This is a genomic window from Oryzibacter oryziterrae (assembly GCF_021864535.1).
In the GTDB taxonomy this organism is placed as follows: Bacteria; Pseudomonadota; Alphaproteobacteria; order Rhizobiales; family Pleomorphomonadaceae; genus Pleomorphomonas; species Pleomorphomonas oryziterrae.
On the sequence record NZ_JAKJIC010000022.1, the window covers coordinates 1 to 57,671 of the forward strand.

49 protein-coding genes (1 of these 49 running past the window's edge) are annotated in these 57,671 nt (G+C 63.2%); 20 read left to right on the forward strand and 29 right to left on the reverse strand.

Annotation, left to right across the window (positions count from 1 at the left end; translation table 11 throughout):
* Nucleotides 1-635 precede the first annotated feature (635 nt).
* Nucleotides 636-2,528: a sigma-54-dependent Fis family transcriptional regulator gene (locus L2I41_RS18355; protein ID WP_237155034.1), complete on the forward strand. Its 1,893-nt coding sequence runs from the start codon at nt 636-638 to the stop codon at nt 2,526-2,528.
* Between the two features lie 63 nt (nt 2,529-2,591).
* Here L2I41_RS18355 and L2I41_RS18360 read toward each other — a convergent pair whose 3' ends face one another.
* The 4 genes from L2I41_RS18360 to L2I41_RS18375 form a co-directional block, all read right to left on the reverse strand.
* On the reverse strand, nt 2,592-3,302 hold the full coding sequence (locus L2I41_RS18360) for a helix-turn-helix domain-containing protein (protein WP_237155035.1): 711 nt from the start codon (nt 3,300-3,302) through the stop codon (nt 2,592-2,594).
* A gap of 96 nt (nt 3,303-3,398) precedes the next feature.
* Nucleotides 3,399-3,842, reverse strand: coding sequence for a hypothetical protein (locus tag L2I41_RS18365; protein ID WP_237155036.1), 444 nt, complete (start codon nt 3,840-3,842; stop codon nt 3,399-3,401).
* Between the two features lie 255 nt (nt 3,843-4,097).
* A complete protein-coding gene (locus tag L2I41_RS18370; RefSeq protein ID WP_237155037.1) occupies nt 4,098-4,616 on the reverse strand; it encodes a copper chaperone PCu(A)C in 519 nt (172 codons plus the stop codon).
* A gap of 268 nt (nt 4,617-4,884) precedes the next feature.
* On the reverse strand, nt 4,885-5,223 hold the full coding sequence (locus tag L2I41_RS18375) for a DUF2946 family protein (protein ID WP_237155038.1): 339 nt from the start codon (nt 5,221-5,223) through the stop codon (nt 4,885-4,887).
* A gap of 272 nt (nt 5,224-5,495) precedes the next feature.
* Between L2I41_RS18375 and L2I41_RS18380 the strand changes: the two genes are divergently transcribed.
* On the forward strand, nt 5,496-6,476 hold the full coding sequence (locus L2I41_RS18380; RefSeq protein ID WP_237155039.1) for a magnesium transporter CorA family protein: 981 nt from the start codon (nt 5,496-5,498) through the stop codon (nt 6,474-6,476).
* Between the two features lie 6 nt (nt 6,477-6,482).
* On the opposite strand, the gene L2I41_RS18385 is transcribed toward L2I41_RS18380, so the two are convergent.
* The 6 genes from L2I41_RS18385 to L2I41_RS18410 all read right to left on the reverse strand — a co-directional run bounded on the left by L2I41_RS18385 (nt 6,483) and on the right by L2I41_RS18410 (nt 14,469).
* A complete protein-coding gene (locus tag L2I41_RS18385; RefSeq protein ID WP_237155040.1) occupies nt 6,483-8,009 on the reverse strand; it encodes an ABC-F family ATP-binding cassette domain-containing protein in 1,527 nt (508 codons plus the stop codon).
* A gap of 441 nt (nt 8,010-8,450) precedes the next feature.
* Complete coding sequence (locus L2I41_RS18390) at nt 8,451-9,596, reverse strand: Fic family protein (RefSeq protein ID WP_237155041.1); 1,146 nt, start codon at nt 9,594-9,596, stop codon at nt 8,451-8,453.
* 105 nt (nt 9,597-9,701) lie between these two features.
* Nucleotides 9,702-10,253, reverse strand: coding sequence for a DUF1993 family protein (locus tag L2I41_RS18395; RefSeq protein WP_237155042.1), 552 nt, complete (start codon nt 10,251-10,253; stop codon nt 9,702-9,704).
* A 510-nt stretch (nt 10,254-10,763) separates the two neighbouring features.
* The gene (locus tag L2I41_RS18400) at nt 10,764-11,468 is read right to left on the reverse strand and encodes a GNAT family N-acetyltransferase (protein WP_237155043.1); all 705 of its coding nucleotides are present in this window, start codon (nt 11,466-11,468) and stop codon (nt 10,764-10,766) included.
* A 12-nt stretch (nt 11,469-11,480) separates the two neighbouring features.
* Nucleotides 11,481-13,403 (reverse strand): 1-deoxy-D-xylulose-5-phosphate synthase, encoded by a 1,923-nt coding sequence (dxs, locus tag L2I41_RS18405; protein WP_237155044.1) that lies wholly within the window; start codon nt 13,401-13,403, stop codon nt 11,481-11,483.
* A 181-nt stretch (nt 13,404-13,584) separates the two neighbouring features.
* Entirely contained in the window at nt 13,585-14,469 is an 885-nt protein-coding gene (locus L2I41_RS18410; protein ID WP_237155045.1) for a LysR family transcriptional regulator, read from the reverse strand.
* A 136-nt stretch (nt 14,470-14,605) separates the two neighbouring features.
* Between L2I41_RS18410 and L2I41_RS18415 the strand changes: the two genes are divergently transcribed.
* The 5 genes from L2I41_RS18415 to L2I41_RS18435 all read left to right on the forward strand — a co-directional run bounded on the left by L2I41_RS18415 (nt 14,606) and on the right by L2I41_RS18435 (nt 18,477).
* Nucleotides 14,606-15,775, forward strand: coding sequence for an iron-containing alcohol dehydrogenase (locus L2I41_RS18415; protein ID WP_237155046.1), 1,170 nt, complete (start codon nt 14,606-14,608; stop codon nt 15,773-15,775).
* A gap of 132 nt (nt 15,776-15,907) precedes the next feature.
* A complete protein-coding gene (locus L2I41_RS18420; protein ID WP_237155047.1) occupies nt 15,908-16,147 on the forward strand; it encodes a FitA-like ribbon-helix-helix domain-containing protein in 240 nt (79 codons plus the stop codon).
* Nucleotides 16,144-16,587: a type II toxin-antitoxin system VapC family toxin gene (locus tag L2I41_RS18425; RefSeq protein ID WP_237155048.1), complete on the forward strand. Its 444-nt coding sequence runs from the start codon at nt 16,144-16,146 to the stop codon at nt 16,585-16,587. The genes L2I41_RS18420 and L2I41_RS18425 overlap by 4 nt, the downstream gene beginning before the upstream one ends.
* Nucleotides 16,588-16,708: 121 nt before the next feature.
* Nucleotides 16,709-17,131: a cupin domain-containing protein gene (locus tag L2I41_RS18430; RefSeq protein ID WP_237155049.1), complete on the forward strand. Its 423-nt coding sequence runs from the start codon at nt 16,709-16,711 to the stop codon at nt 17,129-17,131.
* 266 nt (nt 17,132-17,397) lie between these two features.
* Complete coding sequence (locus L2I41_RS18435; RefSeq protein WP_237155050.1) at nt 17,398-18,477, forward strand: calcium-binding protein; 1,080 nt, start codon at nt 17,398-17,400, stop codon at nt 18,475-18,477.
* 333 nt (nt 18,478-18,810) lie between these two features.
* Here the strand turns inward: L2I41_RS18435 and L2I41_RS18440 are convergent, their stop codons facing one another.
* Both L2I41_RS18440 and pdxH read right to left on the reverse strand, forming a co-directional pair.
* Nucleotides 18,811-19,053, reverse strand: a complete 243-nt coding sequence (locus L2I41_RS18440; protein ID WP_237155051.1) for an exodeoxyribonuclease VII small subunit — start codon at nt 19,051-19,053, stop codon at nt 18,811-18,813.
* Nucleotides 19,054-19,278: 225 nt separating this feature from the next.
* Nucleotides 19,279-19,887, reverse strand: coding sequence for a pyridoxamine 5'-phosphate oxidase (gene pdxH / locus L2I41_RS18445; RefSeq protein ID WP_237155052.1), 609 nt, complete (start codon nt 19,885-19,887; stop codon nt 19,279-19,281).
* A 288-nt stretch (nt 19,888-20,175) separates the two neighbouring features.
* On the opposite strand from pdxH, the gene L2I41_RS18450 reads away from it, so the two are divergent.
* Together L2I41_RS18450 and L2I41_RS18455 are read left to right on the forward strand one after the other, a co-directional pair.
* The gene (locus L2I41_RS18450) at nt 20,176-21,135 is read left to right on the forward strand and encodes a DnaJ C-terminal domain-containing protein (RefSeq protein WP_237155053.1); all 960 of its coding nucleotides are present in this window, start codon (nt 20,176-20,178) and stop codon (nt 21,133-21,135) included.
* Nucleotides 21,135-21,923 carry a DUF1499 domain-containing protein gene (locus L2I41_RS18455; protein WP_237155054.1) on the forward strand — a complete coding sequence of 263 codons (789 nt, stop codon included), beginning with the start codon at nt 21,135-21,137 and terminating at the stop codon, nt 21,921-21,923. The genes L2I41_RS18450 and L2I41_RS18455 overlap by 1 nt, the downstream gene beginning before the upstream one ends.
* Before the next feature lie 2 nt (nt 21,924-21,925).
* On the opposite strand, the gene L2I41_RS18460 is transcribed toward L2I41_RS18455, so the two are convergent.
* Both L2I41_RS18460 and L2I41_RS18465 read right to left on the reverse strand, forming a co-directional pair.
* Entirely contained in the window at nt 21,926-22,831 is a 906-nt protein-coding gene (locus L2I41_RS18460) for an MBL fold metallo-hydrolase (RefSeq protein WP_237155055.1), read from the reverse strand.
* 78 nt (nt 22,832-22,909) lie between these two features.
* Complete coding sequence (locus tag L2I41_RS18465; protein WP_237155056.1) at nt 22,910-25,963, reverse strand: InlB B-repeat-containing protein; 3,054 nt, start codon at nt 25,961-25,963, stop codon at nt 22,910-22,912.
* Between the two features lie 436 nt (nt 25,964-26,399).
* On the opposite strand from L2I41_RS18465, the gene L2I41_RS18470 reads away from it, so the two are divergent.
* The 5 genes from L2I41_RS18470 (at nt 26,400) to L2I41_RS18490 (ending at nt 33,526) form a co-directional block, all read left to right on the forward strand.
* Nucleotides 26,400-27,680 (forward strand): MFS transporter, encoded by a 1,281-nt coding sequence (locus tag L2I41_RS18470; RefSeq protein ID WP_237155057.1) that lies wholly within the window; start codon nt 26,400-26,402, stop codon nt 27,678-27,680.
* Between the two features lie 48 nt (nt 27,681-27,728).
* Nucleotides 27,729-28,463, forward strand: coding sequence for a TlyA family RNA methyltransferase (locus tag L2I41_RS18475; RefSeq protein ID WP_237155058.1), 735 nt, complete (start codon nt 27,729-27,731; stop codon nt 28,461-28,463).
* Nucleotides 28,432-29,682 carry a class I SAM-dependent RNA methyltransferase gene (locus tag L2I41_RS18480; RefSeq protein ID WP_390634462.1) on the forward strand — a complete coding sequence of 417 codons (1,251 nt, stop codon included), beginning with the start codon at nt 28,432-28,434 and terminating at the stop codon, nt 29,680-29,682. Before L2I41_RS18475 ends, L2I41_RS18480 begins: the two co-directional genes overlap by 32 nt.
* A 1,529-nt stretch (nt 29,683-31,211) precedes the next feature.
* A complete protein-coding gene (locus L2I41_RS18485; protein WP_237155059.1) occupies nt 31,212-32,732 on the forward strand; it encodes an AAA family ATPase in 1,521 nt (506 codons plus the stop codon).
* Entirely contained in the window at nt 32,732-33,526 is a 795-nt protein-coding gene (locus L2I41_RS18490; protein WP_237155060.1) for an HNH endonuclease family protein, read from the forward strand. Before L2I41_RS18485 ends, L2I41_RS18490 begins: the two co-directional genes overlap by 1 nt.
* A gap of 367 nt (nt 33,527-33,893) precedes the next feature.
* Here the strand turns inward: L2I41_RS18490 and ald are convergent, their stop codons facing one another.
* Nucleotides 33,894-35,009 carry an alanine dehydrogenase gene (ald, locus tag L2I41_RS18495; RefSeq protein WP_237155061.1) on the reverse strand — a complete coding sequence of 372 codons (1,116 nt, stop codon included), beginning with the start codon at nt 35,007-35,009 and terminating at the stop codon, nt 33,894-33,896.
* A gap of 170 nt (nt 35,010-35,179) precedes the next feature.
* Between ald and L2I41_RS18500 the strand changes: the two genes are divergently transcribed.
* Both L2I41_RS18500 and L2I41_RS18505 read left to right on the forward strand, forming a co-directional pair.
* Nucleotides 35,180-35,638 carry an Lrp/AsnC family transcriptional regulator gene (locus L2I41_RS18500; protein WP_237155062.1) on the forward strand — a complete coding sequence of 153 codons (459 nt, stop codon included), beginning with the start codon at nt 35,180-35,182 and terminating at the stop codon, nt 35,636-35,638.
* A gap of 171 nt (nt 35,639-35,809) precedes the next feature.
* Entirely contained in the window at nt 35,810-36,526 is a 717-nt protein-coding gene (locus L2I41_RS18505) for a carbonic anhydrase (protein WP_237155063.1), read from the forward strand.
* A 64-nt stretch (nt 36,527-36,590) separates the two neighbouring features.
* Here L2I41_RS18505 and L2I41_RS18510 read toward each other — a convergent pair whose 3' ends face one another.
* From L2I41_RS18510 to aroC, 3 genes are all read right to left on the reverse strand, one after another.
* On the reverse strand, nt 36,591-37,097 hold the full coding sequence (locus L2I41_RS18510) for a hypothetical protein (protein ID WP_237155064.1): 507 nt from the start codon (nt 37,095-37,097) through the stop codon (nt 36,591-36,593).
* Between the two features lie 407 nt (nt 37,098-37,504).
* On the reverse strand, nt 37,505-38,875 hold the full coding sequence (locus L2I41_RS18515) for a tail fiber domain-containing protein (RefSeq protein ID WP_237155065.1): 1,371 nt from the start codon (nt 38,873-38,875) through the stop codon (nt 37,505-37,507).
* A gap of 234 nt (nt 38,876-39,109) precedes the next feature.
* Nucleotides 39,110-40,252: a chorismate synthase gene (gene aroC, locus L2I41_RS18520; RefSeq protein WP_237155066.1), complete on the reverse strand. Its 1,143-nt coding sequence runs from the start codon at nt 40,250-40,252 to the stop codon at nt 39,110-39,112.
* Nucleotides 40,253-40,395: 143 nt separating this feature from the next.
* Between aroC and rnhB the strand changes: the two genes are divergently transcribed.
* The 3 genes from rnhB (at nt 40,396) to L2I41_RS18535 (ending at nt 42,458) form a co-directional block, all read left to right on the forward strand.
* Nucleotides 40,396-41,061, forward strand: coding sequence for a ribonuclease HII (rnhB, locus tag L2I41_RS18525; protein ID WP_237155067.1), 666 nt, complete (start codon nt 40,396-40,398; stop codon nt 41,059-41,061).
* A 90-nt stretch (nt 41,062-41,151) separates the two neighbouring features.
* Nucleotides 41,152-41,703, forward strand: a complete 552-nt coding sequence (locus L2I41_RS18530; RefSeq protein WP_237155068.1) for an RNA polymerase sigma factor — start codon at nt 41,152-41,154, stop codon at nt 41,701-41,703.
* Nucleotides 41,700-42,458, forward strand: a complete 759-nt coding sequence (locus L2I41_RS18535; RefSeq protein ID WP_237155069.1) for an anti-sigma factor — start codon at nt 41,700-41,702, stop codon at nt 42,456-42,458. Before L2I41_RS18530 ends, L2I41_RS18535 begins: the two co-directional genes overlap by 4 nt.
* Nucleotides 42,459-42,531: 73 nt before the next feature.
* On the opposite strand, the gene L2I41_RS18540 is transcribed toward L2I41_RS18535, so the two are convergent.
* The 8 genes from L2I41_RS18540 to L2I41_RS18575 all read right to left on the reverse strand — a co-directional run bounded on the left by L2I41_RS18540 (nt 42,532) and on the right by L2I41_RS18575 (nt 50,752).
* Nucleotides 42,532-43,101, reverse strand: coding sequence for a fasciclin domain-containing protein (locus tag L2I41_RS18540; RefSeq protein WP_237155070.1), 570 nt, complete (start codon nt 43,099-43,101; stop codon nt 42,532-42,534).
* Between the two features lie 217 nt (nt 43,102-43,318).
* Nucleotides 43,319-43,801, reverse strand: a complete 483-nt coding sequence (locus L2I41_RS18545; RefSeq protein ID WP_237155071.1) for a F0F1 ATP synthase subunit B family protein — start codon at nt 43,799-43,801, stop codon at nt 43,319-43,321.
* An 11-nt stretch (nt 43,802-43,812) separates the two neighbouring features.
* A complete protein-coding gene (locus L2I41_RS18550; RefSeq protein ID WP_237155072.1) occupies nt 43,813-44,475 on the reverse strand; it encodes a F0F1 ATP synthase subunit B family protein in 663 nt (220 codons plus the stop codon).
* Between the two features lie 208 nt (nt 44,476-44,683).
* Nucleotides 44,684-44,911, reverse strand: coding sequence for a F0F1 ATP synthase subunit C (locus L2I41_RS18555; protein ID WP_237155073.1), 228 nt, complete (start codon nt 44,909-44,911; stop codon nt 44,684-44,686).
* Nucleotides 44,912-44,978: 67 nt separating this feature from the next.
* Nucleotides 44,979-45,737: a F0F1 ATP synthase subunit A gene (locus tag L2I41_RS18560; protein ID WP_237155074.1), complete on the reverse strand. Its 759-nt coding sequence runs from the start codon at nt 45,735-45,737 to the stop codon at nt 44,979-44,981.
* Nucleotides 45,738-45,828: 91 nt separating this feature from the next.
* A complete protein-coding gene (locus tag L2I41_RS18565) occupies nt 45,829-46,215 on the reverse strand; it encodes an AtpZ/AtpI family protein (protein WP_237155075.1) in 387 nt (128 codons plus the stop codon).
* Between the two features lie 282 nt (nt 46,216-46,497).
* Nucleotides 46,498-49,956 (reverse strand): chromosome segregation SMC family protein, encoded by a 3,459-nt coding sequence (locus L2I41_RS18570; protein WP_237155076.1) that lies wholly within the window; start codon nt 49,954-49,956, stop codon nt 46,498-46,500.
* A 139-nt stretch (nt 49,957-50,095) separates the two neighbouring features.
* Nucleotides 50,096-50,752, reverse strand: a complete 657-nt coding sequence (locus tag L2I41_RS18575) for a bifunctional transcriptional activator/DNA repair enzyme AdaA (RefSeq protein ID WP_237155077.1) — start codon at nt 50,750-50,752, stop codon at nt 50,096-50,098.
* Between the two features lie 115 nt (nt 50,753-50,867).
* Here L2I41_RS18575 and L2I41_RS18580 point away from each other — a divergent pair, with 115 nt between their 5' ends.
* On the forward strand, nt 50,868-51,368 hold the full coding sequence (locus L2I41_RS18580; RefSeq protein ID WP_237155078.1) for a methylated-DNA--[protein]-cysteine S-methyltransferase: 501 nt from the start codon (nt 50,868-50,870) through the stop codon (nt 51,366-51,368).
* Nucleotides 51,369-51,518: 150 nt separating this feature from the next.
* Here the strand turns inward: L2I41_RS18580 and L2I41_RS18585 are convergent, their stop codons facing one another.
* The 3 genes from L2I41_RS18585 to L2I41_RS18595 form a co-directional block, all read right to left on the reverse strand.
* Nucleotides 51,519-54,830, reverse strand: coding sequence for a putative Ig domain-containing protein (locus tag L2I41_RS18585; protein WP_237155079.1), 3,312 nt, complete (start codon nt 54,828-54,830; stop codon nt 51,519-51,521).
* Between the two features lie 1,579 nt (nt 54,831-56,409).
* The gene (locus L2I41_RS18590; protein WP_237155080.1) at nt 56,410-57,045 is read right to left on the reverse strand and encodes a DsbA family protein; all 636 of its coding nucleotides are present in this window, start codon (nt 57,043-57,045) and stop codon (nt 56,410-56,412) included.
* Nucleotides 57,046-57,190: 145 nt separating this feature from the next.
* Nucleotides 57,191-57,671, reverse strand: the 3' portion of a protein-coding gene (locus tag L2I41_RS18595) for a DUF721 domain-containing protein (RefSeq protein ID WP_237155081.1). The gene runs 53 nt beyond the window's last position; only the last 481 of its 534 coding nucleotides appear in the window; its start codon lies beyond the right edge, outside the window; the stop codon is at nt 57,191-57,193.

Sequence of the window (57,671 nt, forward strand, 5' to 3'; positions counted from 1 at the left end):
GCCAGCCCGACGACAGGGACATCAACCTCGGCCTGGCGACGCCCACACGGCGTCAACCCGGGTCTCATACCAAGTGGCATTGAAAATGACCTTGGTATTCCGTATTCGAATTTCTCATGCCTTTGACGCAAATGAGAAATTCGACTTGTTCTCAATGAGCCAATGCGTCAGCATTCTGGCGAACTGGTCTCAGCTGGATCGGCTGCGATTTCAGAAGATGCCCCTCTGGCCGGATCGCCCCCGACATCTCCGCCCAAGGGGATCAACGGGCTGAAATACCGGAACTTTTTCCTGGCAGAACGGCTTGTCCTTGATCCTTCCACCCGATTTTGGAACTGCCCGATGTCTTTCCCTGTGTTGCAGGCGACCTGGCAGATCGTTGTTTGGGCAAGTCTTCGCAATTGGCGTGCCAGATCCGGCAAAATTCCGTGCATCCGTGGAAATACTCTATCTATTACATACACTTGCCTTGTATTTTGCCTTTACCGTCCTTTAGGGGACCTGGGCGGTTCCTTGAACTTTCGTCGACCACGATCATTTGTGTGGATTTGCGCAACAACGATCCGCTACATTGTCGCGATGTGCGACAACCCGAAACGAAGAGAATACTTCAGGGGAGCGGCCGGAGGACGGTTATGTCGGACGGATTTGAGCGTGGCTTCGTCGGGGCTCGCCGACGCGTTGTTTCCGGGCGGGATGTCCTGCCGGAAAATCTGCCAGGGCCGATCCTGCGTTCCTGGCAGCGCTGCATCAATCAGGGGCTCGATCTGATCGGTCGCCCCAAGTCGGAACCCTTGACGGCTCGCGAGCTGTCGCGTGTCATCGAACGCAATGAGAAGCTTCGCGCAGCCGCGCGCCCCGAGCTCGACGCCTTGCAGGGCGATGCCGATACCACCGGCTGCATTGCCATCCTGACCGACGCACACGGCGTCATCCTCGATGCCGTCGGAAATCCCGAGTTCGCCGATCGCGCCGCCCGCGTTGCGCTCATGCCCGGGGTCGACTGGGCCGAGGGCACCAGCGGCACCAATGCCATTGGCACCGCACTGGCGGAAGGCGCTGCCGTCGCCGTGCAGGGTGCCCAGCATTTCTTCGAACCGCACCGCATGCTCACCTGTTCGGCGGCCCCGATCCGCTCGCCCTATGGCGACCTGATGGGCGTCATCGACATTTCCGGCAATGCGGACGTGCAGCACCTGCACGCCCTTGGCCTCGTGCGCATGGCTGTCGACCAGATCGAGCGTCGCTTCTTCTTCGACGGGACCTTCGCGCCTTATGACGTGGTCCAGATCCACCGCGATCCCGCTCTGCTCGGCACCGCGCGCGAGGGCATCCTGGTGTTCGAGGGCGAGGATCTGATCGCCGCCAACCGGCATGGCCTCCAGCTTCTCGGGCTCGACTGGTCGGACCTGAAGCTCGCCGAACGTCAGTCTCTGTTCGCCGGCAGCCTGTCGCGCCTCGCCGATCGCGGCGAGATCCGCCGGCCCGATGGCACCGTACTGTTCGGGCAGTATAACGCCGCCAAGCGCACCTCCATCCACCTCACCGGCACCGCGCCTCAGCCGCTGCAGCCGGGCCGCGAAGAGCCGATCTTCGACGCCAACACCCAGGCCGCTCTCACCCGCGCCATTCGCCTGCTGTCGTCGGATATCCCCGTGCTGATCCAGGGCGAGACCGGCGCCGGCAAGGAAGTGTTCGCCCGCGCCGCCCATGACAACGGCAGCCGCAAGCGCGAGCCTTTCATCGCCGTCAACTGCGCCGCCCTGCCCGAGTCGCTCATCGAAAGCGAGCTGTTCGGTTACGAGGACGGCGCCTTCACCGGGGCGCGCAAGGGCGGCTACAAGGGACAACTGCGCGCGGCCCATGGCGGCACGCTGTTTCTCGACGAGATCGGCGACATGCCGCTCAGCATGCAGGCGCGCCTGTTGCGCGTGTTGCAGGAGCGCGAGGTCACTCCGCTCGGCGGCACCCGGCCCGTGGCGGTCGATTTCAACCTGATCTGTGCCACCCACCGCGACCTGTCGCAGGCGGTGGAGCGCGGCGAGTTCCGGGCCGACCTCTATTTCCGCATCGCGCAATATACGATCAACCTGCCGCCCCTGCGCAATCTCGCCGATCTGCCGGCGCTGATCGAGAAGCTCTTCCTGCGTCTCGGGGCTGATGCGCAGCGCGTCACGCTTACCCGTGAGACGCTCGGCACGCTGGTCGGCTACACCTGGCCCGGCAACTTCCGGCAGCTGGTCGGCACTTTGAAGGCGCTGATCGCCCTGGCCGATCCTGGCGAGAGCCTGAAGCCCAGCGCCTTGCCCGCCTATCTCGTCAATGCCAGCGAGGAAAGCCGCAAGGCCATGCCGCCGATCGCTATGGCGCTCGACGGCGAAACGCAGCTCAACGATCTGGAGCTCAAGGCCATGCAGTCGGCTGTGGAAGCGGCCAACGGCAACATCTCGCTCGCCGCCAAGCGGCTCGGCATCCATCGCTCGACGCTCTACCGGCGGCTGTTGTCGCGTCCCGAGGATGGGAAATAGGCCGCAGCGGTCGACGCCTCAATCCCGGCCAAGGCCGGGATTGATCAAGACGTCAAAGGCATTTCAGATCCACTTTGTCTCATAGGCTGCGACCTGCTTCAGGCCGGCCATGTCGAGGATCTGCACGCGGTCCTGCTTCTCGATGCTGATCAGCCCGGCCTTCTGCAACTGGCTCAGGTTGCGGCTGACCGTCTCCAGCACCAGCCCCAGCCAGTCGGCCAGATCCGAGCGGGTCAGCGGCAGGCGGAAGCTGATCGGACCATTGCCGTTCAGGGCGCGGGAGCCGGCCAGCAACACGGCAAGGCCAACCATGCCCGAAGCCACCCGCTCAAGCGCGGTCTTGCGACCGAGCAGAACTGCGTGGGTCTGCAGGCGGTCGATGGCCAGGCGCAGCTCGTTGTTGATCCGCGCCTCGGAAAACTCGGCGTCGGGGCCGTGGACGCGGATTTCGCTGGCGGTCAGCGTTTCGGCCGCCACCTCCTGCACCGGCGACATCACCGCACCGAACAGCCGGCCAGGGCCGAGGATATCGACGATCTGACGCCGACCGTCGCGCAGCAGGCGTGACAGCATCACGGCCCCCTGAACGATCTCGAAAGTCGAGCCCACTTCTTCGCTCTGATCGAACAGACGGCTGCGGCCCGGAAGCCTTATGGCAATGCCATCGCTGTGCGGGCTGGAACGGGGCGCTCGTACCGGCAGTGTCAGGACATGGCTATAGGCATGACCCGCTGCCGACCCGGCTGATGACGCCGGTGAAGAATTCTCAAGCATGGAAGTTTCCGTGGATGCTACCGGCATGGAGAACCGGTTCGGACTTCGGACAAGCGTCACGGGTTGACCGCGGCGCACGCTACAGATTGCCTTGCCTCAAGCAATCGGCGGGCCACGTGCGGACGTCCAAGTCCTGTCGAGTGCATCCGGCGCACGAACCTCAGGTGCGAGGGCTTGCGCCAGCTGGATATTGCCGGGAAGCGGCAGAACCGCGGGGCTGCCCACAAGTCCCGGCGCCGCGGTCACAAGGCAAGCGTCGCAGATCGATGATGCGACAGCCCGGCCGCCCGGCGTCCGTGCCGAACCATTGCAGATGACCAAGCCATTGGCATCAATGGTCGATGTCGTGGCAGAGCCGACCTGCTGCGCCGCTTCGCCCAGGACGATCGGCTTGTGCGCCGCGCCCATCATTGCGGACAGGCAGAACAGGACGATGGCAAAGCCGATGCGGATATCGACGGCCTGACGCAAGGACGCAAGCAAACCCGCCGGCTCGCGGCCAGCGCCTGCCCTGCGCAAAGGCGTCCTGCTTGTCGTCATCAGCCTTCCGTTCGTCCGTCAGATTCGTGTGCAGCGCACCATAGCATCTTCAGGCTCTATTGCATGACATCATGATGTCGCAAGTGGTCTTTCGCCGCCTCTTGGTGACATTACGGAGTGGCATCCCCTGTCAGAGGGCTCTTTTCCGCGCGATTTGCACCGAAATCGCCGCGTAGCCCTGCGCAGTTTCGACAGGGTAATCCACCACCTTTGCGTGGCGGCACCCGGATGGTGCCGCCACACTGTTTCAGGCCATCAGTTGGTATGCTCGCCGTGCGCCGGAGCCTTGGCGTCGATGGCTTCCACCGCCCATTCGACGGCCACCTCGCCGGCCTTCTCGAACTTCAGCGTGCCCTTGACCTCGTCGCCCTTCTTGAGCGGCGTCTTGAGCTGCATGAACATGATGTGGAAGGAGCCCGGCTTCAGCGCCACTTCGCCGCCGGCAGGGATCTCAAGGCCATCCTTGAGCTCCTGCATCTTCATCACGTCGCCTTCCATCTTCATCTCGTGCACCTGCACCACGCCGGCAAATTCGGCGGTGCCGCCGATCAGCTTGTCGGGCTCGCTGCCGGTGTTCTTGATCACCAGGAAGCCGCCGGCCGCCTTGGCACCGTCCGGCGTCGCGCGGGTCCAGGGGTGAACCAGCACGAGGGCCCCGGCCTTGACTTCATGGGCGGCAGCCGGCGTCGCGACAGGCGCGACGGCAGTGGCAGCCAGCACCAGCGCCGAGGCGACGACGGCGGAACGGAGAATGCGGGTCATGTTGGAAAGCATGCTGAACTCCTTGTTACAGCTTGAATACGGGCCGACTGTCGGCCCGGGAAATCGGTCAGTTACGTGGATGAGGTGAGGTCGCGGGGCGACCGACACGCGTCGCCGCCCGCGCTTTGGAGCACCCGCCGATCCTGTTGAATCAACATGATCGAAAAGCGGCTGCTCAAACTCTTGAATCTGGAGCGATTTCATGTCGGCCTGACGATTCCGTCAGGTCGGAAGGCGCTCCATGGCGCGTTGAGGGGCATTCAATGCCCTACGCTGGCGATCAGAGGCTTGGCGGTCCGCGCAACGACGGCGGTGCGCCGCGCGTCAACAGCGGCAAGTCGAGACGCGCCTGGCTGAAAGCGACCGCTTCGCCCCGAACAACGGGCGTTGCGGCAACGCTGGCCTTGGGGAGATCGGCGACTGCGCCGCTCTGCAGGCAGCAGATCTGGCAGTCGTGCGAGGCGTCCATGGGCAGTGTGGCGCCGGAAGATTGCGGCGCGTCCAGCATCAGCTTGCAATAGACCGGCACGCCGTTGCCGCTCTCGGCAGCCGAGGCGGTTGCGGCGGACAGTGGCAGCAGGATCTGCAGGACGAGCGCGTAGACAGTCAGAACGCTCATCACGTTCCGCAAGACTAGCCCCCAAAGGTGCCCGGGCCGCAGCCCCGAAGTCCGCATGACTCTCTCCACTCCGGCAAAATCCTTAGCATGGGTGGCAGGATTTGCAAACGCAGGCCGGCCTACCGGATATTACGGACACAGACCAGAAACCCGTTGGGCGGCGCCCGCATTTCCCGGTGCGTTGAGAGGATTGTTCGTATTGGACTTTAGGTGCGGCTCTGTCATATAGGGGCGCCCAATCGTCATTCGGTTTCCAGCGCCGGAGTCAGCTTATGCTCAATGTGTTTCACCCGGTCGGCGACAGGCTCGAATATGCCCCCGATTGCGGTGAAACGCTTCCGAGTTCGGCGGCGCTGTGGATCGACCTCATGACGCCGACCCGCGCCGAGGAGATCGCCATCGAGCGCTTCATCGGTGCCGAGCTGCCGACCCGGGCCGAGATGGAAGAGATCGAGCTGTCGAGCCGGCTCTCCGTCGTCAACGACGTGCTCTATCTCACCGCCGTGCTGCCCTGCCGCTCGGGCGGCAACGACCCGTCGACCACCGCCGTCACTTTCGTGCTGACCGACAAGCATCTGGTCACCGTGCGCTATGACGAGCCCGGCTCGATCCCCATGGCGATCAAGAATGTCACCGACCCCGGCGCCGGCATCACCACCTCGCATGGCGCGCTGCTCACCATTCTGGAAGCGGCCATCGACCGGCTGGCCGACGTGATCGAACAGTCGGGCGCGCGCATCGAGGCGATCGCCCGTCAGGTGTTCGAGGCCGATCCGCGCGGCAACCGCTCCAAGGGCGACCGCTATACCGTGTCGCTCAAGAACATCGGCCGCGAAGGCATGCGGCTCGGCCATTTCCAGGAAAGCCTGATCAGCCTGCAGCGCCTCATCTCCTTCCTCACCGTGAAGATGGACGGCCCGCGCTACGGCAAGGAAGACGTGGCGCGACTGAAGCCGATGACGCGCGACATCACCGCGCTGGCCGACCATTGCCGCGGCCAGGAGGAGCGCATCACCTTCCTGCTCGACGCCACGCTCGGCCTGATCTCGATCCAGCAGAACGACATCATCAAGATCTTCTCGGTGTTGGCCGTGATCTTCATGCCGCCGACGCTGGTGGCCAGCATCTACGGCATGAACTTCGACATCATGCCCGAACTGCACTGGAGCCACGGCTATATCTGGGCCATCGGCGTGATGGTCCTGTCCGCCGTCGGCACCTTCAGCCTGTTCCGCTGGAAGCGCTGGCTGTAGGCCGCCTCACCGGAGCTTCCCGCTTTCGGCGAAGAACTCCTCCGGCCCGTCCACTTCCACGATCCGCTTGCGCTCGATCTTCCAGAAGCGGTTGGCCACCGCCCGCACGAAGCTGCGGTCGTGCGAGACGAACAGGCAGCTGACCTGGTGGGCCAGGAGTTCGCCTTCCAGCGCTTCCTGTCCCTCGATGTCCAGATGGTTGGTGGGCTCGTCCAGCAGGTAGAAGTTGGGGTTGGCGAGCCGCAGGATCAGCATGCCGAGCCGCGCCTTCTGCCCGCCCGACAGGCGGCCTATCGGCTTGCCCTGCATGTCCACGGCGATACCGGCACCAGCCAGCAGCGCCCGCGCCCGCTGATCGCCGCCATCGAAACGGCGTGTCACCGCCTCCATGGGCGTATCGGCGTCGCGAAGGTTTGCCAGCGCCTGATCGGCATGGCCGAGCACCAGCGACGGCGTCGCCTTGATGCCCCCGACGAGCGCGTCCGGCCGGTCGATTGCCGCCTTGACCATGCCCATCAGCCGCGACTTGCCGACGCCGTTGGCCCCGAGCAGCACGATGCGGTCGTCCTGGGCGATGTAGAGCTTGCCGGTGCGCAGCAGCAGTTGCCCGTCGGGCGTCGTCACCTCGGTATTGTCGAGCGTCACCAGCACCTTGGCGTGGGTGCCGCGGTTGGCGAGGCGGATGGCGCCGGCCGAGCGTTCGAGATGCGCCGGCTTGGCCGCGCCTTCCAGACGTTCGGCCCGTTCCTTCAGCTGCTTGGTCTTGACCACCAGGAGATCGCTGCCGGAGTTGATGCCGATATTGTTGAGCTTGGCGGCCTGCCGGCGCAGCTGGTCTGCCGTCTTCATGTCGCGCTCGTAGCGGCGGGCGTCGGCCGCGTCCGTCTCGGCGAGCGCCGCACGCGCCGCCGAATAGCTCAGCGCAAAATCCTGCGACTGCTCGGGGCGCAGGAACAGCGTGCGATTGGTCACCGCATCGAGAAAGGCGCGGTCGTGGCTCGCCATGATCACCGGCACGTCGCGCGGCAGGCCGTTCAGCCAATCTTCCAGCAGCGCGATCTTGCCGAGGTCCAGGTGGTTGGTCGGTTCGTCGAGGATCAACAGGTCCGGGTCGCGCACCCAGACGCGGGCCAGCAGCGCGATGCGTTGCCAGCCGCCGCTCAGCGCCCGCATCGGCCGCTCGCGCATCTCCTCGGGCACCTCGAGCTGTTCCAGCACCACGTCGGCGCGCCAGGCGTCGGTCTCCGCCTCGTCCGCCGGCAGCGCGTCGAGCACGGCGTCGCGGAAGGAGAGGCCGAGCAACGGCTCCGGCACGTTCTGCTCCACATAGCCGACGGTCAGCCCGCGCGCCCGGGTGATCTCGCCGGCGGTCGGGTCGAAAGTTCCGGCGATGCAGCGGAACAGCGTCGATTTCCCCCGCCCGTTGGCAGCGACAACGCCGATGCGGTCGCCGGCGTTGACGGCAAGATTGAGCCCGGAAAACAGCGGCTGCGACAGGGTGACGCCGAGATTGCGGATATTGATGAAAGCCATTTGTCGTCTCTGGTCAGATCCGCAAGACGCAACATCGCGGGCGCTCGGCCTTCGTCGATGCGGGCGTCAGCTGCGGTGCATGGGAAATGGCGATACCGCAGACAGCCTGAAGGCTTGGGCACCGCGAGCCACAAAGGGCAGACCAGGAAGATCCAGCTTGAAGAATTCCGCTTCCGGTCAGCCCTGCAAACGCATCTGCAGGGCCTGGACGGGACCACGTTGCCGGTTGAACCGGAAGAAATTATTGCTCACGTGACCCTCCTTTCTTCTTCGAACAATGGATCGTTCATACAGGCAAAAGCAGGCTCTGGCAACTCGACAGGACCAGACGCCAAGAGCTATAGACTCTCAAAACAACACAAACGTGAGAGACAACGCCTGTTGTCTCTCACGCAATGAACTCAAATTGCCTTGTCCATCAAACCGGCAGCATAGTGAGAATCAAGATCCGGCTCGAACCAAGGACAGCAACGGTTCAAGCGCATATATTGCCGATCGGCGCCCAGCGGCCGGCTGAATGATCCTAAGAATCCCGGCATCTACCAGAAGGCGAACAAATCTGTGCGCCGTCGGCTGCGGAATGCCGGAGGTTGTCGTGAAGCGGCTGTTTAGAAAAACCGGGTGGGTGAACATGAAATCCAGTGCAGTTGTGCACCACTGAGAGGCAAGTATTGACCTGAACTTCTCCTTGAGTTCCTGGTACAAACTCCGAATTTCCTCCGCCTGCTTGAGGTTGGACTTTGCTTGCGCCTCAATCGCGCGCAGGAAGAAGACGATCCACTCCGTCCATTCGTCATGCGCTGATGCATTGCGCATTCGATCGATGTATTCATCCTTATGCTCTTCCAGATAGCCCGACATATAGAAATAAGGCTCGGAAATGGCCCCGCTCTGCCATAGCAACAATGGAATGAGCATCCGGCCAATGCGGCCGTTTCCGTCCTTGAAGGGATGCAAGGCCTCAAACTCGATGTGCGCAAGTGCCGTACGAATAAGTGTCTCGACGGTGTCATCGTTGATGTAGGCAATCCAGCTGTCCAAGCCGTCCTGCAGTTTCTCGGGCGAGATCGGAACGAAAAGCACCTTTCGCCGATTGCGATCGACAAGAAAGTTCTGTTCGGTCTTGAACTCTCCAGGCGCGAGACGGGCTCCACGACCGAAGCGGAGAAGCTCCTGATGCGCGGCCCGTACAAGCCAAAGCGAAACAGGTGCCCCTGCCCGAATACTACTTTGGGCGGCTCGTATTGCCCGCGAATACAGAAACACCTCAATTGTATCGAGACGATGTTCCGTTGCAGAAAACTCGTTGTCTTCTGTATGCTCGGCTTCCAGACGCAGCACCTCGTCAAGGGTACTTACGGTTCCTTCCATGCGAGACGAAATCACGGCTTCCTGATTTCTTACGGGAGCCAACAAAATCTCAGCATTGTGCATGCCCTTCAGCATCTGGTCATATCGAGCCAACGCTGACGCGGCTTGGGCCAGCGGCTTCATGAGCTGACCGAAGTTCAGATTGCTGGGTGGAAAGCGGTCATAGTGATAGTCGACCGCGTCGCTCAGGTCTGGCTCGACAACCGTTATGGACATCGCGCTTGTCTCTCAATGAGAACGCCCAATGAGAGTCAAAGGGCTTTACCTTCAATATGTGAGAGACAAAGGTGCTTGTCTATCAAAAAACAAAAAATATGAAACTCAAGCTCCGCCACGGTCCCCCTCTCCCACAAAGCTGAACCCCGGCGCATATGCGTGCCAGCCGTCAAAGTCGCCCTTGCCGAGCGGGACGCCGGCGGCGCGGGCGATGGCGTAGGTCATGGAGAGGTGGAAGAAGAAGTTCGGCAAGGCATAGCGGGCGATGAAGTCCGTGGCCGCCAGAACCACCTCCGCCTCGCCGGCCCGATCCCGGCAGACATGCGCTTCCTTGCCGGCCAACTCAGACGGTGCCACGCCTTCGAGCCTGTGACGGGCCTCACGCGCTGCCTGGATCAAACCAGACAGCCCCTCGCCCATCTCGATCGGTGCGCCGCAAGCCGGCACCAGCGGCGCGAAGGCACGTTGGGAAAAGCCAATGGCGCAGCGTGCCTGGGTCTCCAGATCGAACATGCCCGGTGCCAAACTGCGCCTGATGAGCACCTGCCGATCCTCACCGGTCAGAGATCCATGCGCATCCAAACAGCTGAGCATGTGCTCAAGCCGCTGAAGATAATGGATAAAGACCGGAACGGTGGTTTCGTGGAAAATGGGCATGCGGCACTCCTGTCCGTTCAGGCTGACATGAGGTGCTGTCGAAGGCTGTCAGGAGAAGTCAGGCCATAGGCGAGTTATCGCGCCCGTCGTCTCGTGTGGGGGCACAAAGCCGTGGATCGACACAAGCGCCTCGCTCTCGTCGCTGCGGAGCACGTCAATGCTGCTGCAAACCCCTCTCCCTGTCCCTCCCCCGCAAGGGGGGAGGGGACGCGGTTGAGACCGAGAGGCTCACTGGATTTCCATCGCCCCGATCAGGACAGGGCAACCCGCACACGAATTTGCAATGACGACACTGTCATCGTTCCCTCCCCCCTTGCGGGGGAGGGACAGGGAGAGGGGTAAACGCCGTCCCCATGCCTATGACCTGAAATTGTCTGGCGCCCGTTCAGCCTTCCTGCGACGGAGGCTGCCCTGTCGAGCACAGCCTCCCACAGGGGATGAAGACCCCGTCACGACAACCGATGCCACCGGCGCGCATTTCGCTCGAAGCGGCGAAAGCCTCCTGAGGCCTCAGCCGCCGAGCTTCACTTTCTGCCGGCCTTTCTCGTCGAAGTTCGCCGGGTCCAGCCAGCGCTCGAAGCGCGCCTTGCGGTCGGGCCATTCGCTGTCGAGAATGGAGAACCAGGCGGTGTCGCGATTGCGGCCGCGATTGATGGCGGCCTGGCGGAAGGTGCCTTCGTAGGTGAAGCCGAAGCGTTCCGCAGCCCGCATGGACGGCGCGTTGAGGGCGTTGCACTTCCACTCGTAACGGCGATAGCCAAGTTCGTCGAACACGCGCCTCATCATCAGATACATGGCCTCGGTGGCCATCACCGTCTTCTGAAGCAGCGGCGACCAGGCGATCCAGCCCACCTCGATCACGCCGCCGGGCGGGTCGATGCGCAGGTAGCTGCAGCTACCTACGGCCTTGCCGGTCGCCTTGTCGATCACCGCATGAAACAGCGGGTCTTCCGAAGCTTCCGACGCGGCAACCCATTTCTCGTAATCGGCCAGCGACGCATAGGGGCCGGAGGTGAGATAGGCCCACATGTTGCCGGTGAGGTCGGTGATGTTGGCGGCATGCAGGTCGGCTGCATGCGCAATTGTCAGCGGCACCACATCGCAGGTGCGCCCGATCATGGGGGTGCGCGGCGGGCGCGGGCGCGGCGTCCAGTTCTCGACGATCGGCCCGACCGGATTGCCGTTTTGATCGTGATCGATGGATGTACCGGACATGCGCTTTCCCCCTTATTTCTTCACCTCGAGCCGGGCTCGTGCGTCCGCATCGCGCCCCAGCGCCTCAAAGACCTTGGTCACGATGCCGCGCGAGTCCAGACCGGCGCGGGCATACATGGTCTCCGGCTTGTCGTGATCCATGTAGCTGTCGGGCAGCACCAGCGAGCGGAAGCGGAAGCCCTTGTCGAAGCGTCCCATGTCGAGCAGCGCCTGCGTCACCTGGCTGCCGAAGCCGCCGATGGAGCCCTCCTCCACCGTCACCATCACCTCGTGGCCGTGGGCAAGGCGGCGCACCAGATCGACGTCGAGCGGCTTGGCGAAGCGCGCGTCGGCCACGGTGGTCGAGAGGCCATAGGTCTCAAGCTCGTCAGCCGCCTTCAGCGCCTCGGCGAGGCGCGTGCCGAAGGAGAGGATCGCCACCTTGGTGCCTTCGCGCAGCACCCGGCCGCGGCCAATCCCCAGAACCGAACCACGCGCAGGCAGTTCCACGCCCATGCCGTCGCCGCGCGGATAGCGGAAGGCGATCGGGCCGTCGTCATATGCGGCGGCGGTGGTCACCATGTGGCGCAGTTCCGCCTCGTCGCCGGCGGCCATCACCACCATGTTGGGCAGGCAGCTCAGATAGGCCACGTCGAAGGAGCCGGCATGGGTCGCCCCATCGGCGCCCACCAGACCGGCGCGGTCGATGGGCAGGCGCACCGGCAGCTTCTGGATCGCCACATCATGCACCACCTGGTCATAGGCGCGCTGCAGGAAGGTGGAGTAGATGGCGCAGAAGGGCTTCAGCCCCTCTGTTGCCATGCCCGCGGCGAAGGTCACCGCATGCTGTTCGGCAATGCCCACGTCAAAGCAGCGGTCGGGATAGGCGTTCGCGAAGATGTCGAGCCCGGTGCCCGCCGGCATCGCGGCGTTGACGGCGACGATGCGTTCGTCGCGCGAGGCCTCATCCACCAGCGTTTCGGCGAAGACGCGCGTATAGCTCGGGGCGTTGGACTTGGGCTTGACCTGGGTGCCCGTCACCACGTCGAAGCGGTTGACGCCGTGATACTTGTCCGGCGCCGCCTCGGCCGGCGGATAGCCCTTGCCCTTCTTGGTCACCACATGCACGAGCACCGGGCCGTCGCTGTCGCGCACATTGCGCAGCACCGGCAACAGATGATCGAGGTTATGACCGTCGATGGGGCCGACGTAGTAGAAGCCCAGCTCCTCGAACAGCGTGCCGCCGGTCCAGAAGCCGCGCGCATATTCCTCGGCGCGCTGCGCCTTCCGGGCGAGACCCTTGGGCAGGTTCTTGGCCAGCTGCTTCATCGCCTCGCGGATGGACAGATAGGTCGGCCCGGACACGAGGCGCGCCAGATAGGCGCTCATGGCCCCCACCGGCGTGGCGATGGACATGTCGTTGTCGTTGAGGATGACCACGAGGCGCGTGTCCATTGCCCCGGCGTTGTTCATCGCCTCATAAGCCATGCCGGCGCTCATGGCGCCATCGCCGATCACCGCCACCACGTGATTGTCGCGCATGGCAATGTCGCGCGCCACCGCCATGCCGAGGCCGGCGGAGATGGACGTGGAGGAATGACCGGCGCCGAAGGGGTCGTATTCGCTTTCCGAGCGCTTGGTGAAGCCCGAGAGACCACCGCCCTGGCGCAGCGTGCGCATGGCCTCGCGACGACCGGTGAGGATCTTGTGCGGATAGGCCTGATGGCCCACATCCCAGATCAACCGGTCCTGCGGCGTGTCGAAGACGGTGTGCAGCGCGATGGTCAGTTCGACCACACCCAGCCCGGCGCCGAGATGGCCGCCGGTGACCGAGACGGCGTCGATCATCTCGATCCGCACCTCTTCGGCCAACTGGCGCAACTCGGCCGGCGACAGCACCTTCAGGTCAGCTGGCGAAGCGATGGTGTCTAGCAGCGGGGTGACCGGACGACTCAATGCAAAACAACCCACAAAAAGAACATTCGAGTGTCCTATCAGGTGATGCCCTTATCTTCAATTCAGAAGGACGGCGGAAGCAAGGCAATGCGGTGAATGGCGTAGGCGCGTTTTGTCCCTGTTTCCGCTTGATTGAATTCGCTCAGCGCCACCGCACCGGAGCGTGGGCGCGCGCGACCGCTCATTGGTAGTCCAGGAGATCGGCAAAGGCCCGCGCCGCGCCATTGAGAGGACCATTGTCGGCGCTGCCGGCATGCGCCACCACCAGCTCCCAGCAGATGGGCGGCTCGGTGATGCCGGCCAGCGAGATCTTCGCCCCCCGCGTCTCGGCGATCGCCTCGGGCAGCAGCGCGATCCCCAGCCCTTCCGCCACCAGATCGACCAGCGTTTCGAGGTCGGTCACCTCGAAGGCGGTGCGTCTGTGTATGCCCGCCAGGGCAAAGGCGAGATCCACCAGCGGGCGCGTGCCCCAGCCACGATCGAAATCGACGAAGGCATGGCGGGCGAGGTCGCGTAGCCTCAGCCCCGCGCGCCCGGCGAGTTCATGGCCGGGCGGCGTCACCACCACCAGATCCTCGCAGGCCACCACACGCGTCACGATGTCATCAGGCGGATCGAGGAGCGGCAGGAAGGCGAGGTCGAGCCGACCCGAGCGCAACTGTTCGATCAGGCTGGCCGCATCGCCCTGGCGCAGGCGCACCTCGATGCCGGGATTGGCGGCGTGATAGCGGGCGATCAGCGCCGGCAGGTCGAGGAAGTTGGGCAGGCTGTGCGCCGTGCCGATGGCGATCGCCCCGGTGGTCAGGCCTTCCACGTCGCTGACCGCCTGCCGGCCCGCCTGGATCACCTGCAACGCCTCGCGTGCCTTCTCCAGGAACACATGCCCGGCCGGCGTCAGCTGCACCGAGCGGGTGCTGCGCACGAAGAGGCGCGATTGCAGCTCATCCTCGAGCGAGCGCACCGAACTCGACAGCGCCGACTGGGCGATGTTGAGCCGCTGCGAGGCGCGGGTGAAGTGCTTCTCCTCGGCCACGGCGACGAAATGCTGGAGGTGACGCAGTTCCATGTTCGCACCAATTCATCTGCAATGCATATAATTCCTATCTCTATATTCTGCTGGACGCATAAACAAGCAAGAGGCATAGTCGCGCCAAAGGGAACGGGCGCTTGCCCGGGCCGACAGTTGTCATGGGAGTCTCGCGATGGAAAACTTCACCTATTACAATCCGACCCGGATCCTCTTCGGTCGCGGTCAGGAGAATGGCGTCGGCGCGGAAGTTGCCAAATACTCCCGCCGCATCCTCCTGCATTTCGGTGGCGGTTCCATCAAGGCGTCCGGCCTCTATGACCGGGTCGTCGCGTCACTGGCCGACGCGGGCGTCGACTGGGTGGAGCTCGGCGGCGTGCTGCCCAACCCGCGCCTTGGTCTGGTGCTGGAAGGCGCGCGCCTGTGCCGCGAACATCACCTCGACTTCATCCTGGCGGTCGGCGGCGGATCGGTGATCGACTCGGCCAAGGCCATCGCCATGGCGGCTGTCGACGACGGCGACGTCTGGGACTTCTTCGCCGGCAAGCGCGACGTCACGCGCGCCCTGCCCGTCGCCACCATCCTGACCATTCCCGCCGCCGGCAGCGAGTCCTCCACCGCCTCGGTGATTACCAAGGAAGACGGCTGGGTCAAGCGCGGCTACAATCACGAACTGCTCTACCCGAAATTCTCCATCCTCAATCCCGAGCTCTGCTTCACCCTGCCCGCCTTCCAGGTGGCTTGCGGCGCGGCCGATATCATGAGCCATCTGATGGAGCGCTATTTCACCAACGTCCGCAACGTCGCCTTCATGGACCGCATGCTCGAGGCGACCATGAAGACGGTGATCGCGCAGGCGCCCAAGGTTCTCGCCAACCCAACCGATTACGACGCCTGGTCGGAGCTGATGTGGGCCGGCACCGTGGCGCACAACAACCTGCTCGACACCGGCCGCATCGGCGACTGGGGCTCGCATGACATCGAGCACGAGATCTCCGGCATCTACGACGTCGCCCATGGCGCCGGCCTTGCCGTGGTGTTCCCGGCCTGGATGAAGCATGTGCTCCACAATGATCTCGACCGCTTCGTGCAGTGGGCCGTCCGCGTATGGAACGTGGAACTCAACGTCTACGACCGCGAAGGCACCGCCCGCGCCGGCATCGCGGCCCTCGAAGCCTTCTTCCACCGCATCGGCCTTGCCACCACGCTCACCACGCTCGGCGTCGGCACCGACCGCATCGACGAGATGGCCGACAAGTGCACCGAGGGCGACAGCCGCATCATCGGCAACTTCGTGCGCCTCGATACCGCCCAGGTGAAGACCATCCTCAAACTGGCGGCGTGATCCCCCTCTGCGATACGCGCCGAATGGCGGCAAAGTCATTTTGCCGCCATTGGCTTATGGGCCTGCCGGATGACTTGCCTTTTTGCAGTTGACCGCCATATGCTGATAGCATTGCTATCACAGGAGTGTTCCGTGGTCGGCAGCCTGCATGTTCGCAATCTCGATGAGGATTTGATCGCCAAGTTGAAACGGCGAGCGGCCAGACATGGCCGGTCGGCGGAAGCCGAACACAGGGCTATCCTCAAGCTGGCCCTCGAAACGGAGTCCGAGCCCTCCTTCGACGATCTTGCCGCCGCGCTGCGGCAACTTACCGTCGGTCGCAAGCAGACCCCCGCGGAGGTCTTGCAGCGTCAGGGGCGGGATGAACGTTGAAGGAAACTCTGGTCATCGACGCCAGCGTCGCGATAAAATGGCTGATTACCGAAGACGGCAGCGAAGATGCAGTCCGCCTGCGTTCGGCTTTTGCTTTTGTGGCTCCGGAACCCATTCTTGCGGAATGCACCAATATTCTGTGGAAGAAAGTGCAGCGGCAAGAACTTGAACTGGATGAGGCAAAGCTCGCATCCGCATTGCTTGCGCGTGCCGGAATTGGTCTTTGTTCCCTGCAAGGACTTTCGACAACGACACTCGATCTCGCCGTGAATCTTGGGCACCCGGCCTATGACTGTGTCTATCTTGCCCTCGCTACCCGTGAGAGATGCCGTTTCGTCACTGCAGATCGGCGCCTTCTGTCTGCCGTCTCACAAAGAGCTCCAATCGAACTTGCCGAACTTTGCCTGTCACTTGAAGATGCCGGACGTCTGGTTCCCTGAGGGATTGACGAGCGCTCCGGATTAGAGCGCTTTCCGACCTGACGGAATCGTCAGGTCGACAAGAAATCGCTCCAAATTCAAGAGTGTGAGCAGCCCCGCAAGATCAGAAGGTCGAGAGATCATGACCGACAGTTCCATCACCGCCGCAGAACTTATCGCTCGCCTGGATCTCGCACCGCATCACGAAGGCGGCTGGTTCCGCCGCACCTGGACCGCGCCCGCCCCCGAGGGCCAGCGCCCGCCGGCCTCCGCCGTCCATTATCTGCTCGAAGCCCACGAAATCAGCCGCTGGCACCGCATCGACGCTGACGAACTCTGGCTCTGGCAAGGCGGTGCGCCGCTTGAGCTGTCGCTCGCCCCCGGCGACAGCGGCCCGGTGACATCAGCCGAACTCGGCCCGCTCTCGCCGCAGGTCCTCGTCCCCGCCCACCACTGGCAGACCGCCCGTCCCCTCGGCGGCTGGACCCTCGTCTCCTGCGTCGTCTCCCCCGCCTTCGACTTTGCGGGGTGGGAGCTGGCGGAGGATGGGTGGGTGCCGGGTTAATCAGGCGCTGCGCGCGGCACCGCTGGACCGAGACTGCCGCGAGCTGCCAGAAGCCCCCACCGCCGTGCAGTCGACATCGGAGGCTCGGTCGAGCAACGTCCAGAGTCCGAGAAAATAGCAGTTAGCGCTCTATATTTATGGTTGCATCTTGAGTAAAAATTTTTATTTTCTTGCCCTGTTGATCATTGGCGTAGCACCAAGGGGATGGTGCTCCGTCGGATCTCGTCTCCGTCAGCTGGAATCCCGCTGACCACAAGGGTCCCATCATGAACCAGATGTTCGATCTACGCACCAACGGCAACATCATCAGTGGATCGGCAAAGAATGATGTTCTGGTCGGCTCGAAATACAACGACATCATCTACGGAAAGGCTGGATATGACGAGCTTTACGGTCAGTTCGGAAATGACGTGCTGATCGGAGGAGCAAGCGGCAAAGATGACAGTGGCGTGGTCGGAGACTATTTGAACGGCGGTCCCGGCACCGACACCGCCAGCTATGTTTCCTCATCCCTTGCCGTGACCGTCGATCTCAACGATTATTCGAAGAACTCCGGCGGCGACGCAGCGGGCGACATTCTCGACAGCATCGAGAACCTGACGGGCTCCCAGAAGGGGGACAGCCTTTACGGTACCGCTTACAGCAACTTCCTCTCCGGCCTCGCCGGCAACGACAAGCTCTTTGGCCGCGAGGGCAACGACTATCTCTCCGTCGGCACGGGTATCGATACGGCGAGTGGTGGCCCGGGCCTCGACATCGTCTCCTACCAGGATGTAGTCGGCCCTGTGACCGTCAACCTCGCCAACGCCGCCGCCAACACCGGCGAGGCCAAGAACGACACCTTCATCTCCATCGAAGGCGTGCGCGGGTCGGTCGGCAATGACACGCTGATCGGCGACAGCGGTGACAACATCCTGCAGGGCTATCGCGGCAACGACAAGCTGAGCGGCGGCGCCGGCGACGACACGCTGCGCGGCGACAGCGGGCGGGACACGCTGACCGGCGGCACCGGCAAGGACAAGTTCGTGTTCGACAGCAACACCGGCGGCGCCGACAAGATCACCGATTTTGCCAGCAGCGTCGACAAGATCGTCTTCACCGTGTCCAAGTTCACGGGCAGCACCTGGGTCAAGGGCACAGCGCTGACCGAGACCGGCGCCTTCGTCAAGAGCGGCTCCCCGTCGCCCGCCAAGGCCGTCACCACCGTGCTCTACGACACCGACAACGGCGTGGTCTCCATCGACATCGACGGCACCGGCCCCCTGCCCCGCCACGATCTGGTCGCCCTGCAACTGGTCGACGGCGCCGCCCCAGCCCTGGTGGCGACAGACTTCGCACTGAACTGACGGGGAGCAGGCAAGGCGGCGCCGGGCTGGTGATCGGCCCGGTGCTCGCCGCTTGGCGAAGCCCGTCTTCGAATTGCCCTCGATCACCGCGGCAACACAAAGCCACAGGAAGGGGCGCATCGCAAAAGCTTCATCGGGCCAATCCGGACTCGCTGAGGCCCTCGCTCCGCAAGGTCCTGTGCTCCGTCGGCCACGACTTCCCAAGCCTCATACCAATTCGCCAGAATGCTGACGCATCGGCTCATTGAGAACAATTCGAATTTCTCATTTACGTCAAAAGCATTAGAAACTCGAATACGGAATACCAAGAGTCATTTTCAATGCCACTTGGTATCACTCGTCCAGCGGCTCCACTCCCGCCGCCTTGCCATCCGCGCCGACGCGGATCTTTTCCACCTTGGCTTCGGCGGCCTTCAGCAGCTTGTCGCAATGGGCACGCAGCGCGTCGCCGCGTTCGTAGATGGTGATGCTTTCCTCAAGCGGAACCGAGCCCTGTTCGAGCCGGCCGACAATACCTTCAAGCTCCTTCAGAGCCTGTTCGAAGGTCAGATCCTTGACACCGGGGGCAGCGGCCATGCTTGAGGTCCTTGAACTTGAGAGTCCGATTCATCTCACGAAATGATTCAAGGCAATGATAGCGGTTCTGAGGCCGCCCCGCCTATCCCCTTGAGAAAAGTTTGGCGTGCCGGGCAGGAGGATGCGCTCGGCCCGCACCGCATGTCCTGAAATGAAAAGGGAGATTCAACCACTTCACAGGCTGAATCAGCCAAGTGAAGAGATGCTGAATATCCCTTTATTTTCTTAAGGATAGAGGCGGGACTTGGACCAGCTTCCCATGCCGTCCGGCTCAAAGCGAATGCGGTCGTGCAGGCGGAACATGCCGTCCTTCCAGAACTCGATCGACTGCGGCGCCACGCGGAAGCCGGACCAGTAGTCGGGCCGGGGGATCTCGCTGATGCCGAACTTGAGTCCATATTCGGCCACCGCCTTCTCAAGTGCAAAGCGGCTTTCAAGCGGGCGCGACTGCTTGGACGCCCAGGCACCGATGCGGCTGCCGCGATCGCGCGAGGCGTAATAGGCGTCCGCCTCTTCCTTGGCTACCGGTGTCACCGTGCCGCGAACACGCACCTGCCGCTTGAGGCTCTTCCAATGGAACAGCAGCGCCGCCTTGCCGGAGGCGAGGATCTCCTGGCCCTTCTGGCTTTCGAAGTTGGTGTAGAAGACGAAGCCTCTGGGGTCATAGGCCTTGAGCAGCACCATCCGGGCGTTGGGCAGGCCGTCGGGGTCCACCGTTGCCACCGTCATGGCGTTGGGGTCGTTGGGCTCGCTGCGCTCGGCGTCCTTGAGCCAGGCGGCAAACAACTTGTAGGGCTCGGACTCCTGGGTGAAGTCGGCTTCGGTCTCGGACATGGCGTCTCGTTCTCCGGCCGGTGCCCCGGCCCCATCTCGGACCGGCACCGTTTGGCTGCTGGATATATCCCCGCCGAGCGCGGGCACAAAGGTACGGTTGGGCCAAAAGGAAAAAAATTGGAAGGAATCGTCCGGGCGTATATGCCTTGTCTGGAACGGATGGTGACCGATCATTACATTAGCGACATAACGGTGACATTGGCGCCGGCCGCACCGAAGGGCCACGCGACGAAAGCGTGACATTCTGGCCGCCGCGTAACAGGACGAATTTGAGAGGATTTGAAGCTCATGCGCGACCCCTATGACGTGCTTGGCGTGCCCAAAAGCGCGGACGAGGCCGCCATCAAAAAGGCCTATCGCAAGCTTGCCAAGCAGTATCATCCGGATACCAACAAGGCCGATCCCAAGTCCAAGGAGAAGTTCGCCGAGGTCAATCAGGCCTATGAAATCGTTGGAGATTCCGCCAAGCGCAAGCAGTTTGACGCCGGCGAGATCGGGGCCGACGGCAAGCCTCGCTTCACCGGTTTCGAGGGCTTTGGCGCCGGTGCAGGCCCACGCGGCGGCTTCCGTCAGGCCGGTGGCGGGCGCGCCACCGATGATATTCTGCACGACATCTTCGGCGACGCCTTCTCGGGATTTGCCGCAGGTGGCGGCACCCGCGGTCGCCAGCGCGGATCCGAGAGCAATTTCAATGGCTTCCAGAATGCCGCCGGCGCGGCCGCCAAGGGGGCGGACGTCATGGTCACCGCCCGGGTGAAGCTTGAGGATATCGTCGGTTCGGGCAAGGTCCGGGTTACCCTGCCCTCCGGTAAATCCTTGGACGCAAAGATACCCTTGGGATTCGAGCCCGGTCAGCAGCTGCGCCTCAAGGGCCAGGGCAGCGACGGAACGCCGCCGGGCGACGCCATCGCCATCCTCATCTACGAAAGTCATCCCCTGTTCCGTCCGGACGGTTATAATCTGCGCCTGGACCTGCCCGTCACGCTCGACGAAGCCGTGCTTGGCGCAAAGGTCCGCGTACCGACGCTGGAAGGAGCCGTGGACATGACCATTCCCGCCGGAATCACAGGTGCACGCGCCTTTCGCCTGCGTGGCAAGGGCTTGCCGGACAAGACCGGTACGCGCGGCGATCTCTACGTCACCGCACGTGTCGTGCTGCCGGACAGCAATGACGCCGGGCTCGAGCAGCTCATGCACCGCTGGCGGGAGATGCGGCCCTACAGCGTGCGCGGCCCGGAATTTGGCTGATGGCCTCGCTGCCGCCCCTGCCCGTTCCACCGGCGCGTGGCCTGAGGCCCGCGCGCTTTCTTGGCGCGCTGGCCGTCATGCTCAACGTCGTTGGTCTGGCTGGGCGGCGGTTTGATCTCGTCAACAGCGACACGCTGGTCGCAACCTTGCTGTTCGCCTTGGCGTTGTCGCTGGTTGCCCTCGGGCTGGCGGCCTTGGGTATGCGCGACATCTGGCGCGACGGGCGACCGGGAGCACAGCATGTCATTCCATCCATCTTTTTGATTTTATTGTCTTTTTTACCGTTCTTTGCGATCATTTCGGCCTATGCGCTGACGCCGGCTCTGGACCGGGTGGCAACCGATCCCACCCTGTTTGCGGACATGGAGACGCCGGCCGTGACGCCGCTCGGAGCCCTGACCTCCCGTCTGCTGGTGCCGGCCAGCCAGACCGACAGCGTGCAGGCAGCCGCCTATCCCGACGTTGTGCCGCAAGCCGTTGATCTCTCGACGGTCGAGGCCTTCGCCGTCGCAAAGGCGGCGGTGGATCAGCTCGGCTGGAAAGTGATCGCAACCACCGAGCCGGCGACGGAGGGGGCCGCCGGGACGATCACCGCAGAGGCCCGATCGCTGGCCTTGGGCTTGCCGAGCAAGCTGCGCATCCGGATTGGTTCCGGCGAAACCGCAACGCGCCTCGACATCGCATCGGCCTCGACCTATCCGATGCCGGACCTCGGCGAAAATGCGCGCAATATCAATCTCTTCCTTGATGCCTACGCGTCTGTGTCACGCCGGTCTGCCCCGCCTTGAGGTCAGGCGAGGCGATAGAGGCTGTCGAGCCGTGGGGCGCCTTCGGTCAGGACCGACCCGCGGGACACCATCCATTCCAGCTGCGCGAACATGGAGAGACCGGCCGCCGCATGCAGCTTTGGATCGGTGTCGGCATAGACCTCGCGGACCATGGCGGCGATGGATCTTGGGCCGTTCCCCAGGGCGCCCCTGATCGCCGCCTCCCGGCCGTAGCGGTGGTCCCTCAGGCCTTCGACATGGCTTTGGGCATTGGCGATGATGTCACCGTGGCCCGGGAGATATGTAACGCACTTGTCACGCAGGAGCCGGTCCAATGACGCCATATAGTCACCCATGGAACCGTCCGGCGGCGCCACGATGCTGGTCGACCAGCCCATGACGTGATCGCCCGAGATCAACCAGTCACTGTCCTCGATCGCAAAGCAAAGATGGTTCTGGGTGTGGCCAGGTGTGGCAATGGTTCGAAGCGTGGTGCCGGCGGTCGTGAAGGTCTCACCATCCGCGAGGACCCGATCCGGCCGGTAGCTCTTGTCGGCCGAAGCGTCCAGACCGGTCACCTCTCCCTCATGCAGGGGGCGGGAGAAGACATGAGGTCCGGCACCGACGATTTCCGCTCCGGTCGCAGACTTCAGGAGCGCCGCAGCAGGGGAATGGTCACGATGGGTGTGGGTGATGAGGATGGTTCGGATCGGGGCCTTGCCGGCAGCCTGAAGCAGTTCGGCGACATGCTGACTGTCCTCCGGCCCGGGATCGACCACGATCAGCTCCGAGGTGCCGATGATCCAGCTGTTGGTCCCCTTGAAGGTGTAAGGGCCGGCATTGCGGGCGGTGAGGCGACGAATGCCCGGCGCAACTTCCACCACCCGACCATGACAGGGATCGAAATTCCGATTGAATTCAAGGGACATGCACCAGCTCCGCCGCTCACCGAAGTGAACGACGGAGCTGTGCGCGGAGTCAACCTTTCATATGCACGACGCTCTTGCTCAGTTGGACGCAAGGTGCGCCGTAGACGCCTTTGCGAAGATCGCCGTGACCGTACGGGCGGCGGACATCTTGATCCTGCAGGTCTTGGAATTACCGCTGCAGGCGCCGCTCCAGCCGGTGAACTTCGAGCTGGCAGACGCGGTTGCCGTCAAGGTGACCGAGGCGTTGGTGACAAAGCGCGCGGCGCAGGCAGTTCCGCAGGAGATCGCCTCCGGTGCCGAGACAACCGCCCCTGTCCCATTGCCGGACTTCTTGACCGTCAGCAACTTACCGCCGCCGATGCCGAAGACGGCGCGCGCAGACTTGTTGGCCGTACCGCTGGCAAGGGTGCAGACCGGATTGGTGCCCGAGCAGGCGCCGCTCCAGTAGAGGAACACCGATCCGTTGTCGGCCGTCGCGGTCAGAGCGATCTTGGCAGTAGACGCAAAGGTGGCCGAGCAAGTCGAACCGCAGTTGATACCGGCCGGCGAACTCTTGACCTTGCCAGCCCCATTGCCGCCCCGAACGACCGTGATCTTCGGCCGATGGTTGAACCTCGCCATGACCGATTTGGAGGCGGTCATGGAGACCGTGCAGGTTCCGGTGCCAGAGCAACCGGCTCCGGACCATCCCGCAAAGTCGGACCCGGCGGCGGCGCTGGCAGTCAGAGACACGCTGGTGCCCGACGCAAAGCTCTTCGAGCAACTGGCCCCGCAGGAAATGCCCGACGGGGTGCTGGTCACCGTGCCGGTCCCGGTTCCGGTCTTGGTCACGGCCAAGGCGAAGCTGAGGTTCGTCCGGGTGAAGGCCGCACTCACCGACTTGGCAGCCGTCATCGACACCACGCAGGTGCTCGTGCCGCTGCAGGCTCCAGACCAACCCGAGAAGGTCGAGCCGGACAATGCCGTCGCCGTCAGGGTCACGGAGGTTCCCGACGAATAGGAGGCGGAGCAGGTGGCGCCGCAGGAAATGCCCGATGGCGCACTGTTAACGGTACCCGAACCGCTCCCGGTCTTGCTCACCGTCAGGGCATAGCTCGGCACAGGCGTGAAGGTTGCGGTCACCGCCTTGGCGCTGTCCAGCGTGACGACGCAAGCCCCGGTTCCGCTGCAGCCACCGGACCAACCGGAGAAGACCGAACCGCTTGTTGCCACGGCCGCCAGGGTGACCTCGGTTCCCTGCATGTAATCGGCAGAGCATGTGCTGCCGCAGGAGATCCCGCTTGGATCACTGGTGACGGTGCCGGAGCCGCTGCCTGCCTTGGCAACGGTCAAGGTGTAGTTGGGCAAGGTCGTGAAAGTGGCGCTGACCGAGTGTGGCTGATCCATTGTCAGCGTACAGGCACCAGTCCCGGTGCAATCGCCCGTCCACTCCTCGAACGTGGAGTTGGCGTCAGCCGTTGCCGTCAAGGTCACGCTGCTGCCGCTGCTGAAAGCAAAGCTGCAGGTTTCACCACAGGAAATCCCGGACAGATCGCTCTCGACCGAACCAGAGCCGGTACCGGACTTGGCAACGGAGAGAGTGAAGGTGGAAGGTTGAGCCGGAACACTGCCGTTGATGTAGTAGCGACCCATGCTGTTGTAGCTGCTGAAACCGGTGTCGTGGAGAACGCCAAAACCGACACCGTCGATCGCAAGATAGTAGGTGCCCGCCGCAACATTTGTCGAAAGATGGGCAAAGCTGTCATCGGACTGCGTGGCCGTGGCCACAACACTTCCGAAGACCGGTGCACCGCCATCGCCTGTCGCAGCATTGTAGAGCGTCGCCCGGACCTTGAGATTGGAGCCGCGCAGGCTCTCGGTCTGGAAACTGTCCAGCCATTCAGGGGTGATTGTCAGGTCGACAGTGCCAGATGTGTCCGCCGTGAAGGTGAAGACGTCAATGTCGCCGGTCTTGCCGATGGTGCCGCGATTGGTCTTGTCCGAGGGCGTATCAGGGGAGGAGACATTGGTGTTCGAGGAGACCGCGCCGGTCGCTGCATCCGACACAAGCGCCGTTGCTCCGCTCGCCACATCAACGTGATCGTCGGTCGCATAGCCCAAGTTATTGGCGATGATCGCCAGATCATCCTGGCCATTGTTGGCGTCGAAATACTCACCTTTGCTCCACTGGGTCACGTTGGAATAGTAGCTGGCTCCCATGATGGGCGCCCAGGACAAGTTGCCGGTACCGTGTCCTTCATAGTAGCCGACAGACGCCGTGCCATCATGGGCCAACCCTTGGTTATGCCCAAACTCGTGCGCCCCGGCCTCCGCCAAGACCTTGGCGTCGAGGACGTAATCCGGTGCGAATCCGTAGCGGGAAAAGACGAAGGCCGGCTGGTAGCGCGAGGCATAGTCGCTCTGTCCCCACACGCCCACATATGCGACACCGCCACACTGACAGCTATAGACACTGTTGCCGGCAGCGTCGACCTGAGGCGTGAACATCACATTGCCGACGACACTGGTGAACGCGGCCGGCGGCTCCGTCGTCACATCGATGTTGAACGGCGCATAGTCTTCCGCAATCAGCTTCCAGACTTCTGCAATGGTGTTCCTTTCGGCCTGCGAGAAGGTCGAGTGGTCGTTGTCCTCGCTATAGGTGAGCATGGTGTTCGAGGCTATGCCGCTTGCCACGTTCCATTGCGTGCCCGTCACGACACCGCCGACAAAGTTCAGATACACGACATTCGGTGCGCCGGGGCGGCTGTGAAGCTTGAACGTATCTCCCGAATTCACCTCGATCACAGACTGATCAACAGTGGGACTACCAAGCTTTTCACGCTTGAGGCGCTTCAGATCAAAGGGCGCGGCCTTTGTGGCCATGGGGTCTTCGTAGAAGGGGGCTCCCTGCTTGTCGACCCGCAGGAACTTGCCGTCCATGACCGGAAAGGCAAAGGTGCTGAGCTTGCGCAGGGCCTTCGTCTGAATCGCTGGTGGCAACACCGCGAGGTCATTCTTCAGCCGGCTTGTCGGCAGCGCGCCCATTGTTACCGGCACGCCGCCACCGAGCATTTTCTGCGGTTGCGCTACCACATGATCGGCGAGAAGCACGCCGGAAAGCAGCGCAAGACAGGCAAAAACACGTTTCATGAAAATCCCCCCAGATAGAATAACTACAGGTCAGAGAACCCACGGCGACCATTCAGGCCACCAGCGGCACCAAGGGGTAGGTATTTCAGGAAGCTCTAAAACTTATTGTCACAACTTCCAGTGTCAAAAATAAACAAAAATCATGCAACATCATCCAGACCCCGGTCAGGAGACTGGACTTACCCCACACCGAACAATGAAACACCGCCCCTATACTCATAGAACACCAACTAACCGTAGAAATCAACAAAAGGGTAAATGTTTTCACGTATGTCGATGGACAGGGTTCCACCGACCTCTGCATGAAGCCGGGCTTGACTGTCGGGGAATGGCGCAACTGTTTTTTCAAGCCGCCCTGTCATAATACGGTCCCAAAGACGCGCGACGTCGTCACCAGTCGCCTTTCCCAGACCGCACCGATTTCCGGACCACGCCCTTGATCAAGACATTCACGCCGATCGCCTCGCTGCTGCTCGGCCTCTCCTTCCTTCTGTGCGGCAGCGGACTGCAGGGCACGCTGGTGCCCTTGCGGGGGCAGGCGGAAGGCTTTTCCGCGCTGATGCTCGGTCTGATCGGGTCGTCCTACTATCTCGGCTTCGTTCTCGGATGCCTGGCCAGCCCGCGCCTCATCCTGCGCGCCGGGCATATCCGCGCCTATGCGACGCTGGTGGCGCTGGCGTCCTCGGTGACGCTGATCCACCCGATGATCATCGACCCCTATGTCTGGACGGCGGCGCGTACGGTGATCGGCTTCTGCCTCGCGGGTATGTACATCATCGTCGAAAGCTGGCTGAACGATCGCGCCACCAACACCACGCGCGGCCTGATCATGAGCGCCTATATCATCGTCAACTACGCGACGCAGACCATCGGGCAGATGATGGTGACGCTGGCGCCGGTGACGAGCTTCAACCTGTTCGCGGCTTCGTCCATGCTGCTGTCCTTCGGCATCATTCCGGTGGCGCTGACGACCTCTGCCCAGCCGGCGCCGGTAGCCATCGTGCAGTTCCGACCGATCCGCCTGTTCCGCGTGGCGCCGGTGGGACTGATGGGCTCCTTTGCCATCGGCGTTGCCAACTCCGGCCTGTGGTCTCTCGGCACGGTGTTCGCCACCGGCCAGGGGCTCGACGCCAACGGCGCCGCCATCTTCATGAGCGCCATCGTGGTCGGTGGCGCGCTGACGCAATGGCCGGTGGGCAAGTTGTCCGATCGTTTCGACCGGCGCGTGGTGCTGGCGGCGGTGATGACCGTCGCCACGGCCGTGGCGTTGGTGCTGGCTTTTGCTCCTCTCGGCTACAAGGCCCTGCTCTGGGTCGGCTTCATCTACGGCTGCGTCGGGCTCACCGGCTATTCGGTGGCGGCGGCGCATGCCTATGACCGGGCCGACAAGAGCGCGCTCGTCGAAATGGCGACCGGCGTGTTGCTGGCCAACGGCGTCGGCTCGGTGATCGGGCCGCTGGTGGCCTCGGCGATGATGGACCGCTTCGGCCCCGGCGCCCTGTTCCTGCACATGGTGATCGTGCAGCTGCTGCTGATCGCCTTCATCGTCTACCGGCTGAAGACGCGCTCGGCGACGCTGCCGGACGACAAGAGCGGCTTCGACGTCTATTCGACGGCACCGATGGGTGGCCCGATCACGCCGAAGACGTCCGCCAAGGACGATCCGCGCCTGCGCCGACCGGTAGCGGAAGCCGAATCCGCCGACGCCGCCGAGTAACGCTGCTTTCCGCTTGCCAAACGCGCCGAACTCCCGGAAAAGGCCGCCATGGCCAAGTCTCGTCTCGATCAATTGCTGGTAACGCGCGCGCTCTGCGACAGCCGGGCGCGGGCTCGCGATGCCGTCCTCCGCGGTCATGTTAGCATCGACGGGCGGGTGGCGCATAAGTCCGGCGAGATGGTGGACGACGGGGCGAGCCTGGTGGTCACCGATCCGGCCGCCGCCTATGTGTCGCGGGCTGCGCTGAAGCTGGTGGCCGGGCTCGACCATTTCGGCTTCGACGTGACCGGCCGCGACTGCCTCGACATCGGCGCCTCCACCGGTGGCTTCTGCCAGGTGCTGCTCGAACGCGGGGCGGCCCGGGTGACCGGCATCGATGTCGGCCATGGGCAGATGCATCCGAAGATCGCCGGCGACACCCGCGTGACCAACATCGAGGGGCTGAATGCCCGCGAGCTCGGGGCCGACGATCTGCCCTATCTGCCGGATGTGATCGTCTCCGACGTGTCGTTCATCTCGCTGACGCTGGCGCTGCCGCCGGCTCTGGTGCTCGCCCGCCGTCCGGCGATCGGCCTGTTTCTGGTGAAACCGCAATTCGAAGCCGGCAAGGAAGCCATCGGCAAGGGCGGCCTCGTCGACGAAGCCACCGGCCGCGCCGCCGCCGAGCGCATCCGCGCCTGGCTCGACGGCCGCGAGGGCTGGCGCGTTCTCGACCTCATCGCCTCGCCGATCCTCGGGGGCGACGGCAATCATGAATATCTGCTGGGAGCACGCCGTGACTGAACTTCAGATCGACCGCCTCGGCCATCTCGGCGACGGCATGGCCCTCCATGACGGCAAGCCGGTGTTCGTGCCCTTCGCGCTGCCGGGCGAAACCGTGACGGTCTCCGGCAGTGGCGAACACCTGACGCTCGAGACGGTTCTCTCGCCCTCGCCCGACCGGATCGCGCCGGCCTGCGGCCATTACGGCATCTGCGGCGGCTGCGTGCTGCAGCATCTGGCACCGGCGCCCTATGCCGCCTTCAAGCGGCAGCTGGTGATCGACGCCCTGGCCGATCGCGGCCTGACGCCCGAGGTGGCGCCGGCGGTGCTGGTGCCGGCGGGAAGCCGGCGCCGGGCCACCTTCGCCGGGCTGATGGCGGGCAGCCGGCCGCTGGTGGGCTTCAACGAGCGCGGCAGCCATCGCCTGGTGACCATCGAAGCCTGCCCGGTGCTGCTGCCGAACCTCATCGATGCGGAACCGGCACTGTTGCAGCTGACCGGTCGCTTCCAGCCGCGCAAGGGCGCCATCGATCTCACCGTCACCGCCACCGACACCGGCTTCGACCTGTCGGTGCGCGGCGTCGCCGCCCGCGACATCGAGCGGCTGCGCTTCGGCCTGATCGAGCTGGCCGCCAGCCATGACCTCGCCCGCCTGTCGGTGATGGGCGAGGTGATCGTCGAGCGCCGGCCGCCGACGGTGAGCATGGACGGCGTCGCCGTCGTGCTGCCGCCGGGCGGCTTCCTGCAGGCAAGCCGCGCCGCCGAGGAGGCCATGGCCGGCCTGGTGGTGGCGGCCGTCGGCAAGGCCAAGCGCGTCGCCGATCTCTTTTCCGGCGTCGGCACCTTCGCGTTGCGCCTCGCCCGCACGGCCGATGTGCTGGCGGTGGAGGGCGACGCCCCGGCCGTTGCCGCACTCGACAAGGCGGCGCGCGGCATGACCGGCCGCCATCGCATCACCGCCGAACGCCGCGACCTCTCCCGCCGCCCGATGGTGGAGAAGGAGCTGGAAAAGATCGACGCCGTGGTGTTCGACCCGCCGCGCGCCGGCGCCCGTGAACAGAGCGAGTGGCTGGCCAAATCGAAAGTGCCGACCGTGGTGGCGGTGAGCTGCAACCCGGCCACGCTGGCCCGCGACCTGCGCATCCTCGTGGACGGCGGCTATGCAATCGAGAGCGTGACGCCGGTGGACCAGTTCCTGTGGTCGAACCACGTGGAGGCGGTGGCGGTGCTGCGGCGGTGAGGGTGGGGTTCAAATGGCAGCGCCTGACCGGACGGTTCAGTCCTCTCTCCAACTCGGCCGGCCTCGCCGTCACTTGCCTGCTCGGCGTTCGGCAAGCCTCAGCCCGGCAAGGGGGAGAGAGCGCGTTGAGCTAAACAAACAGAACCTTTTACCGCCTCCTGACCTCCTCCCTGTTCAGGAGAGGCGACGTACTCGCACGTTAGCCGCCCCCACATCGGTTCTCGTCCGAACCAATCGGAGTTCTCTCCCCCCTTGTGGGGGTGAGGCTTGCCGAACGCCGAGCAGGCAAGTGACTGCGAGGCCGGCCGAGTGGGAGAGAGGGGTATCACTGCTGACGGCCGCGAAGAATTGCGGTGACTGCTTTTCGAATTCACCTCTGGTGCTTGGGAGGCTCGCACGCGCGGTCAGGGTGAATTCGGACAGCTGTCACCAGGCAATTCGGGGTGGGAGTCCAGGCGAGGACGAATTCCCTGGTGACAGCTAGCCCAATTCATTGAAAGACCTGAGAAATACCGCCACGCACGGCGCGTGAATTGAGCAAGCAGTCACCGGAATTCTGCGCCCACAAACACCGTCACCTCCGCGAGGCCTCGACCTCCGGAGCTTTGCTTGCATCAATCTCCCCACAAAGTGCGGGGACGGGAGCGCGGCGGGGCCGCGAATTGGTAAGGTAGGATAGCGGTCGCCCGCGCTCCCGTCCGGTGTGTACGAAGCCTGTCCGGAAGCTCGCGCCCCCGATTTTAAACGGTACGTCTTCAGGGCTGTCCCGGCTTTGGTCAGCGCCTCATGCGAGGCACCTCCCGAACCGCCGTCTGCCGCAACGCCCTGGGGGCGCCCGGGGAAAGACGGTGGCCCATCGGCCGGAGCCGGGCGGTCCCGGTTACGCAAGGACGGGCTGCGTGACTCATCGCCATCAGTGCCGCCTCCGTCGCTCTGGACCCACCCGACACCCCTATCGCCCTCCTGCTTCAGGGCACCCCGTCGTAGTGCGGGGCAGTGGTACCGAGGTCAGGCTCGCCCGGGACTGCCGCCAGTCGGCAGGCGCGGGACCGGTCCCCGGCCAGATGCTCGGTGCTGGATCCTGACACCTCCCCGCCGGCCGCGGATGAGGGGAGTATGGGGCGGGAAGGTGGGAGGGGGATAAGTTTTTTGGGGAGATGGACACAGCGCGGAGTCAACTAGACGCAGCTGCACATGAATGGCTGCATTGCGACCTCGTGTCGGTCTAAATCGCCGTATTAAAGCACTGCTACCAGCAGTCATCGCCGCCGGCAGCCAATTACCCACGTTACCAGCCGTTTGCCCTTGATCCAAAAAAACGAACGTTAGCGCCACCAGTTGCCAAGTTGTTGGGAATCGCCGACCCGGCGAAACATGCGCCAATAGCCAAGATGCATAGCGCAGCATAAACTTCGACGCGAATATCAGCTTGGATTGCTAAGCATTTCTTGTGGCGACGGCGTGAAAATTAAGCAGTATCCCGTAGGTTCGGATTTCTAATTTCGGCTGAGGCCGAAGCGCCAGCACTTATGTTTCTTTCCGGCACTCAATACAGACTGGTTGCAGAGAAAGTCCTCATTTTCAAAAAAACTAGACATTCAACCCTAGGTCACGATCGACCGACTTGGCACGGCTTGAAAATCCCGCGGCACCGCGCCACAATGGTGTTTACGGAGATCGGAAGCGGAAAGCCGGTTCGTCAAGGCTCGCCTTCCGGAATTTTTATAACCGGAACCGCGATGTACGTATCATCACTGTCTATAAAGAATATCCGGGCGATTTCGGACTTCAAGTTCGAGGTCAAAGCTACGGAGTGCGCCGGGTGGCATGTGTTCCTGGGTGATAACGGCTCCGGCAAATCAAGCCTCATCAAATCCTTAGCCATTATTTTCGCGGGCGGATCGAAAGTAAGCGCCTCCCGCCAGATTTGGGAGGACTGGCTATCCCAAGGATGCAACACGGCTGAAATAGCAGTCATTATCAATCGCGACGACTCATTTGATCAGTACGTGTTGAAAGGCCGCCAACCGGGCTCCTTCACCATGCGCGCGACGATCGAGCGTGCACAGAGGGATCCCGCGTCAGGAGCGACCGCAGAAGTGGCGATTTCGTTCAACAGCCAGAACTCGAAGACGGCTGAGCGGACGATCTGGGCCAATGGCAACGGCTGGTTCAGTTCATCCTTTGGCCCATTCCGACGCTTCAGCGGCGGCGACCGTGACTGGGACCGCCTCTTCGTTTCGCCCGAATATCGCCGGATCGCCGCCCACCTTTCGGCATTCGGCGAAGACGTCGCGTTCACCGAAGCCTTGTACTGGCTCCAGCAGCTCAAGGTCAGCTCCCTTGAAAGCCCTTCGAGCAAGAGCGGCCAGATACTCGAAGCCGTGAAAAACTTCGTGAATTCCGCGAGGCTCCTACCCCACGGCAGCCACATCGCCGACATTACGACAAAGGCTGTGACATTGAGGGATGCGGCCGGGGCCACTGTCGTCGTCGATCAAATGAGTGACGGTTACCGTTCGGTTCTGAGCCTCACATTTGAGCTATTGCGCCAGATGTTCCTTTCATTCGGTGACGACATCATGCTCAAGGCGCTCACCGTCAATCCAGGAACTGTGGACGTTCCAGGAGTTGTCGCCATCGATGAGATTGATGCCCACCTGCACCCGACATGGCAGACGCGCATTGGCGACTGGTTCGTGGATCACTTCCCTCGAGTCCAGTTTATCATCACTACCCACAGCCCGCTTATCTGCCGCGCCGCTAAACGCGGCTCGATCTGGCGGCTGCCGACACCAGGCTCAAACGACAGCGCAGTCCGGGTGCAAGGGCAGGAGTTTGATCGCTTGGTGAAAGGCAACATCCTTGAAGCGTATGGAACGGATTACTTCGGGAAGGATGTAGACGTGCCTCAATCGTCCAAGGAAGCGGAGCAGCAGATAGCACGGCTGTCCATGTTGAAGGCGCAGGGGCGCCTCTCTCCCGATCAGGACGAAACACTTAAAAGCTTGCAAGCCGCTCGCCCTACCGTTGCCTCGAAGATCGACTGATGCTCACCATTGCTGTCTGCGAACTCTCCGACCCCGACAAACTGACCCTTGCAGCGCGGCAGGGAGAGATCGATGGCGTGGTCGATTTCGAAGCGCGGGTAGAGTTAGCGAAACAGCTATTCGGCGACAAACCCCGCGCGCTGTTCACAAGGGTTAGAGCGGCGTTGCAGGCCGCCGCCGGAGATTTGGTGAGATGCGGCTATTGTGAAGACTCCTGTGCTGATGAGGTTGAGCACGTCTGGCCGAAAAGCTTTTTCCCCGGTCGCACCTTCGATCATTCGAACTATCTGTTCGTGTGCGGCATCTGCAATCCCGCCAAGAACGACAGGTTCAGCGTCAGGCATGAGGGCAACTGGGTCGACCTGCCCGCTCAAAGGAAGACTCTCGGCTTCGTCGTTCCTCCGAGCTTCGACGCACGCTTCATCGACCCTCTCGCTGAAGCACCGCTCGAACTTCTTTGGCTCGACATCCTGGAAAAGACATTCATGGTAGTGCCTATATTTGATCCTGGCACTTTGGAGCATGACCGCGCCGAGTTCACAATCGACACTCTTCGATTGAACCGGGAGTGCTTGGTGGAAGCACGCAGAAACGCCTACACCGGGTTTCGCGACCGCATCCACCGCTACGTCGATTGCAAGCTGAACGGCGAGGCGCAGTCGCTACTCGACCAGCGACTATTCGAACTGCGGCGTACGCCTCACCAAACCGTTAGAATGGAGATGCGACGCCAGATAGATATCATCGACCAGCCCCATCCTAACATCGCCAACGCCCTCGAAGTATTCGACTAGTCCAGCACGACGAGGCTACAGGAACCCGGTCGAGATCAAAGGAGCTACGCTGGCGATTAATGATCAGGCGGCATCGCGAATTCGCGGACGCTGATCCGCGCGCATATCGCGAATGCGCTTGGCTACCTCGCGGCTGGCTGTACAAATGTTCGGGTGTCTGTACGGAACCGAAAGCTAACGACCACGAGTGCTGGTGTCCGTTTTCATTCGATCTGCCTTGTAAGCAGACATTCAACCAGCGGCCCCTATGCAGCAACTTGGCTAACGCCTCGCTTGAATCTACCCCCCTCCCCCCCCGACACAAAACACCGGAGCAGTCTCCCGCTCCGGTGTCCAATTCTCAATCCTCTAACCCCGTCCCCTGCCCTCAGCCGAGCACGCTTGCGGTCGAGGTGTAGGCCAGGCCCAGAGCGTCGGCGACGGCCTTGTAGGTGAGCTTGCCGGCGTGGACGTTGAGGCCGTTGGCGAGGTGGATGTCGTCCTTCAGCGCGGCCTTCCAGCCCTTGTTGGCCAGCGCCAGGGTGAAGGGCAGCGTGGCGTTGTTGAGGGCGAAGGTGGAGGTGCGGGCGACGCCGCCCGGCATGTTGGCGACGCAATAGTGGACGACGCCGTCGATGATGTAGGTCGGGTTCGAATGGGTGGTGGCCTTGGAGGTTTCCGAGGCGCCGCCCTGGTCGATGGCGACGTCGACGAAGGCCGAGCCCTTCTTCATTTCCGAGATCAGCTTGCGCGAGATCAGCTTGGGAGCGGCAGCGCCCGGCACCAGCACGGTGGAGATGACGAGGTCGGCGTCGGTGACCAGCTGGGCGATGGTTTCGGCGTTGGAATGGGCGGTCTTCACGCGGCTGCCGAAGCTGGCGACGATGCGGCGCAGCGCGTCGAGGCTGCGGTCGACGACGGTGACGTCGGCGCCCATGCCCTGGGCCACCAGCGTGGCATTGGTGCCGGCAACGCCGGCGCCGAGGATGACGACCTTGGCCGGCAGCACGCCCGGCACGCCGCCGAGCAGGATGCCCATGCCGCCATTGGCATTCTCAAGGGCGGCAGCGCCGACCTGCGGGGCCATGCGGCCGGCAACTTCCGACATGGGGGCGAGCAGCGGCAGCATGCCGTTGGCGGCCGTCACGGTCTCGTAGGCGACGCAGGTGGCGCCGGAGGCGAGGAGGTCGCGGGTCTGCTCCGGATCCGGAGCCAGGTGCAGGTAGGTGAAGAGGATCTGGCCTTCGCGCAGCTTCTTGCGCTCGACGGCCTGCGGCTCCTTGACCTTCACGACCATGTCGGCCTTGGCGAAGACTTCGTCGGCGCTGTCAACGATCACGGCGCCAGCGGCGGCATAGGCGGCGTCGTCAACGGCAATGCCGCGGCCGGCATTGGTCTCGACCATCACCTTGTGGCCGGCGGCGACCAGCTCGCGCACCGACGAGGGAACGAGGCCGACGCGGTCTTCGTGATCCTTGATTTCCTTGGGAACGCCAACGAGCATGATTTCAGTCCTCTGGTAAGGGGAGCCGCCGGAGTATCTTCCCCGATCAGCAATACCCCTGAAGCATGCGCCTCTCCCCACGCAATTTCCTGCTGAGTTGGGGCAGACAAGCAGCAAAACTCGATATAAAATGCGAGCCAATCCTATTTTTGTCGCAGGATATTCGACAGATGAAGATCGATGCTGTGGATCGTGCCATCTTGATCACATTGCAGGATGACGCCAAGCTGACCAATGCGGAGCTGTCGGAGCGGGTGCATCTGTCGCCGTCGGCGTGTCTCAGACGGACGAAACTGCTCGAAGAAAGCGGCCTCATCCGCCGCACGGTGGCGATCCTCGATCCGCGCGTCGCCGGCATTCCCGGCACGGCCTATGTGTCAGTGACGCTGGACAGCCAGGGGCGCAAGGCGCTCGACACCTTCGAGGCAGCGGTGCGGGCGGTGCCGGAGATCACCGAATGCTATCTGCTGGCCGGCCAGCACGACTATCTGCTGCGCGTGGTCTATCGCGACGCGGCCGATCTCGAGCGCATCCACACGGACATCCTGACGCCGCTGCCGGGCGTGGTGCGCATCCAGAGCCAGCTGACGCTCAGAACGGTGAAGCGTTCGACCAAGCTGCCGATCTGAAGCCGGCAAAAAGTCCGCGGCATTTCACGCCATGCAAAGATGCAAGTAATTTTCACTATCCTTCAAACAGTCGCGAAAATCTGATCTAAAAAACAGTTGTGAGTCGCTGGGGTGGCTCGAAAGTCAACATTGTTTCGAGATTGGCGCACCGCGGTGCGAGGAGGACAGTTCATGTGTTTCGCTTGTGAATCAGAAGGTTTCAATCGCCGCTCGTTTTTCCGCTTCGCCGGGCTTGGCGTCGTTGCGGCGACGGCCGCTGCCACCACCGCACTGCCGGCCTTTGCGGCCGAGAGCGCGATCTCTCCCGATGAGGCCCTGAAGCGGCTTCAGGACGGCAACGCCAAGTTCGTGGCCGATGCCGACGCCTGCGCCACCAACCTTGCCAAGCGTCGTCAGGATCTGGCCAAGGGGCAGTCGCCCTGGGCCATCGTGCTGACCTGCTCGGACAGCCGCGTGACGCCCGAACTGATCTTCGGCGGCGTGACCCTCGGCGAACTGTTCGTTGCCCGCAACGCCGGCAACGTGCTCGACACGGACGTGCTGGGAACGCTCGAGTATGGCGCAGAGCATCTGCATGCCCCGCTGATCGTGGTGATGGGACACAAGCGCTGCGGCGCCGTGGCTGCCGCCTGCGAAGTGGTGACCAAGGGCACCGAGCTCGAAGGCTCCATCGCCAAGATGATCCAGCCGATCCTGCCGATCGCCATCGCCGCGCAGCATGAAGGCGGCGATCTGGTCGACGTCACCGTGCATGAGAATGCCATCCACGGCGCCAAGCGCGTGGTCGAGGAGAGCCCGATCATCGCCAAGCTGGTGGAAGAGGGCAAGGTGAAGGTGGTGCCGGCCTATTACGATCTCGACAGCGGCGCCGTGCAGTTCCTGAGCTGACGCCAAGACAGGACCGGCCGGGCGCGTTGGCGCACCGGCCGGTCCGCTGCAAGGGGAGACCGCGTCAGGGCTCGATCATCTCGATGGCGGTGATGGTGGCATTGGCCTGGAAGGACGTGATGTAATTGTCCATGCAGAGGCCGCTGTTCGCGTCGGTGAAATCGAGGAAGGCGAAGACTTCGTCGCCGGCACTGATGGAGAAGGAACAATAGGCCTTGACCTTCATCTTGCCCGAACCCGTGACATTGTAGCGATAATTCTGGCAGCCGGTGCCGCCGAAAGTGTTCTTGCCGTCACCAGTGCTGGTGGACAGCACCCAGTTGAGCTTGCTGGCACCGACAGCATATTCCACATTATAGGTCATCCAGACCTTGATCTCGGCCGGGTTCTTGAGGTCGAGCGGCAGGATGACGGCCGCATAATCGGTGCAGCTGGCGCGGCGGGGCCGATAGACGCGAATGCGCGAGAGATTGGTCTTCTTGTAGAAGTCCGTCTTGCTCTCAAGGCTTTGAACACGCTGGGACAGCGTTGCGGCTTCAATATCGCTGCTGCAAGCCGTCGTCGCCAACATCGCGCCTAACGCAAGCTTTGCCACATGAGCTGTCATGATGACCCCAACGCGAAAGTGCCGCGCGACCGCAGGCAGATCTTCTTGGAAGCATGCGGGAACAAAATGAATATTTTCCTCATATTTTCCGGAAAACCTCGAAATGAACAAACTATCCGCAGACCAATACGGTTCGCCAAGATGCAGACGCGTCAACCCGGTAGGGGTATTTCGAGTTTCTCATGTGCATCAGAGGTGTGAGGCATTTCAGTGAAGCTTTAAACTTTGACATTCGTGCGCGAGACCGATGTCTTCGGGGACTCAGATGTCAATGTCGCACCATTTTGAAGAACTTGAGCAGCCGCTTTTCGATCATGTCGTTTCAACATGATCGGCGGGTGCTCCAGGAACCAACGGAAGGCCGCTTGGCCCTACTGATCAATCGCATGGACATGTTCGAGGGAGACAGAAGCGCGTGAGAGGGCGCGCGTGAGTTGGTCGATCTCGGCCTGCTGCTGCCTGATCTCGACACGCTGGCGGTCGAGCTCGACCTGCTGGAGCTGCCACTGCTGCAATAGCACGGGAATGAGTTCCTGATATTGAACAGACTCCGGACGGTTCTCTTCGTCGCGAACCACGAGTTCGGGCATCACCTTTTCGACCTCCTCGGCGATGAGGCCATAGTGGGTGGCGGTGGGCTCGGCCTTGTAGCGGTAGGAGACCGGGCGCAGTTGAGCAAGTTTATCGGCAAGATCGCCAAGCGTGATGATATCGGTCTTGTAGCGCGCCGAGGAGGCGACGACGCCGAGCTGTCCGGCGGAGTTGACGACGACGGAGGCGCCGGACAGGGGGACACCCTTGATGCCGGATATGAAGACCTTGGTCTGTGATTTGCCGATGCGGGTGACATTGCTCTCGCTGGCGCCGGGGTTCCCGATGTAAATGTTGCTGCTGCCGGTCTTGGTGAGCAATCCGGCAGACACGCCGATCGCGATATTGCCGGAACTCTTACCGGTCAGTATCGAGAGCGCCTTGGCGCCGATGGCCACGTTGTTGCTGCCGACCGTGTTCGACCGGAGGGCATAAGCGCCGACAGCGGTTCCGTTGCTGCCGGTGGTGTTGGAAAACAGAGCGGACTGACCGCTGGCGGTGTTGAAGTTGCCCGAAAAGCTGCTGTAGAGAGCCTGATCGCCGAGTGCCGTGTTGTTGTCGCCGGATATGTTGCTGAAAAGAGCCAGACTGCCATAGGCCGAGTTGGAGTTGCCGTCGACACTGTTATAGAGCGCACGGCTGCCGGTTGCCGTATTGTAGTTGCCGACCGTGTTTCTTTGCAGCGACCAGGCGCCGTCAGCGGTATTGTGCCGGCCGCTGGTATTGAAGAAAAGCGCCGAACCGCCCGTGGCCGTGTTGTAGCTGCCGGTCGTGTTGCTGTTCAAGGCCGAACTACCGGAGGCGGTGTTGTAGTTTCCCTTTGAATTCGCATAGAGCGCGGACATACCGATTGCGGTGTTGTAGACGCCTTGCGTGTTTGCATTGAGCGACCAGATGCCGACCGCCGTGTTGTAGTTGGCCGCGTTGTTATAGAGCGAGAAGCTGCCGATCGCCGTATTGCCGAAGCCAGAGAAATCGTGTCCGGCCAGCGCATTCTTACCAGCGGCGACATTGTTGTTGGCGTCGGACGCCGTGGGATTCCACGATTGTGACCACACCGCCTCGGGCCAGACACAAGCCAGGACGACCAGTAACAGGCTTCGGGCGATCATTGATCGGCGATGGCTTGCAACATCGATCCCCGTTTGCATATCGCTTTTCCCTCGTGTGTCAAATCATGCGCGCGGCATCCGCGTGGCTTTCGATGCACGCCACAACCCGAACCGGCGGTCAGTATAATCGGCAAAATCGGCGCCTCGCTACAAGCCTATCTTATCCTCGACCTCCGTCGTCACCCGAATGGGCCATGAGTCCGCGCGCCCCTTGGGGGGGCAGGACGTGACGTCGCGACGCCGACGGCTCTTTACCCGTGGAGATGGCTTAACCTACTCAAACCGCTCGCTGTGCGGCGGCAGCGGAAAGGGCATGGCGCCGTCGCGGCCGGTCTGGGCGCGGTGGCGGAGCTTGTGGTCGGCGAGGACGATGGCCATCATGGCTTCGCCCACCGGCACGGCGCGCAGGCCGACGCACGGGTCGTGGCGGCCCTTGGTGCGGATGTCCACTTCGGCGCCCGTCGAGGAGACCGAGCGACGCTCGGTGAGGATGGACGAGGTGGGCTTGACGGCGAAGCGGGCGACCAGCGGCTGGCCGGAGGAGATGCCGCCGAGGATGCCGCCCGCATGGTTGGAGCCGAACAGGATCGAGCCGTCGTTGCCGAGACGCATCTCGTCGGCGTTTTCCTCGCCGGTCAGCATGGCCGAGGCCATGCCCTCGCCGATCTCGACGCCCTTGACGGCGTTGATCGACATGAGGGCAGAGGCGAGGTCCTGATCGAGCTTGCCGTAGATGGGCGCGCCCCAGCCGGCGGGCACGCCTTCGGCGACAACTTCGATGATGGCGCCGACCGAGGAGCCGGCCTTGCGGATACGGTCGAGATAGGCCTCGAAGCGGGGCACAGCGACGGGATCGGGGCAGAAGAAGGGGTTGTTGTCGACCTCGGACCAATCCCAGTTGGCGCGATCGATCTTTTCCGTGCCGATCTGCACGAGGGCGCCGCGCACCTTGATGGCGTTGCCAAGCACCAGCCGCGCCACGGCACCGCCAGCGACGCGGGCGGCGGTTTCGCGGGCCGACGACCGACCGCCGCCACGGTAATCGCGGATGCCGTATTTCAGATCATAGGCGAGGTCGGCATGGCCGGGACGGTAGCTGTCGCGGATGTCGCCATAGTCCTTGGACCGCTGGTCGGTGTTGCGGATCATCAGGGAAATGGAGGTGCCGGTGGTGAGCGGGCAGCCGGTGCGCTCATCCTCGAAGACGCCGGAGAGGATCTCGACCCGATCTTCTTCCTGGCGCTGCGTGACGAAACGGGACTGGCCGGGCTTGCGCTTGTCGAGAAAGGCCTGGACGAACTCGGGCGTCAGACGCAGGCCGGGCGGACAGCCGTCGACCACACAGCCGAGGGCGGGACCGTGGCTTTCACCCCAGGTGGTGATGCGGAAGAGATGGCCGAAGGAGTTATGCGACATGACGGGGCCCGATATCCAGATTTCCGGGGCTTTCATAGGGCGCAGGAGCGCAAGCGTCAAATGCCCTGTCGATTTGATGTGAGCGACGGCGGGCAAGCTGCTATCAACGGCCCATCCGATCCCTCACGAGCCGCCGGCCTGCCATGACCTCTCCCGACCTGTTCGCCGATCTCCCCGCCGCTTGCGACCGCCGCATCGAGGCGGATTTTGCCCGGCGCTGGAAGGGTCCGGTGGCCGGTGTCGACGAGGTGGGGCGCGGCCCCTGGGCGGGTCCGGTGGTGACGGCGGCGGTGATCCTGACCGACGCACCGCTGCCGGAAGGGCTCAACGATTCCAAGAAGCTGAAGCCGGCGGCGCGCGAAGCGCTGTTCGAGGCCATCTGCCGCGACCATATCGTCGCCGTCGCCAGTGCCTCGGCGCCCCGCATCGACGCCATGAACATTCTGGCCGCCAACCTCTGGGCGATGACGCGCGCCGTGCAGGCGCTTGCGGAGCGCCCGGTGGGCGTGCTGGTGGACGGGCGCGACGTGCCGCCGACGCTGGCGGCACTCGGCATCCGTGGCAGCGCCATCGTCAAGGGCGACGGCAAGGTGGCGGCCATTGCCGCCGCCTCCATCGTGGCCAAGGTGACGCGCGACCGGATGATGGCGGAGATGGCGGCAATCTATCCGGGCTATGGCTTCGAGGGGCATGTGGGCTATGGCACACCGGCGCATGCGCGGGCGCTCCAGGCACTCGGCCCCTGCCCGCTGCATCGCAAGAGCTTCAAACCGATCCGCGCGCTGCTGGACGGCGTAGACAGCCCGTAAACAGTCCCTGCCCGCAATGTCGCCAAGGCCTCTTGCCAAGATCGGGACGGAACGGCAGCATCGCTGCGGGACAGGCGTGGAGAGCAAGACGTGACGATCGAGCGGGATGACCTCGAATATCTCCTCCACCGCATATCGAAGGGCGACCAGCGCGCCTTCGCCCTGCTCTATCGGCTGACATCGGCGAAACTGTTCGGCCTGATCCTTCGTATCTGCAGGGACAGAGGCCTTGCCGAGGATGTGTTGCAGGACACCTGCGTACGCATCTGGCGCAATGCTCCGCTCTACTCGGCACAGAGCGGGCGACCGATCACGTGGATGGCGGCGATTGCCCGGCATGCGGCCATCGACGCCCTGCGCAGCCGGAATGTGCGGGATGCTCGCCTGACCGACGGCGATGACGCGCAACTGGCCGCCGTGCCGGACCTTGTGGGCGGCGCGGTGGATCCCATGGACCGGGAAGCGCTGAGGCGTTGCCTCGGTCAACTGGACGCCGAACAGCGCGACTGCGTGCTGCTTGCCTATCACGAGGGCCTGTCGCGCGAAGAACTGGCCGAGCGGTTCACGCGCCCTGTGGGAACGATCAAGACCTGGCTGCATCGCGCGCTCAACCAACTCAAATCCTGCCTGGGTGCCACATGACCGCGGACGACAACGAACTTCAGGCTGGCGAATATGTGCTCGGCAGTCTCGGACCGGAGGAGCGCCTGACGGCGCAGGAGCGCATCAAGGCCGACCCCGCCTTCGCCGCCGCGGTGCGCCTTTGGGAGGGCCACCTGGCGCCACTGATGGACGATACGCCGCCGGTGGAACCGTCGGCGCGGATCAACGCGCGCATTGCCCAGGAAATTGCCATGGAAGCCGCAGTGCCGCGCGTCAATCCGGCGGAGCGGCTGGCGCCGGAGGCCTATCGCCCTGACGCGGAGATCGTGGACCTGTCGGCGCGTCTTCGCCGCCTGAAGCTGATCACCGCGCTGGCCGGATCGCTGGCCGCCGCCTTTGCGGGCGTCGTGGTCTATGACCGCATGGGCCTATTGATGCGCGCACCGGTGGACGGCCAGCATTACGTGGCCGTGGTCAACCGCGACGCCTCATTACCGGCGCTGATCGTCGACGTGGATACCGGGCTCGGCGAACTGACCGTGCGGCCTGTGGCGACCGAAGCGCCGGCGGCTGACCGCAGCCTCGAGCTCTGGATCATTCCGGCCGGCGGCTCGCCGATTTCCCTGGGCGTGGTGGACACGGCGGCCAAGGCCTATCGCGTGGCCGACAAGACGGGATCGATCCGCTCGACCGGCACCTTTGCCGTAACCGTGGAGCCGAAGGGTGGAGCGCCCGAGGGCATTCCCACGGGGCCGGTGGTCTATTCGGGCAAGCTGGTGAAGGTGACCGACTGAGCCGCGGAGACAACGAAAAGCCCCGGCGCACCGAAGATCGGGCGCCGGGGCTCTTTCATTCAGGTTCCGAAGATCACTTGGGCAGCAGCACCTTGTTGATCACGTGGATCACGCCGTTGGACTGCAGCACGTCGGCGATGGTGACTTCGGCAGCCGCACCGGTTTCATCGATGACGTAGAGGTGCTTGCCCTTCTGCTCGAGCGTGATCGGGTCGCCGGCCACGGTGTCGAGATTGAGCTTGCCGTCCATCTTCTTGATCTTGGCCATGAGGTCTTCCGCCGTCATCTTGCCGGGGATGACGTGATAGGTGAGCACCTTGACCAGCTTGTCCTTGTTCTCGGGCTTCAGCAGCGTGTCGACGGTGCCGGCCGGCAGGGCGGCAAAGGCTTCGTTGGTGGGTGCGAAGACCGTGAAGGGGCCGGCAGAGTTCAGGGTATCGACCAGGCCGGCGGCCTTCACCGCAGCGACCAGCGTGGTGTGATCCTTGGAGTTGACCGCGTTCTCGACAATGGTCTTGGACGGATACATCGGCGCTCCGCCGACCATGACGGTATCCTCGGCCCAGCTGGGCGCGGTGGCGGCACCGATCAGGCTGACGGTGAGAACGGCGGCGGCGGTGGCCTTGGCGATACGAACGAACATGTGTCTCTCCTCGATTTGCTTGCATCCATCGGACGCCAAAACGGCGCCGGCGGTGGATCGTCATGCCCTGTGTGGCTGATCCGATTGCAGTTACGAGAGGCGGTTCGGTCCGGTTTCAGCTGAGGCCGGCGCGCGCGATCACGAGTTCGTTATCGCCGAAAGACAAAAAGGGCCGGCGCAAGGCCAGCCCTTTTCAAAGGAAATATCCAGGACGCGCTCAGTTGAGGCGCGACTTGACTTCGCCGATGCCCTTGGCAACCAGATCGGCAGCCAGATCGCCCTGCACCTTCTGCGTCATCAGCTGACCAGCGGCGGCGACGGCAACGTCGACGGCGATGGTGCGAACTTCGCTGATGGCAGCGGCTTCAGCCTGGGCGATCTTGGCCTCCACCGACTTGGTGCGGCGCTCGATCAGCTCGGCAAGAGCGATCTTGGCGTCTTCGGTCAGGCGCTCGGCCTCGTGCTGGGCGCTGGCGATGATCTCGGCGGCGTCCTTTTCGGCGGCGGCGCGCTTGGCCTGGTATTCGACCAGAAGCGCCTGGGCTTCCTCGCGCAGCTTCTTGGCTTCGGCCAGCTCGTCGGCAACGCGCTCGCCGCGCTTGTCGAGGGCCTTCAGCATCATGCCGAAGACGCCGAGGTAGCCAAGCAGCGCCAGGAAGAGAACCAGACCGACAAAGGCCCATGTGGTGTTGTCGAACATCGCGGGCTCCCTCAGCTCTTGCGCACGGCGGCCACGGCGGCGGCGGCCTCATCGGTGGACACGCCACCGATCAGCGTGGTGACGATCGCCTCGGTGGTCTCGGTGGCGATGGCCGACACATCGGCAAGCGCCTTGGCCTTCACCTCGGCGACGCGGCCTTCGGCAGCCGACAGCTTGGCGGAGAGCTCGGCCTCGGCGGCATGGCGCTTGGCGTCGACTTCCTTGTGCACGGCGGTGCGCGTTTCAAAGGCAATGGCGGACGCCTTGGAACGGGCGTCGGCGAGAGCCTTCTCATAAGCGACGATGGCAGCGTCGGTCTCGGCGCGGGCGGCCTCGGCTGCGCCGACGTCAGCCTTGATGCGCGCAGCGCGGGCTTCGAGAATGCCGCCGATCTGCGGCACGGCCTTCTTGGAGACCAGCTTGTAGAGGACCAGGAAGGCCAGTACGAGCCAGAGGATCTGGGACGGGAAAGTCGACGGCTCGAAAGGCGGGAAGCCGTGATGCTCCTCACCGCCAGCGGCGACATGCGCAGTGGTACCTTCGGTCGCAGGGGCCGGAGCTGCCGCGGTGGCGGCAGGCGCGGCAACAGCCGGAGCTGCGGCCGGAGCAGCAGCTGGTGCCGCAGGCGCGGCGGGCGTTTCTTGTGCGAAGGCTTCGCTGATGAACCAGGTCATCGACGCTCAGGCTCCCAAATCGAGAAATTCATGCAAATCGAACCGGACGCTCAGCGGCAAGGCCGAGGGGAACGCATTTGCGCTTTCTTTCACATCCAGTTCCACCAAAGCGGGGTCCTGATGTGAAAGGAGCGGCGGCTGGAAAGAGCCGCCGCCACACTGTCTACGGCATGATGCCGGGCGGGCCGGAGATCGGCCCAGCGCCAGATCAGACGGCGAACAGCAGCAGAAGGGCGATGAGCAGCGAGAAGATGCCCAGAGCTTCCGTCACGGCGAAGCCGAGGATGAGGCGGCCGAACTGGCCGTCAGCAGCCGACGGGTTGCGCAGGGCGCCCGACAGGAAGTTACCGAAAATGCTGCCAAGGCCGATGGCGGCACCAGCAATACCGATGGTCGAAAGGCCAGCGCCGATGAACTTTGCGGCTTCAGCTTCCATTTTTAAGCTCCTTCAGAATGTCCGGAAAAGTCAGGTGTGTAGGGTTAAACTTCGTCGATCCGTGGTCTCAATGGCCCGGGTGCAGGGCGTCGTTGAGATACATGCAGGTCAGGATCGTGAAGACGTAGGCCTGCAGGAAGGCGACGAGGAATTCGAGACCGGTGAGGGCCACGACCATTGCCAGCGGCAGGAGCGCGCCGAGGAACCCGAAGGCGCCAAGGCTCGACAGGGTCACCACAAAGCCGGCGAAGACCTTGAGGGTGATGTGACCGGCCAGCATGTTCGCAAAGAGACGAACGGAGAGGCTGAGCGGACGAGACAGGAACGAGATGACTTCGATGATCGTCACCAGCGGCACGATGGCGGCCGGCACACCCGACGGCACGAAGAGGCCGAGGAAGTGGGTGCCGTGCTTGTAGAAGCCATAGATCGTGACCGTCAGGATCACCAGCAGCGCCAGGCAGGCGGTGACGATGATGTGGCTGGTGACAGTGAAGAAATAGGGAACCATGCCGAACAGGTTCGCGACCAGCACGAACATGAAGAGCGAGAAGACCAGCGGCAGGAAGCGCATGCCACCCTCGCCGGCCGAACTGCGCAGCGTGCCGGCAACGAACTCATAGGCGATCTCGCCCATGGACTGCAGGCGACCGGGAACCACGGCGCGCGCCGACGTGCCCCAGATCAGGATCAGCGCCGTAACCGCCACCGTCAGCACCATGAACAGGGCCGAATTGGTGAAAGAGACGTCATATCCGCCAACATTGATATCGAGAATATGCTTGATACCAAACTGATGGATGGGATCGGTTCTTACGTCAGCCACCGGGAAAGCCCCCTCGTTTCAACGATCAACAGCAGAAGAATTCAACGCTTGCCATGGCTGTCGCACGATTCGCCAGTCCGGCAACGCCAATTCAGCGCTTATCCTTGTCTTCGGATTGTCCGGAAGATGGAAACCGCTCCGTCACCGCGCCAACCGCCCTCAGGACGTTCAGCGTTCCAGCAGCGAAACCCAACAGCAGAAAGACGATCATCCCCCACGGCTTGGTGCCGAAAACCTGGTCGATCGTATATCCGATCACGAAGCCGACAATCACGCCAGCAACGAACTCGGACCCCATTTTCACGGCCTGGCCGATACCGCCCATGCCGCCCTGGGTCTGCCCCGCTCCCACTTCCGGTGTCTGCTTGAGATCGTCGAGCTTCTCGCGAAGCTTGTCGAGCCGAGCATCCCCCGATCCGATCGGAGGCTTTCCTTCGTTCAAACCTTCAGTTTCGCGGCGTTTATCGTCAGAGGTCATGGTCAAATCTCTCTGCCGACACCGTCGCGACCGGCTGGTCCGATTGTAGGTAGTGCCCCCAAAATTTGGCCGCACCATAGTGATGACACGCATGCCTGTCAAGATTTCCGAAACATATTGCAACCAATTGAAATCACTGGATTTTACCGAACGAAAGGGCCGAGCAGGCTTCCGGAGGCGCCGGATTTGCGCCGGTCATATCGATTTAATTGGCCAAAAGGAGCATCGGGACAAGGACTTGTCCCTTGAGGAAGCTACGGATGGCCGATCTGGAAGACCGGATCAGCTGGCTTCGCGGAAGGATTCGGCCGTTTCCAGATCGACGGAGACAAGCTGGGAGACGCCGCGCTCGGCCATGGTGACGCCGAACAGGCGGTTCATGCGCGCCATGGTGATGGGATTGTGGGTGATGACCACAAAGCGGGTCTCAGTGGTGCGCGACATTTCCTCAAGCAGGTCGCAATAGCGCTCGACATTGGCGTCGTCGAGCGGGGCGTCCACTTCGTCCAGCACGCAGATGGGCGCGGGATTGGTGAGGAAGACGGCGAAGATCAGCGCCATGGCCGTCAGCGCCTGCTCGCCACCGGAGAGCAGCGTCATGGTCTGCGGCTTCTTGCCGGGCGGACGGGCAAGGATTTCGAGACCGGCATCAAGCGGATCCTCGGCGTCGACCAACTGCAGCTCGGCGGTACCGCCACCGAAGAGGTGGACGAACAAGCGCTGGAAATGCGCGTTGACCACGTCAAAGGCGCGCAGCAGGCGCTCGCGTGCCTCGCGATTGAGGTTCTGGATGCCCTGGCGCAGGCGGCGGATGGCCTCGATGAGGTCTTCGCGCTCGTTGACCAGCGTGTCCATGCGGCCTTCCAGTTCGGCCGCCTCTTCCTCCGCCTGGAGGTTGACGCCGCCGAGTTTGTCGCGCTCCTGGCGCAGACGGTCGAGGCGGGCTTCGATGCCGGCAAGCTCGGGCAGCGGCGCGCCCTCCGGCAATTCCGCCAGCTTGCGCAGGGCGAAGACCGGCGCGTCGAAGCGATCTCGGATCTCCTCGGTCAGCTCGTCCAGGCGCTGGCGGGCGGCAGCAAGGCGTTCCTCGGCGCGGACCCGGCCCTCACGGATCGACGACAGGCGCGCCAGCGTTTCGGCGGCGCGGCGATCGGCTTCCATGGACTCCCGTTCGGCGGTCGACAGCCGATCGGCCGCAGCCTTGGAACTGGCTTCGGCGGCGGAAATCGCCTGCATCAGATCGCGGCGGGCGAAGATGATTTCGTCCGGACGGTCAAGCAACTCGGCCCGCTCTTCGGTGACCTGTTCGAGGCGCTCGTCCAACTCGTCGAGGTGAGAGGCGGCGCGCTTGACGCGGTCGGCCCAGCCTTCCTGTTCGCGGGCGATGGCCCCGAGGCGGCGGGCGCGCAACTCGCTGTCGCGCCGGATCATCTCGACCGCGGCGCGGGCTTCGCCGAAACGGGCACGAGCTTCGGCAACGGCAAGGCGAAGGGACTGAACCCGCTCGGCCAGTTCACTGGTGTCGGCCAGATCGGCGAGGCTTTCGGCCGCCGCTTCGGCGGCGAGGCGGCTGTCGTCGAGATCGGCGGCGAGGCGGACGCGCTGGCCTTCCAGCGCACCGCGACGGGCGACCGTATCGGCCATGGCGCGCTCGGCACGGGCCAGGCGATCGCGGGCCTCGCCCAGCAGACGATTGGAGGTCTTCACGGCCTCGCGGGCAGCGCGTTCGGCCGCTTCGCAGGATTTGACCGCGCCTTGAGCGCCGGTCAGCACCTGGCGCCGCTCAGACACGAGCTCGGCGGCTTCCTTGCGCTGGGCGTCGATCTCGGCGAGGCGATTGCGCGATTGCAGACGCTGCGCGGCGGGCGTCGGGGCGTTGGCACCGGCCACATAACCATCCCAGCGCCAGACGTCGCCTTCGAGCGACACCAGCATCTGACCGGGCTTGAGGAGAGGCAGCAGGGCGGCCGCCTTCTCGCGGGTGACGATGCCGATCTGGCGCAACCGGCGCAGGATCAGGTCGGGACCGGTCACATATTTGGAGAGAGCCGGCGCGCCGTCGGGCAAGGGAGCGTCCCCTGCCCCGTCACCCGGTTCGGACCAGTGGGCCGGCGCGCGGGCGTCGAGGGGCGCCTCGATGTCCTCGCCAAGCGCGGCGCCGAGCGCGGTTTCGAAACCCTTCTGCGGATTGAGGCGATCGACCAGCGGCGGGAACAGCTGCGGCTGTTCGAGATTGAGCACCTTGGCCAGCGTGCGCGCCTCGGTGTCGAGACGCTGTAACTCGCGCTCGGCCTCGGTGAGCGGACCGCGGGCCGCGCGCTCCTCGGCCTGGGCGTCCTGCAGGGCGGCTTCCGCGTTTTGGGCGGACTCTTCAGCCTCGAAGAGTACGCCGGTGGCGATCTCCACCTCGTCCTGGGCGCTGGCGATGGCGTCGTTGGCTTCGAGGCGGGCGGCGATGTCGGCCAGTTCGGCGTCGAGCGTGGCAAGGTCACGGGTGAGCCGGTCGGCACGGGCGAGCGCTTCGCGGCTTTCGCGCTCCAGCGACCCGCGGCGGGCAACGGCGGCGGCCTCTTCGGCCGTGGCGGCGTTGAGTTCGCCTTCGAGTTCGGCCACGGCCGCGGCGGCATCCGAGGCAAGATCCTCGGCGGCGGCGCGGCGCTCGTCCTCTTCGGCAGCCTCCGCGGCGAGACCTTCGGCCTCCTCGGCGAGGGCGGCGAGACGTTCGTCGTTTTCGGCGACCAGCTGAGCCTCACGGGCGCGGTCGCGGCTGATCTCCTCGGCGCGGCGCTGCAGTTCGGACAGGCGCTCGCGAACACGGCGCTCCTCGGCCTCGGATTCGGCGAGCGCGATGCGCAGGCGCTGCAGGATGGCCCCGGCTTCCACGGCAGCGTCGCGCAGGGCCGGCAGTTCATGAGCGCGGATCGCCTGGATGCGCGCGGCCTCGGCCTGTTCGGTCTGTGCCTCGGCGACGGCGCCAAGGCCTTCGTTCATCTGGCGATCGGCTTCGGCCAGCTGGTGCGTCACTTCGTCGAGACGCAGCAGGGCGACGATCGCCTCGGAACGGCGGATATCGGTGGAGATGTTGCGATAGCGGGCAGCCTGGCGCGCCTGCTTGCGCAGAACCTCAAGACGCGCCTCGATCTCGCGCAGCACGTCTTCCATGCGCGTGAGGTTGGTTTCGGCGCCCTTCAGCTTCAGTTCGGCATCATGCCGGCGCGAGTGCAGGCCGGAGATGCCAGCCGCCTCTTCCAGGATCATGCGCCGCTGGGTCGGCTTGGCGGCGATCAGCTCTCCGATCTGGCCCTGCTTGACCAGCGCCGGCGAGCGGGCGCCGGTTGACGCGTCGGCAAACAGCAGCTGGATGTCGCGGGCGCGGACGTCCTTGCCATTGATCTTGTAGGTGGAACCGGCCTGCCGTTCGATGCGGCGGGTGATTTCCAGAAGTTCGAGATCGTTGAAGGCGGGTGGCGCGGTGCGCAGGTCGTTGCGCATCACCAGCGTCACCTCGGCGGCATTGCGCGAGGGGCGCTTGCCGGAGCCCGAAAAGATCACGTCGTCCATGCCGGAGGCGCGCATGGCCTTGTAGGAGCTTTCGCCCATGACCCAGCGCAGGGCTTCCACGAGATTGGATTTGCCGCAGCCGTTCGGCCCCACGACCCCGGTGAGGCCGGGCTCGATCACGAATTCGGACAAGTCCACGAAGGACTTGAACCCGTGAATCTTGAGGCGTTCGAACTTCATCGGCGCAAACAGTCCCGCGGTCCTCACACCCTACCGATAGAGTATGAGACTTTGACGAACCACCATATCAAGGCGCAAGGACGGCCAGCGCAAGGGGTTTGCGAATCAGAGGTGTGGATAGAGCCGGTTGTCGACAGGTTTACGCAGTGTTAACGCCGCAGCCTTCACCCGATCGCTCATCCGGCAGGGGGCGGTCGATTGTGGTGGGCTCGTGGGCAGCTTGCGGACCGTGCGCCCGGCGGATCGCCGAGGGCGGGCGGCGGTAGACCTCCTGGAAGACTGCATTGAAGCGACGCAGGCTGTTGAAGCCCGATTTCAGCGCCACTTCGGTAATGGGCAGATCGGTCTCGGTCAGCAACCGCTTGGCGCGCTGGACGCGAGCGGTGCGGGCCACCGCTCCGGGACTGGCGCCGAGATGGCGGGCGAAGAGGCGTGTCAGCTGGCGCGCGCCAATGCCGACGCGGGCAGCCAGTGCCTCGACGGTGGCCGAGGGGCCATCGAGGGCGCCTTCGTCCTTGATCAGGCGGGCAGCGCGTTCGACGGTGGTGACGGTGCCTTTCCAGGCGGGACAGAAGGGCGCGGTCTCCGGACGGCAGCGCAGGCAAGGGCGGTAGCCGGCGAGTTCAGCGGCTGTGGCGCTCGGCAGGAACTCCACATTCTCGCGATGCGGCGGCCGCACCGGGCAGACGCAGCGGCAATAGATGCCCGTCGTCCGCACACAGACGAAGAAGTGTCCGTCATAGGCGGGATCGCGGCTGCGCCAGGCGCTTTCACAGAGTTCGAGGTCGAGCTTCATGGGGCCGGAGTTTACAGGAGCGGACGGGGTTCCAGAAGGATGGAGTCCGTTTCCGGCTAGCGCGGACGGCGGCGATGGGGTGAAATCGGGCTGGAAACGCGGGGCGGGATTGAAGATGCGGACCACGCTTTACACTTATCTGCAGAGCCCGATCGGGCCGTTGCTGCTCGCCGGCGAAGGCGAACGTCTGAGCCATGTGGGCTTTCCGCAAGGCAAAGGCCGGATCGCGCCGCGGGACGACTGGCAGCGCGACGACGGGGCTTTCAGCGAAGCGCGGGCGCAGCTCACGGACTATTTTGGCGGCAAGCGGCGGACCTTCGAGCTGGCGCTTCAGCCGTCGGGCACCGCGTTTCAGCTGGCGGTCTGGCAAGCCCTGAAGGACATCCCCTGGGGTACGACGATCAGCTACGGCGAGCTTGCCCGCAGGATCGGGCGACCGGATGCGAGCCGCGCCGTGGGCGCTGCCAATGGCGCCAACCCCATCCCGATCATCGTGCCCTGCCACCGGGTGATCGGTGCCAACGGCAGCCTGACCGGCTTCGGCGGCGGGATCGAGACCAAGAAGTTCCTGCTGGCGCTGGAAGGAGCTGCGGGCACACAGCCGGACCTGTTCTGAGCCACTGTACGATAGACGTGCGGCAGACGGTCAGCGGCCGATTGCCTTCAACGCGCGGCGCCACACTCACCAGCCCTTCCCATGACATGACAAACGGCGCCGGACTCTCGCCCGGCGCCGTTTGTGTGTTTGCCTCAAGAACTGATCGGATCAGAACCGCTTGGTCAGGCGGACGTTGACCTGCTGATCGCGCACGCCGTCCTTGTCGACGCCGATACCATAGGCCAGGCCGATGCTGAGGTCCTCGCCTACCGAGATGTCGGCGCCCAGCCCCACCGTGCCGAAGTCGGAGGCGCGGTCGGCGCTCGACAGGGCAAAGGTTGCCGATGAACCGACGTAAGACAGGTCGAGCGTCGAAGAGCCTGCGAAGTCATGACCGTATTCGAGGCTCAGATAGGGATCCACGCGTCCCCAGTCCGCGGCCACAGACCAGGCCAGCTTGACGCCGACATAGCCCGTCAGCGTGTCCACGGTCTGGCTGCCATAGGTCAACTCTTCGCCGCTGGAGCCGGTCTCGGACGCGCTGCCCAGCCAGGCCCGCGACGCCGACAGGCGACCATAGGGCGTGATCTTCAGCACGTCGGAGGCCTGCCAGTCGTAGCCGGCGGTCAAGGACCCGAACAGCAGGTCGCCGTCGCGGCTCGCCGAGACGATGTCGCCCGTCGACGTCACGAAACGATCGCTGTCGAGGGTCAGGCGGCTATAGCCGAACAGTCCATCGACGAACAGCTTGGGGACCGGCTGCCAGCTGCCGTAGGCGAAGGCTGACAGGCCCTTGGTGTCCACATCCGATCCGTTGTTGCTGACGTCGGTATGGTCACGGTTGAAGCCAACGCCGGCACCGATGATCACCTCCGGCGAGACCCGCCAGTCGACACCCGCCGACAGAGCCACCGACACATAGTCGAGGGCATGGGCGTCGCTGGGAATCGGAGCCGAGCCGAAGTCGACCGAACCTCCGGTCCACACGGCAGCCCGACCGTCAGCGATGGTCGAACAGCCTTCCGTGGTCTGCGTCGCCGCATCCGCCTTGTTCGACGTGGCCCGGTCGAGGCTCGCCCCGGCGGCCGTTTCTGTCTTGTCGGCCTTGGGTTCAGTGGTCTCGCCGCCGCTCACACCAGCACCGAAGCTGTTGGTCAGGCAGTTGGACCCATGAAGGCTCGACAGATGCTGGTTGACGTTGCTGGTCTGCGTGGACGCAACACGACGGGCCGCGTCGACTTCAGCATTGACGATGCCGATCACCTCCGGATCCTTGGACGGATCCGGCTTGGCGCCGATCTTGAGGGAAATGGTCTTGGTGGCGCTGGCCGACAGGCTGTCTGTCACCTTCATCCTGAAGGAGTAGTTTCCAGCCGTCGTCGGCGTACCGGAGAGAAGCCCGGACCGCGACAGGCTCAGACCCGCCGGGAAGGAACTCCGCGCAACAAGGGTGAAGGCGTAAGGCGCCGTGCCGCCGGATGCCGTGAACTGCAGCGAGTAATGCGAGCCCACGTTGGCGTCCGGCACCGTACCTGTCGCCGTCGTCACGGCGATCGTCGCCATGACCCTGAGCGAGACCTTGGCCGATGCGCTGCGAGCCCCGGTAACGGTGTTGACGGCATGGTAGAGGAAGCTGTCCGCTCCGGAGTAGCCTGCATCCGGTACATAGGTTACCGAGCAATCGGCATTGACGGTCAGCGTACCGTGCGCAGGCTGGGTGTCGATGACGACGCAGACGTTCACACCGGTCACCAGCGCAATGCTTGCGCCGGAGCCGTCTGACGGATTGTCGACATCGACGGTTTCGGGCGGGGCCGTCGGTACGTCGGAAGCGATGGAAACCGTATAGGTCTTCGAACCAGTCGCGTCATCCGCATCGGTGGCCGTCACGGTGAAGGTGGAGTCCCCAGCCTCAGTCGGCGTGCCGGACAGCACGCCCGCCGGCGACAGGGTCAGCCCTGCCGGAAGGGAACCAGAAGTCTTGGCAAACGCGTAAGGCGAGGTGCCGCCGGATGCCGCCAGCGCTGCCGCATAGGCAGTGCCAACCGTTCCGTCGCTGAGGCTTGATGGCGACAGCGAGATCACGACGTGTTCGGCAGTCACCGTGACAGTGACCGTCGCCGTCGACGAGGTGCCATGGTTGTTGCCGGCGGTGTAGGTGAAGCTATCGGTTCCGGAGAAGCCCGGGTTCGGTGTGTAGGTGATTGCCCTGCCACCTGGGGTGCGGCGCTCCGACGTCACAGAATCGCCAACCACAGTTGCACTGCCGTGGCTGGGATCAGTGGCAACCCGAACCCAATAATAGGTGCCCGCTATGTCGAGGGGAACCGGATTGTCAACCGAGTTCTTGGCCACCGTAGCCGACACATTCGACACAACGGGGACATCGCCGCGAGTGACCGAGATGGTGTATTCCTGGCTTGCGGTAAACTCCTGAGCATCGGTGACTGTCACCGTGAAGGTGAAGTTACCCGTGGAAGACGGCACGCCCGCGATGCTTCCATCGGACCGCAGAATGAGGCCATCCGGCAGCGCCCCGCCGTCCGCGAGCGCAAACGAGTAGGGTGCCGTTCCACCGCCCGCGGTCAGCTGCGCAGAATAATAGTCGCCGACCATCCCGCCATCGAGCGAAGAGGGAGACAGTGTCAGCGTCGGCGCTGTCACAGTGACCGCCACCGTTGCGGTGGACGATGTGCCGTAGTCGTTGGTGGCCGTGTAGGTGAAGCTATCCGAACCGGCATAGCCGACCGTTGGCGTATAGGTGATCGTGGTGCCTGAAGCGGAGGCGGTACCATGGCTCGCAGCAGAGAACACATCGACCGATGTGTAAGTCCCGGAGATGTCGAGCGCGATTGTATTGCTTGTGGAGTTCGCGTCAACCACCGCATGAACAGCGGAAACACTGGGGGATCCGTCGGCGATGTTTACCGAATAGTTCTGCGTGCCCGTTGCGCCATAGCTATCCGTGGCTGCAACTGTGAAGCTGTAATCGCCCTCTGATGATGGCGTGCCCGACAGCCTGCCGCCTGAGGACAAGGACATTCCCGCAGGCAACGTGCCGACGCTCACTTCATACGTATACGGCGACGTGCCGCGGGAGGCCGAGATGTCCTGGGCATAGGCAACACCCTCGGTGCCGTCCAGCAATGTCGTCGGACTAAGTACCAGGGTTGGCGCCGAAACCGTGATGCTCACTGTGGCCGCTGCCGAGGAGCCGACGTCGTTTACCGCAGTATAGGTGAAACTGTCCGATCCCGAGTAACCGGCGGTCGGTGTGTAGGTAATTGCTGTGCCCGAAGCGACCGCCACCCCGTGAGATGGATCGCTTGCAACCGTCACCGACGTGGGCGAACCGGTCATGGAAAGTGTGATGTTGTTGTCGGTCGAATTCGCATCGACAGTCGCAGTCACCGACGACGCCGTCGGGGTAGCTGGACCAATGGTCAGCGTGAAATCTTGAGAACTCGTGGTGTGGTCCATCCTGTTGGTCCACGTTATGGTGAATGCATAGGTGCCATCAGTCGACGGAATCCCTTCAAGATCGGAAAACCAATAGTCAGAAAATAAAATTATCCCTGGGGGCAGTGATCCTGAGGTAACGCTGGATACGCAGTCGAAATAATGACCTGCACAGTAAGAGCCGATTGTAGCAACATAAAACTGCCCCACTGTACCGGCAGGGAGATCAACTGCTTCAGCATTGGCAGGCGATGCCATTACGGGCAAAATCAACGCCCATATTACGGCTGCGAGACGGACAAGCCGGCCGACCGAAGCCGCCATCAACCTGATCAGGGATACCGCCCCCCACAGGCACCGCACCACACTTCCAGAAGAATGCATCTGAGCCCCCACTCCGCGCCATCAAGCTGACAAGATTCTACAAGTACCCCGAGAATCACCCAGCAAGGCAGAAGTAGCAAAGATTTTGATATCCTCCTAGCCGAATTACCCCCCTACGCAACTCTTTAGATCTATGAAAATAGTTTGCGATGACACAAAATATGCTGTTTTCATATATGATACTCTACAGTAGTTCCATCAAAAAATTAAGATTTATTATTGTATGCAATGCATTTTTTAAGTATTTACTTAACTTTTCTCAATGTTTCTAAACATATACAGGGAACTACCCGCAACCCATCTCTGCACATCCGAATAAAATTCAACCCACCCACAACTTGCAATGGTCTATCAAAATATATTTTGACTACACGTCACGTCTTTTGGTGTCGGAAGACCAGTCCAAATGGCGCGATCAATGTCGACCCGAAGAGATCTCCAGCTTTGGAAAAACGTGGCTATCGACCCGTTCTTGCCAAGAACTGACGGCAGAAGCTCTGGAATCAAGTCATATTTACCAAGTTCGACCAAGCAATCGGGCATCACTTGCAATCAGGCAGGCTGCGCGCATAGCAACAACACAGCTTAAGCATTAAACATTGTGCATTATTTTCATCATCATATAATAAAAATCTCTGGGAAAGGCGAAATATTTCCCGCCCCTCCGGAGGGTATTTTCACCTATACTTCAGCGGTCTATAACTTTACCTAAGACTATATAACATGTAATTTTCCGCATATGTGATAACTCCAAACCCCACTGAACGCCCTCTCTTCATCCAGCTTTCTCGCGACTTCATGTTCTGTATTGACGTGATTTCCGACGATCCACGCAAATAATCTCTGCAAGGCGGAGGTCAGCCCGTCTCAGCGGTGTCGGTCTTTCCGAAACAACCAGGCAAAGGCGCGCATCCATGAAGGCCGCTAGATTTCTGTGAATTGTTGACTTGTCTCCGGGGTGATCGCAGATGGAACGGCAGCGCGCGCCGCAATCGGTACGACCGCCGGCTCGCTTGTCCGCAGCACACCGAGCCCGTCGCGTTTGCGATGTCGAGGACACGTTGGGTCGGTTCATCGAACCGTCAGGGCTGTGGCTAAAACCACATGGCGAAGCACAACAAGACAACGGCACTGAAGGGGCGAACGGGCGCCTTCAGTGCCGAGCAGGTTCTAACGCATTCGTGCTATATTGGAACAGGCCAACGATCGCAAAGCCTTACAGCAGCGGATCGATGATCTTGGCCAACTCGTCCGGCGTCAGCTCGCCCGAATGCTTGACGCCGTTGATGAAGAAGGTGGGGGTGGCGTCGACGCCGAAGACGTCAGCACCCTTCTGGCGGACGGCGTTGATGCCGTCGAGCAGCTTCTGGTCCGTGAGCGTGGCCTCGAAGGTGGCGGGCGAATAGCCGAATTGCTTGGAGATGTCGCGCAGGGCGGTAACGGGATCATTGACGAAGGCCCAGTCAGCCTGGGTCTTGAAGAGGTAGTCCACCACCTCGAAGAACTTGCCGCCGGGGGCGTTGCGCGCCAGCATGAAGCCGGCCGCGGCCAGCGGATCCAGCGGGAAATCGCGCATCACGTAGAAGACCTTGCCGGTGTCGACGTATTTTTCCTTGAACACCGGGAAGGTGGTGGCGGCGAAGCGGGCGCAGTGCGAGCAGGTCATCGACAGATATTCGACGACGGTGACCTTGGCCTGAGCGTTGCCAAGGGTCATTTCCGGCAGCGGACCCGGCTTCATGAGCTCGGCGACATCAACCGTCTTTTCCTGGGCCAACGCGGCGCTGCCGAATGTGGCAACAGCAGGTAGCGCGACGGCGGCGGTCTCAATGAAGCGGCGGCGGGTAAGCATCGGGCGTCCTTCTTCTGTCTCGGGTCTCATGGACTTGCGGGCGGCAGGTTATGGCAACTGCAAGCGATTGGCAAAGAGTATAAAACCATTGTGGCAAAGCTAGATGTACGGCGGCTGAATGCCACGGGGGCAAGGCTCGCGGCGGTCAGTTTTTTGTGATCGGCTTGCGCTTGCCGGCCACGGCGCGGCCGAGGCGCTCGACGGCGGCGCGCAACCCCTCGTCCTCGATACCGGCGGCAGCGGCGGAGATCCGCGCTTCGGCCTCACGGGTGACGGGGCCGAGGGTCGGCCGCGGGCGCCGATCGAGGCGGGTGGGCGGCACCTGCAGCAGCTTGATGCGACCGACGAGGCGATAGCCGAAGAAGGTGTTGATGCGCTCGATGATCTGCGGCGTCTCGTGGCTGAAGCGCAGGGCTGCAGCGCCCGAGCAGCGTACGGTGAGATCGGCCGGCTGATGTTCTTCCTCGGTGATGAGCCCCGCGGGCCGGCGCGGCCAGGACAGCTTGTCGGGCGCGGTGCTCTCGCCATAGGTGGGGCCAACGATATCGGGCCAGTGGGCGATCAGATCCAGCGTGGCAAAGCCGCGCCGGCGGCAGGCCGCACTGAGCGGGCCGGCGATGATATCG

Bases quoted from the DNA above. Each gene is read 5' to 3' on its own strand.
- L2I41_RS18355 (WP_237155034.1), top strand. From the start codon at position 636: ATGTCGGACGGATTTGAGCGTGGCTTCGTCGGGGCTCGCCGACGCGTT.
- L2I41_RS18360 (WP_237155035.1), bottom strand. From the start codon at position 3,302: ATGCTTGAGAATTCTTCACCGGCGTCATCAGCCGGGTCGGCAGCGGGT.
- L2I41_RS18365 (WP_237155036.1), bottom strand. From the start codon at position 3,842: ATGACGACAAGCAGGACGCCTTTGCGCAGGGCAGGCGCTGGCCGCGAG.
- L2I41_RS18370 (WP_237155037.1), bottom strand. From the start codon at position 4,616: ATGCTTTCCAACATGACCCGCATTCTCCGTTCCGCCGTCGTCGCCTCG.
- L2I41_RS18375 (WP_237155038.1), bottom strand. From the start codon at position 5,223: ATGAGCGTTCTGACTGTCTACGCGCTCGTCCTGCAGATCCTGCTGCCA.
- L2I41_RS18380 (WP_237155039.1), top strand. From the start codon at position 5,496: ATGCTCAATGTGTTTCACCCGGTCGGCGACAGGCTCGAATATGCCCCC.
- L2I41_RS18385 (WP_237155040.1), bottom strand. From the start codon at position 8,009: ATGGCTTTCATCAATATCCGCAATCTCGGCGTCACCCTGTCGCAGCCG.
- L2I41_RS18390 (WP_237155041.1), bottom strand. From the start codon at position 9,596: ATGTCCATAACGGTTGTCGAGCCAGACCTGAGCGACGCGGTCGACTAT.
- L2I41_RS18395 (WP_237155042.1), bottom strand. From the start codon at position 10,253: ATGCCCATTTTCCACGAAACCACCGTTCCGGTCTTTATCCATTATCTT.
- L2I41_RS18400 (WP_237155043.1), bottom strand. From the start codon at position 11,468: ATGTCCGGTACATCCATCGATCACGATCAAAACGGCAATCCGGTCGGG.
- L2I41_RS18410 (WP_237155045.1), bottom strand. From the start codon at position 14,469: ATGGAACTGCGTCACCTCCAGCATTTCGTCGCCGTGGCCGAGGAGAAG.
- L2I41_RS18415 (WP_237155046.1), top strand. From the start codon at position 14,606: ATGGAAAACTTCACCTATTACAATCCGACCCGGATCCTCTTCGGTCGC.
- L2I41_RS18430 (WP_237155049.1), top strand. From the start codon at position 16,709: ATGACCGACAGTTCCATCACCGCCGCAGAACTTATCGCTCGCCTGGAT.
- L2I41_RS18435 (WP_237155050.1), top strand. From the start codon at position 17,398: ATGAACCAGATGTTCGATCTACGCACCAACGGCAACATCATCAGTGGA.
- L2I41_RS18440 (WP_237155051.1), bottom strand. From the start codon at position 19,053: ATGGCCGCTGCCCCCGGTGTCAAGGATCTGACCTTCGAACAGGCTCTG.
- pdxH (WP_237155052.1), bottom strand. From the start codon at position 19,887: ATGTCCGAGACCGAAGCCGACTTCACCCAGGAGTCCGAGCCCTACAAG.
- L2I41_RS18450 (WP_237155053.1), top strand. From the start codon at position 20,176: ATGCGCGACCCCTATGACGTGCTTGGCGTGCCCAAAAGCGCGGACGAG.
- L2I41_RS18455 (WP_237155054.1), top strand. From the start codon at position 21,135: ATGGCCTCGCTGCCGCCCCTGCCCGTTCCACCGGCGCGTGGCCTGAGG.
- L2I41_RS18460 (WP_237155055.1), bottom strand. From the start codon at position 22,831: ATGTCCCTTGAATTCAATCGGAATTTCGATCCCTGTCATGGTCGGGTG.
- L2I41_RS18465 (WP_237155056.1), bottom strand. From the start codon at position 25,963: ATGAAACGTGTTTTTGCCTGTCTTGCGCTGCTTTCCGGCGTGCTTCTC.
- L2I41_RS18475 (WP_237155058.1), top strand. From the start codon at position 27,729: ATGGCCAAGTCTCGTCTCGATCAATTGCTGGTAACGCGCGCGCTCTGC.
- L2I41_RS18480 (WP_390634462.1), top strand. From the start codon at position 28,432: ATGAATATCTGCTGGGAGCACGCCGTGACTGAACTTCAGATCGACCGC.
- L2I41_RS18485 (WP_237155059.1), top strand. From the start codon at position 31,212: ATGTTTCTTTCCGGCACTCAATACAGACTGGTTGCAGAGAAAGTCCTC.
- L2I41_RS18490 (WP_237155060.1), top strand. From the start codon at position 32,732: ATGCTCACCATTGCTGTCTGCGAACTCTCCGACCCCGACAAACTGACC.
- ald (WP_237155061.1), bottom strand. From the start codon at position 35,009: ATGCTCGTTGGCGTTCCCAAGGAAATCAAGGATCACGAAGACCGCGTC.
- L2I41_RS18500 (WP_237155062.1), top strand. From the start codon at position 35,180: ATGAAGATCGATGCTGTGGATCGTGCCATCTTGATCACATTGCAGGAT.
- L2I41_RS18505 (WP_237155063.1), top strand. From the start codon at position 35,810: ATGTGTTTCGCTTGTGAATCAGAAGGTTTCAATCGCCGCTCGTTTTTC.
- L2I41_RS18510 (WP_237155064.1), bottom strand. From the start codon at position 37,097: ATGTTGGCGACGACGGCTTGCAGCAGCGATATTGAAGCCGCAACGCTG.
- L2I41_RS18515 (WP_237155065.1), bottom strand. From the start codon at position 38,875: ATGCAAACGGGGATCGATGTTGCAAGCCATCGCCGATCAATGATCGCC.
- aroC (WP_237155066.1), bottom strand. From the start codon at position 40,252: ATGTCGCATAACTCCTTCGGCCATCTCTTCCGCATCACCACCTGGGGT.
- rnhB (WP_237155067.1), top strand. From the start codon at position 40,396: ATGACCTCTCCCGACCTGTTCGCCGATCTCCCCGCCGCTTGCGACCGC.
- L2I41_RS18535 (WP_237155069.1), top strand. From the start codon at position 41,700: ATGACCGCGGACGACAACGAACTTCAGGCTGGCGAATATGTGCTCGGC.
- L2I41_RS18540 (WP_237155070.1), bottom strand. From the start codon at position 43,101: ATGTTCGTTCGTATCGCCAAGGCCACCGCCGCCGCCGTTCTCACCGTC.
- L2I41_RS18545 (WP_237155071.1), bottom strand. From the start codon at position 43,801: ATGTTCGACAACACCACATGGGCCTTTGTCGGTCTGGTTCTCTTCCTG.
- L2I41_RS18550 (WP_237155072.1), bottom strand. From the start codon at position 44,475: ATGACCTGGTTCATCAGCGAAGCCTTCGCACAAGAAACGCCCGCCGCG.
- L2I41_RS18555 (WP_237155073.1), bottom strand. From the start codon at position 44,911: ATGGAAGCTGAAGCCGCAAAGTTCATCGGCGCTGGCCTTTCGACCATC.
- L2I41_RS18565 (WP_237155075.1), bottom strand. From the start codon at position 46,215: ATGACCTCTGACGATAAACGCCGCGAAACTGAAGGTTTGAACGAAGGA.
- L2I41_RS18570 (WP_237155076.1), bottom strand. From the start codon at position 49,956: ATGAAGTTCGAACGCCTCAAGATTCACGGGTTCAAGTCCTTCGTGGAC.
- L2I41_RS18575 (WP_237155077.1), bottom strand. From the start codon at position 50,752: ATGAAGCTCGACCTCGAACTCTGTGAAAGCGCCTGGCGCAGCCGCGAT.
- L2I41_RS18580 (WP_237155078.1), top strand. From the start codon at position 50,868: ATGCGGACCACGCTTTACACTTATCTGCAGAGCCCGATCGGGCCGTTG.
- L2I41_RS18585 (WP_237155079.1), bottom strand. From the start codon at position 54,830: ATGGACCACACCACGAGTTCTCAAGATTTCACGCTGACCATTGGTCCA.
- L2I41_RS18590 (WP_237155080.1), bottom strand. From the start codon at position 57,045: ATGCTTACCCGCCGCCGCTTCATTGAGACCGCCGCCGTCGCGCTACCT.